This window comes from Cedecea sp. B1(4) (genome assembly GCF_059414925.1).
The window spans coordinates 1-57671 of record NZ_JCAHMZ010000008.1 but is presented as its reverse complement, the minus strand read 5'-3'; the positions used below and the strand labels follow the sequence as shown (position 1 = coordinate 57671).

The 57671-nt window shown below is 54.2% G+C and carries 51 protein-coding genes, 10 tRNA genes and 2 other RNA genes (1 of these 63 running past the window's edge); 37 read left to right on the top strand and 26 right to left on the bottom strand.

The annotated features are described in order from the left end of the window. Positions 1-17 carry the 5' portion of a PhoH family protein gene (locus ACR6JA_RS17375; RefSeq protein WP_213713354.1) on the bottom strand. It extends 1045 nt beyond the left edge of the window, so the window shows 17 of its 1062 coding nt (coding positions 1-17); its start codon is at positions 15-17; the stop codon falls past the left edge of the window. A gap of 210 nt (positions 18-227) precedes the next feature. Beyond that, complete coding sequence (miaB, locus tag ACR6JA_RS17370) at positions 228-1652, bottom strand: tRNA (N6-isopentenyl adenosine(37)-C2)-methylthiotransferase MiaB (protein ID WP_494494084.1); 1425 nt, start codon at positions 1650-1652, stop codon at positions 228-230. A gap of 123 nt (positions 1653-1775) precedes the next feature. On the opposite strand from miaB, the gene ubiF reads away from it, so the two are divergent. Further along, entirely contained in the window at positions 1776-2951 is a 1176-nt protein-coding gene (gene ubiF / locus ACR6JA_RS17365) for a 3-demethoxyubiquinol 3-hydroxylase (RefSeq protein ID WP_494494085.1), read from the top strand. An 88-nt stretch (positions 2952-3039) separates the two neighbouring features. On the opposite strand, the gene ACR6JA_RS17360 is transcribed toward ubiF, so the two are convergent. The 12 genes from ACR6JA_RS17360 to nagB all read right to left on the bottom strand — a co-directional run bounded on the left by ACR6JA_RS17360 (position 3040) and on the right by nagB (position 10139). Further along, positions 3040-3114: transfer RNA gene (locus ACR6JA_RS17360), tRNA-Gln, on the bottom strand. Positions 3115-3150: 36 nt separating this feature from the next. Next, positions 3151-3225 (bottom strand) — tRNA-Gln (locus ACR6JA_RS17355). 45 nt (positions 3226-3270) lie between these two features. Next, positions 3271-3347, bottom strand: a tRNA-Met gene (locus ACR6JA_RS17350). 21 nt (positions 3348-3368) lie between these two features. Further along, positions 3369-3443 (bottom strand) — tRNA-Gln (locus ACR6JA_RS17345). A gap of 37 nt (positions 3444-3480) precedes the next feature. Further along, positions 3481-3555: transfer RNA gene (locus ACR6JA_RS17340), tRNA-Gln, on the bottom strand. Positions 3556-3577: 22 nt separating this feature from the next. Further along, positions 3578-3662: transfer RNA gene (locus tag ACR6JA_RS17335), tRNA-Leu, on the bottom strand. Between the two features lie 10 nt (positions 3663-3672). Further along, positions 3673-3749: transfer RNA gene (locus ACR6JA_RS17330), tRNA-Met, on the bottom strand. A 252-nt stretch (positions 3750-4001) separates the two neighbouring features. Beyond that, positions 4002-5663, bottom strand: coding sequence for an asparagine synthase B (gene asnB / locus ACR6JA_RS17325; RefSeq protein WP_166875832.1), 1662 nt, complete (start codon positions 5661-5663; stop codon positions 4002-4004). A 307-nt stretch (positions 5664-5970) separates the two neighbouring features. Then, complete coding sequence (locus tag ACR6JA_RS17320) at positions 5971-6726, bottom strand: HAD-IIA family hydrolase (RefSeq protein WP_008456091.1); 756 nt, start codon at positions 6724-6726, stop codon at positions 5971-5973. A gap of 62 nt (positions 6727-6788) precedes the next feature. Then, a complete protein-coding gene (gene nagC / locus ACR6JA_RS17315; RefSeq protein ID WP_008456092.1) occupies positions 6789-8009 on the bottom strand; it encodes a DNA-binding transcriptional regulator NagC in 1221 nt (406 codons plus the stop codon). A 5-nt stretch (positions 8010-8014) separates the two neighbouring features. Further along, entirely contained in the window at positions 8015-9163 is a 1149-nt protein-coding gene (nagA, locus tag ACR6JA_RS17310; RefSeq protein ID WP_494494086.1) for an N-acetylglucosamine-6-phosphate deacetylase, read from the bottom strand. A 175-nt stretch (positions 9164-9338) separates the two neighbouring features. Beyond that, a complete protein-coding gene (nagB, locus tag ACR6JA_RS17305; protein WP_008456097.1) occupies positions 9339-10139 on the bottom strand; it encodes a glucosamine-6-phosphate deaminase in 801 nt (266 codons plus the stop codon). Positions 10140-10473: 334 nt separating this feature from the next. Between nagB and nagE the strand changes: the two genes are divergently transcribed. The 4 genes from nagE (at position 10474) to ACR6JA_RS17285 (ending at position 16588) form a co-directional block, all read left to right on the top strand. Then, entirely contained in the window at positions 10474-12498 is a 2025-nt protein-coding gene (gene nagE, locus ACR6JA_RS17300) for an N-acetylglucosamine-specific PTS transporter subunit IIBC (protein WP_494494087.1), read from the top strand. Positions 12499-12675: 177 nt separating this feature from the next. Next, positions 12676-14343: a glutamine--tRNA ligase gene (glnS, locus tag ACR6JA_RS17295; RefSeq protein WP_494494088.1), complete on the top strand. Its 1668-nt coding sequence runs from the start codon at positions 12676-12678 to the stop codon at positions 14341-14343. 464 nt (positions 14344-14807) lie between these two features. Continuing rightward, positions 14808-16214 (top strand): chitoporin ChiP, encoded by a 1407-nt coding sequence (gene chiP / locus ACR6JA_RS17290; RefSeq protein ID WP_213713365.1) that lies wholly within the window; start codon positions 14808-14810, stop codon positions 16212-16214. 47 nt (positions 16215-16261) lie between these two features. After that, entirely contained in the window at positions 16262-16588 is a 327-nt protein-coding gene (locus ACR6JA_RS17285; RefSeq protein WP_008456104.1) for a ChiQ/YbfN family lipoprotein, read from the top strand. 94 nt (positions 16589-16682) lie between these two features. On the opposite strand, the gene fur is transcribed toward ACR6JA_RS17285, so the two are convergent. The 4 genes from fur to ybfF all read right to left on the bottom strand — a co-directional run bounded on the left by fur (position 16683) and on the right by ybfF (position 19306). Then, positions 16683-17129: a ferric iron uptake transcriptional regulator gene (gene fur / locus ACR6JA_RS17280; protein WP_008456106.1), complete on the bottom strand. Its 447-nt coding sequence runs from the start codon at positions 17127-17129 to the stop codon at positions 16683-16685. 279 nt (positions 17130-17408) lie between these two features. Then, positions 17409-17939 (bottom strand): flavodoxin FldA, encoded by a 531-nt coding sequence (fldA, locus tag ACR6JA_RS17275; RefSeq protein WP_039291198.1) that lies wholly within the window; start codon positions 17937-17939, stop codon positions 17409-17411. Between the two features lie 179 nt (positions 17940-18118). Continuing rightward, positions 18119-18397 (bottom strand): LexA regulated protein, encoded by a 279-nt coding sequence (ybfE, locus tag ACR6JA_RS17270; protein WP_008456110.1) that lies wholly within the window; start codon positions 18395-18397, stop codon positions 18119-18121. 141 nt (positions 18398-18538) lie between these two features. Continuing rightward, on the bottom strand, positions 18539-19306 hold the full coding sequence (gene ybfF, locus ACR6JA_RS17265) for an esterase (RefSeq protein WP_213713368.1): 768 nt from the start codon (positions 19304-19306) through the stop codon (positions 18539-18541). Between the two features lie 174 nt (positions 19307-19480). Between ybfF and seqA the strand changes: the two genes are divergently transcribed. Both seqA and pgm read left to right on the top strand, forming a co-directional pair. Beyond that, positions 19481-20029, top strand: coding sequence for a replication initiation negative regulator SeqA (seqA, locus tag ACR6JA_RS17260; RefSeq protein ID WP_166875816.1), 549 nt, complete (start codon positions 19481-19483; stop codon positions 20027-20029). A 27-nt stretch (positions 20030-20056) separates the two neighbouring features. Further along, positions 20057-21700, top strand: a complete 1644-nt coding sequence (gene pgm, locus ACR6JA_RS17255) for a phosphoglucomutase (alpha-D-glucose-1,6-bisphosphate-dependent) (protein WP_213713371.1) — start codon at positions 20057-20059, stop codon at positions 21698-21700. Positions 21701-21734: 34 nt separating this feature from the next. Here the strand turns inward: pgm and ACR6JA_RS17250 are convergent, their stop codons facing one another. From ACR6JA_RS17250 to kdpF, 7 genes are read right to left on the bottom strand one after another with little or no spacing between them, the layout of a single operon-like run. Further along, complete coding sequence (locus ACR6JA_RS17250; RefSeq protein WP_008456117.1) at positions 21735-22163, bottom strand: EamA family transporter; 429 nt, start codon at positions 22161-22163, stop codon at positions 21735-21737. 36 nt (positions 22164-22199) lie between these two features. Continuing rightward, positions 22200-22877 (bottom strand): two-component system response regulator KdpE, encoded by a 678-nt coding sequence (gene kdpE, locus ACR6JA_RS17245; RefSeq protein WP_494494089.1) that lies wholly within the window; start codon positions 22875-22877, stop codon positions 22200-22202. Then, complete coding sequence (gene kdpD, locus ACR6JA_RS17240) at positions 22874-25561, bottom strand: two-component system sensor histidine kinase KdpD (RefSeq protein WP_494494090.1); 2688 nt, start codon at positions 25559-25561, stop codon at positions 22874-22876. The genes kdpE and kdpD overlap by 4 nt, the downstream gene beginning before the upstream one ends. Before the next feature lie 12 nt (positions 25562-25573). Beyond that, positions 25574-26149, bottom strand: a complete 576-nt coding sequence (gene kdpC, locus ACR6JA_RS17235) for a potassium-transporting ATPase subunit KdpC (protein ID WP_166994551.1) — start codon at positions 26147-26149, stop codon at positions 25574-25576. 12 nt (positions 26150-26161) lie between these two features. After that, complete coding sequence (gene kdpB, locus ACR6JA_RS17230; RefSeq protein WP_213713378.1) at positions 26162-28210, bottom strand: potassium-transporting ATPase subunit KdpB; 2049 nt, start codon at positions 28208-28210, stop codon at positions 26162-26164. Between the two features lie 13 nt (positions 28211-28223). After that, positions 28224-29909 carry a potassium-transporting ATPase subunit KdpA gene (gene kdpA / locus ACR6JA_RS17225; RefSeq protein WP_494494091.1) on the bottom strand — a complete coding sequence of 562 codons (1686 nt, stop codon included), beginning with the start codon at positions 29907-29909 and terminating at the stop codon, positions 28224-28226. Continuing rightward, complete coding sequence (kdpF, locus tag ACR6JA_RS17220; RefSeq protein ID WP_008456132.1) at positions 29909-29998, bottom strand: K(+)-transporting ATPase subunit F; 90 nt, start codon at positions 29996-29998, stop codon at positions 29909-29911. The genes kdpA and kdpF overlap by 1 nt, the downstream gene beginning before the upstream one ends. Positions 29999-30311: 313 nt before the next feature. On the opposite strand from kdpF, the gene ACR6JA_RS17215 reads away from it, so the two are divergent. The 6 genes from ACR6JA_RS17215 to nei all read left to right on the top strand — a co-directional run bounded on the left by ACR6JA_RS17215 (position 30312) and on the right by nei (position 35300). Further along, positions 30312-30518 carry a YbfA family protein gene (locus ACR6JA_RS17215; RefSeq protein WP_008456133.1) on the top strand — a complete coding sequence of 69 codons (207 nt, stop codon included), beginning with the start codon at positions 30312-30314 and terminating at the stop codon, positions 30516-30518. 207 nt (positions 30519-30725) lie between these two features. After that, positions 30726-32135, top strand: coding sequence for a deoxyribodipyrimidine photo-lyase (gene phrB, locus ACR6JA_RS17210; protein WP_494494092.1), 1410 nt, complete (start codon positions 30726-30728; stop codon positions 32133-32135). 15 nt (positions 32136-32150) lie between these two features. Then, the gene (locus tag ACR6JA_RS17205; protein ID WP_213713384.1) at positions 32151-32894 is read left to right on the top strand and encodes a type 2 GTP cyclohydrolase I; all 744 of its coding nucleotides are present in this window, start codon (positions 32151-32153) and stop codon (positions 32892-32894) included. Between the two features lie 13 nt (positions 32895-32907). Next, positions 32908-33564 (top strand): 5-oxoprolinase subunit PxpB, encoded by a 657-nt coding sequence (gene pxpB, locus ACR6JA_RS17200; RefSeq protein WP_494494093.1) that lies wholly within the window; start codon positions 32908-32910, stop codon positions 33562-33564. Then, positions 33558-34490 (top strand): 5-oxoprolinase subunit PxpC, encoded by a 933-nt coding sequence (pxpC, locus tag ACR6JA_RS17195; RefSeq protein ID WP_494494094.1) that lies wholly within the window; start codon positions 33558-33560, stop codon positions 34488-34490. Before pxpB ends, pxpC begins: the two co-directional genes overlap by 7 nt. An 18-nt stretch (positions 34491-34508) precedes the next feature. Beyond that, positions 34509-35300 (top strand): endonuclease VIII, encoded by a 792-nt coding sequence (nei, locus tag ACR6JA_RS17190; protein ID WP_494494095.1) that lies wholly within the window; start codon positions 34509-34511, stop codon positions 35298-35300. A 46-nt stretch (positions 35301-35346) separates the two neighbouring features. Here nei and ACR6JA_RS17185 read toward each other — a convergent pair whose 3' ends face one another. Beyond that, complete coding sequence (locus ACR6JA_RS17185; RefSeq protein ID WP_008456139.1) at positions 35347-36633, bottom strand: citrate synthase; 1287 nt, start codon at positions 36631-36633, stop codon at positions 35347-35349. Positions 36634-37278: 645 nt separating this feature from the next. On the opposite strand from ACR6JA_RS17185, the gene sdhC reads away from it, so the two are divergent. The 24 genes from sdhC to ACR6JA_RS17065 all read left to right on the top strand — a co-directional run bounded on the left by sdhC (position 37279) and on the right by ACR6JA_RS17065 (position 57463). Next, positions 37279-37683 (top strand): succinate dehydrogenase cytochrome b556 subunit, encoded by a 405-nt coding sequence (sdhC, locus tag ACR6JA_RS17180; protein WP_034808195.1) that lies wholly within the window; start codon positions 37279-37281, stop codon positions 37681-37683. Next, entirely contained in the window at positions 37677-38024 is a 348-nt protein-coding gene (gene sdhD, locus ACR6JA_RS17175) for a succinate dehydrogenase membrane anchor subunit (protein WP_008456141.1), read from the top strand. Before sdhC ends, sdhD begins: the two co-directional genes overlap by 7 nt. Beyond that, positions 38024-39790: a succinate dehydrogenase flavoprotein subunit gene (gene sdhA / locus ACR6JA_RS17170; protein ID WP_008456142.1), complete on the top strand. Its 1767-nt coding sequence runs from the start codon at positions 38024-38026 to the stop codon at positions 39788-39790. Before sdhD ends, sdhA begins: the two co-directional genes overlap by 1 nt. Positions 39791-39805: 15 nt before the next feature. Continuing rightward, entirely contained in the window at positions 39806-40522 is a 717-nt protein-coding gene (gene sdhB / locus ACR6JA_RS17165) for a succinate dehydrogenase iron-sulfur subunit SdhB (RefSeq protein WP_085541216.1), read from the top strand. A 261-nt stretch (positions 40523-40783) separates the two neighbouring features. After that, the gene (gene sucA, locus ACR6JA_RS17160; protein ID WP_213713392.1) at positions 40784-43591 is read left to right on the top strand and encodes a 2-oxoglutarate dehydrogenase E1 component; all 2808 of its coding nucleotides are present in this window, start codon (positions 40784-40786) and stop codon (positions 43589-43591) included. 15 nt (positions 43592-43606) lie between these two features. Then, positions 43607-44833 (top strand): 2-oxoglutarate dehydrogenase complex dihydrolipoyllysine-residue succinyltransferase, encoded by a 1227-nt coding sequence (gene odhB / locus ACR6JA_RS17155; RefSeq protein WP_494494096.1) that lies wholly within the window; start codon positions 43607-43609, stop codon positions 44831-44833. A 98-nt stretch (positions 44834-44931) separates the two neighbouring features. After that, positions 44932-46098 (top strand): ADP-forming succinate--CoA ligase subunit beta, encoded by a 1167-nt coding sequence (gene sucC / locus ACR6JA_RS17150; protein WP_039291227.1) that lies wholly within the window; start codon positions 44932-44934, stop codon positions 46096-46098. Then, positions 46098-46970, top strand: a complete 873-nt coding sequence (gene sucD / locus ACR6JA_RS17145) for a succinate--CoA ligase subunit alpha (protein WP_008456147.1) — start codon at positions 46098-46100, stop codon at positions 46968-46970. The genes sucC and sucD overlap by 1 nt, the downstream gene beginning before the upstream one ends. Positions 46971-47790: 820 nt before the next feature. Beyond that, positions 47791-49359 carry a cytochrome ubiquinol oxidase subunit I gene (gene cydA / locus ACR6JA_RS17140; RefSeq protein ID WP_039291231.1) on the top strand — a complete coding sequence of 523 codons (1569 nt, stop codon included), beginning with the start codon at positions 47791-47793 and terminating at the stop codon, positions 49357-49359. Positions 49360-49374: 15 nt separating this feature from the next. Further along, positions 49375-50514 carry a cytochrome d ubiquinol oxidase subunit II gene (gene cydB, locus ACR6JA_RS17135; RefSeq protein WP_008456151.1) on the top strand — a complete coding sequence of 380 codons (1140 nt, stop codon included), beginning with the start codon at positions 49375-49377 and terminating at the stop codon, positions 50512-50514. Between the two features lie 13 nt (positions 50515-50527). Continuing rightward, positions 50528-50641: a cytochrome bd-I oxidase subunit CydX gene (gene cydX, locus ACR6JA_RS17130; protein WP_008456153.1), complete on the top strand. Its 114-nt coding sequence runs from the start codon at positions 50528-50530 to the stop codon at positions 50639-50641. Next, a complete protein-coding gene (ybgE, locus tag ACR6JA_RS17125; protein ID WP_213713398.1) occupies positions 50641-50934 on the top strand; it encodes a cyd operon protein YbgE in 294 nt (97 codons plus the stop codon). Before cydX ends, ybgE begins: the two co-directional genes overlap by 1 nt. A 148-nt stretch (positions 50935-51082) precedes the next feature. After that, positions 51083-51487, top strand: a complete 405-nt coding sequence (gene ybgC / locus ACR6JA_RS17120) for a tol-pal system-associated acyl-CoA thioesterase (protein ID WP_008456156.1) — start codon at positions 51083-51085, stop codon at positions 51485-51487. Then, on the top strand, positions 51484-52170 hold the full coding sequence (gene tolQ / locus ACR6JA_RS17115) for a Tol-Pal system protein TolQ (protein ID WP_008456164.1): 687 nt from the start codon (positions 51484-51486) through the stop codon (positions 52168-52170). The genes ybgC and tolQ overlap by 4 nt, the downstream gene beginning before the upstream one ends. 13 nt (positions 52171-52183) lie before the next feature. After that, positions 52184-52609 (top strand): colicin uptake protein TolR, encoded by a 426-nt coding sequence (tolR, locus tag ACR6JA_RS17110; protein ID WP_008456166.1) that lies wholly within the window; start codon positions 52184-52186, stop codon positions 52607-52609. 32 nt (positions 52610-52641) lie between these two features. Further along, positions 52642-53961, top strand: a complete 1320-nt coding sequence (tolA, locus tag ACR6JA_RS17105) for a cell envelope integrity protein TolA (protein ID WP_039291240.1) — start codon at positions 52642-52644, stop codon at positions 53959-53961. Positions 53962-54092: 131 nt separating this feature from the next. Next, positions 54093-55385: a Tol-Pal system beta propeller repeat protein TolB gene (gene tolB / locus ACR6JA_RS17100; RefSeq protein ID WP_008456170.1), complete on the top strand. Its 1293-nt coding sequence runs from the start codon at positions 54093-54095 to the stop codon at positions 55383-55385. 31 nt (positions 55386-55416) lie between these two features. Beyond that, positions 55417-55938 (top strand): peptidoglycan-associated lipoprotein Pal, encoded by a 522-nt coding sequence (gene pal / locus ACR6JA_RS17095; RefSeq protein ID WP_008456172.1) that lies wholly within the window; start codon positions 55417-55419, stop codon positions 55936-55938. Positions 55939-55947: 9 nt separating this feature from the next. Beyond that, complete coding sequence (gene cpoB, locus ACR6JA_RS17090; protein WP_494494097.1) at positions 55948-56733, top strand: cell division protein CpoB; 786 nt, start codon at positions 55948-55950, stop codon at positions 56731-56733. A 164-nt stretch (positions 56734-56897) separates the two neighbouring features. Next, a tRNA-Lys gene (locus ACR6JA_RS17085) sits at positions 56898-56973 on the top strand. A 6-nt stretch (positions 56974-56979) separates the two neighbouring features. After that, a non-coding RNA gene (locus ACR6JA_RS17080) (RtT sRNA) lies at positions 56980-57095 on the top strand. Between the two features lie 46 nt (positions 57096-57141). After that, positions 57142-57217: transfer RNA gene (locus tag ACR6JA_RS17075), tRNA-Lys, on the top strand. 48 nt (positions 57218-57265) lie between these two features. After that, positions 57266-57341 (top strand) — tRNA-Lys (locus tag ACR6JA_RS17070). A 6-nt stretch (positions 57342-57347) separates the two neighbouring features. Continuing rightward, positions 57348-57463, top strand: a non-coding RNA gene (locus ACR6JA_RS17065) — RtT sRNA. Positions 57464-57671: the final 208 nt, after the last annotated feature.

Sequence of the window (57671 nt, the reverse complement as noted above, 5' to 3'; positions counted from 1 at the left end):
CGTGTTTCGATATTCAAACTTATCCTCTGGGTCACTCGGGGCCAGTTAGAGTAAACGGTCTCGCGTAGCCGAAAATACGGTTCGGCTACAGGGAAATTATTTATCCCGCAGCGTGATGGCGCAAGCGTCACAATTGATATTTGGGTGATGCCTTCAGAATGCAAGTGCAAACAATGAGACAGCCTGCCGGGACGCGGAATTACCGTTCCGACAGGCTGTGGAGAGGATTAGGGCTGGTAAGTGCCAACGCCAATGTCATTCTCTTTGCGGGTACGAGCAATAACGGAAGCCGGGGTTTCAGCAATACGCAGGCCCATTTCGCTTTCTGTGCGCACCAGCTTCGCACGTAGGGAGTTAGTCAGGACTTCGGTGATTTCAACATCCACGAATTTCCCTACCATATCCGGCGTCCCTTCGAAGTTCACCACACGGTTATTTTCGGTACGGCCGGACAGCTGCATAATGCTTTTACGCGAAGTCCCTTCCACCAGAATACGCTGCACCGTACCCAGCATTTTACGGCTCCATTCCATTACCTGCTGGTTAATACGATCCTGCAGGATATAAAGACGCTGTTTTTTCTCTTCTTCCGGCACGTCATCAACCATGTCGGCCGCCGGAGTGCCCGGACGAGCAGAGAAAATAAAGCTAAAGCTTGTGTCAAAGTTGACGTCAGCAATCAGCTTCATGGTTTGCTCGAAGTCCTGGCTGGTTTCGCCCGGGAAGCCCACGATAAAGTCTGAGCTGATCTGGATGTCCGGGCGCGCAGCGCGCAGCTTGCGAATTGTTGATTTATACTCCAGCGCGGTATGCGTACGGCCCATCATATTCAGTACGCGGTCAGCGCCGCTTTGAATCGGCAGGTGCAGGAAACTCACCAGCTCCGGCGTGTCGCGGTACACTTCGATAATGTCATCGGTAAATTCAATCGGGTGGCTGGTGGTGAAGCGAATGCGGTCGATACCGTCAATCGCTGCAACCAGACGCAGGAGTTCGGCAAACGAGCAGATGCCGCCGTCGTAAGCCGCGCCGCGGTATGCGTTAACGTTTTGACCCAGCAGGTTCACTTCACGCACACCCTGTTCCGCCAGTTGAGCGATTTCAAACAGAATATCGTCGCAAGGGCGGCTCACTTCTTCGCCACGGGTATAAGGCACCACGCAATAGGTGCAATATTTGTTGCAGCCTTCCATGATGGAGACGTAGGCGGTCGGGCCGTCGGCCTTTGGCTCCGGCAAGCGGTCAAATTTTTCGATTTCCGGGAAGCTGACGTCCACTACCGGGCTGCGGGTGCCGCGAACCTGGTTGATCATTTCCGGCAGGCGGTGCAGGGTTTGTGGCCCAAAGACGATATCTACATAGTGCGCCCGCTGGCGAATTTTTTTTCCTTCCTGAGAGGCAACGCAGCCGCCGACGCCAATGATCACGTCCGGGCGTTTGGCTTTGATATGCTTCCAGCGCCCCAGCAGGTGAAACACCTTTTCCTGGGCTTTTTCGCGAATAGAACAAGTGTTCAGCAGCAGAACGTCCGCTTCATTCGCGTTATCGGTCAGCGTAAAGCCGTGGGTGCTGTCCAGCAGGTCGGCCATCTTCGATGAATCGTATTCGTTCATCTGGCAGCCCCAGGTTTTTATATGGAGTTTTTTTGTCATCGACTTGCCATTGCTCAAGGTGAAGTCAGGAATTAAGCCGGATAGTGTAATGCTTTGCTATGGATGTGACCAGCCTGGGAAAAGCCAGTAGAATCAGCAAAGATGAATGAAGGAAAGAGACTTATGGTAAATCAACCAATTGAAGTAGCCGTTGTTGGCGGCGGTATGGTCGGCGCGGCGGCAGCGCTGGGGCTGGCACAGCACGGTTTCCGTGTGACGGTGATTGAACATCATGCCCCTGAGGCTTTTGTTCCAGGTAGCCAGCCTGATGTCCGAATTTCTGCCATCAGTAGCGCATCGGTTGGCCTGCTCAAGTCTCTTGGCGTCTGGGACAGCGTTTTAGCGATGCGGGCACATCCTTATCGCAGGCTGGAAACCTGGGAATGGGAGAGCGCACACGTTAGCTTTAATGCCGAAGAACTGGGCTTACCCGGGCTGGGCTTCATGGTCGAGAATAACGTGCTGCAGCGTGTGCTTTGGCAAGCGCTTGAGGCAAATTCGAATATCTCTTTACGTTGCCCGGCGAGACTGCGGCAAATCCATCGCCAGGCAGCAGGTTGGGCGCTCGACTTTGATGACGGCGCTTCACTCAATGCTGAAATGGTGATTGGCGCGGATGGCGCGAATTCCCAGATCAGAAAATGGGCGGGGATTGGCATACATGCCTGGCAGTATCGCCAAGCCTGTATGCTGATTACCGTTAAATGCGAGTTTGAGCCGGGGGATAGTACCTGGCAGCATTTCACGCCGACAGGGCCGCACGCTTTCCTACCGCTGTTCGATAACTGGGCCTCTCTGGTTTGGTATGACACACCGGCACGTATTCGGCAGTTGCAGGGAATGAACATGCCCCAGCTGCAAAAAGCGATTAAGGCCGCTTTCCCTCAGCGACTCGGGGCGATTACGCCGGTTGCCAGTGGGGCATTTCCGCTGACTCGTCGACACGCTTTGCAGTACGTCCAGCCGGGGCTGGCGCTGATAGGGGACGCAGCGCATACGATTCATCCTTTGGCCGGGCAGGGCGTTAATCTGGGATATCGTGACGTGGATGCTTTGCTTGATGTCCTGATCGGTGCCCGTAGCCATGCAGAAGCCTGGGCGAGCGAGGCTATCCTGAAACGTTATCAGAGACGCCGTCAGGCGGATAATTTCCTGATGCAGAGTGGAATGGATCTGTTCTATACGGGATTTAGCAATAACCTGGGGCCGCTGCGTGTGGTGCGAAATATTGGGCTGATGGCGGCGGAAAGAGCGGGTGGCCTGAAGCGTAAAGCGCTGAAATACGCCCTGGGATTATAATGAAGATGAGCAGGGCGGTTTACCGCTCTGCTTATGAGGACCAAATTCAAGATAGCAAAAAGCCCGCTTGCGCGGGCTTTTCAGTGTGTGGCTGGGGTACGAGGATTCGAACCTCGGAATGCTGGTATCAGAAACCAGAGCCTTACCGCTTGGCGATACCCCAACAGGGTGCGCTCACAGAGTGAGCGACTTTTGAAATTGGCTGGGGTACGAGGATTCGAACCTCGGAATGCTGGTATCAGAAACCAGAGCCTTACCGCTTGGCGATACCCCAACAATTTTTTTGGATTTACCGAAGTTAATCAATAATTCCTTTGTATGGTGGCTACGACGGGATTCGAACCTGTGACCCCATCATTATGAGTGATGTGCTCTAACCAGCTGAGCTACGTAGCCAAACTCTATCATATTTTTCGATGGCTGGGGTACCTGGATTCGAACCAGGGAATGCCGGTATCAAAAACCGGTGCCTTACCGCTTGGCGATACCCCAATAACCGTCGCGGTGAACCGCATGTATCGAAAAATAATGGCTGGGGTACCTGGATTCGAACCAGGGAATGCCGGTATCAAAAACCGGTGCCTTACCGCTTGGCGATACCCCATCCGTGCAACGCGAGAGATAAATGGTGCGGGAGGCGAGACTTGAACTCGCACACCTTGCGGCGCCAGAACCTAAATCTGGTGCGTCTACCAATTTCGCCACTCCCGCATAAAAAAGATGGTGGCTACGACGGGATTCGAACCTGTGACCCCATCATTATGAGTGATGTGCTCTAACCAGCTGAGCTACGTAGCCATCTTTTTACGCGCTACCTTATCGGCGTTGCGGGGCGCATTATGCTGAGTTGACTCTACAGCGTCAACTAGTTTTTTCCCGAAAACCCGCTCAGAATGCTCGTTTGAATGACTTGCGAACAGCTTGCTTGAAATATCGACAATAACGCACGTTTTTGTTTTTAATTCCGCTTAAAAACAGGGATAAAGCCGCGACAGTAATACAGAAACGACAACGGGCCATAAGGCCCGTTGTTTTAAGCTAAATCAGCGATTAATAGGCGGCCTGGTGCACACCTACCGCGCGTCCTGATGGATCGTTCATGGTTTTGAACGACTCATCCCATTCGATTGCTTTTGCGGAAGAACAGGCTACTGACGGGCCGCCAGGTACGCATTCTGCCGCGCTTTGCAGCGGGAATAGCTCTTCAAAGATTTCGCGGTACAAATAGGCTTCTTTCGAGCCCGGTGTGTTGTACGGGAAGCGGTAGGCGGCGGTGGCCAACTGCTGGTCGCTAATCTGTTCAGCGGCCACTTCTTTCAGCGTATCAATCCAGCTGTAGCCCACGCCGTCAGAGAACTGCTCTTTCTGGCGCCACGCCACGCTTGCCGGCAGGTAGGATTCGAAGCACTCGCGCAGGACATGCTTCTCCATTTTGCCGTTGCCGCACATTTTGTCCTGCGGGTTGATGCGCATTGCCACGTCGAGGAATTTTTTATCCAGGAACGGCACGCGGGCTTCAACGCCCCAGGCAGACATCGCCTTGTTCGCACGGGCACAGTCAAACATGTGCAGAGCCTGCAGTTTACGCACGGTTTCTTCATGCAGTTCTTTGGCATTTGGCGCTTTGTGGAAGTACAGATAACCGCCGAATACCTCATCAGAGCCTTCCCCGGACAACACCATTTTGATGCCCATCGCTTTAATCTTACGCGACATCAGGTACATCGGTGTTGAAGCGCGGATCGTTGTCACATCATAAGTTTCGATGTGATAGATAACATCGCGGATCGCATCCAGACCTTCCTGCACGGTGAAATGGATCTCGTGGTGAACCGTGCCCAGGTGGTTAGCGACTTCCTGCGCAGCTTTCAGGTCAGGAGAACCTTCGAGGCCGACGGCGAAGGAGTGCAGCTGCGGCCACCACGCTTCGCTGCGCTCTTCATCTTCTACGCGACGCGCGGCAAATTTCTTGGTGATCGCGGAAATTACGGAAGAGTCCAGCCCGCCGGACAGCAGAACACCATAAGGCACGTCCGACATCAGGTGGCTCTTCACGGAATCTTCCAGCGCCTGGCGCAGCGCGTTTTTGTCCGTGACGTTGTCTTTTACTTCTTCGTAGCTGAACCAGTCGCGCTGGTAGTAGCTGCGAATTTCGCCGTCTTTGCTCCACAGGTAGCTGCCCGCCGGGAACTCTTTGATGGTGCGGCAAACAGGCACAAGGGCTTTCATTTCTGAAGCGACGTACAGGTTGCCGTGTTCATCGTGGCCCATATACAGCGGGATAATACCAATGTGGTCACGGCCAATCAGGTAAGCGTCTTTCTCGCTGTCGTAAAGTGCGAAGGCGAACATCCCCTGCAGCTCATCAAGGAAGTCAGGGCCTTTTTCCTGATACAGCGCCAGGATGACTTCACAGTCTGAACCGGTCTGGAAGGTATAGCGGTCGCCGTATTCGGCGCGCAGAGCCTGGTGGTTGTAGATTTCGCCGTTAACCGCCAGGGCGTGAGTTTTTTCAGTGTTGTACAGCGGCTGAGCGCCCGCATTGACGTCAACGATGGACAGACGTTCGTGCACAAGAATCGCTTTATCGCTGGCGTAAACACCTGACCAGTCCGGGCCACGGTGGCGCATCAGGCGCGATAATTCCAGCGCTTTTTTGCGCAATTCAACTGCATCAGTTTTGATATCCAGAACGCCAAAGATAGAACACATATAACTTCTCCGTACACTTGCCTGAGCGATTTGAGTTGTGGTGCTGCGTTGCCGATTTTTGCTTTTACTGCGGCTTTGCTGCGTTGCTTAGTAATGAAAATGCTCAATCGCTGAAGGGAATGCAAGAGTTTTAGCTTTCAGCTAATAAATAGTGCAGTGAGGATTGCTGATTTATGAAAAATGATGATGTTTTGGGCGTGAAAATTAACGGATCGTCAATTTTTAACAATTTGCACTGAGGTTTGCTTCTGCTACGCGGCAATTTTTTATCGATATAAAAATGCCGGCTCTGGGCCGGCATTCTGAATTAGAAGATATCGATTTCAGCCACAGAGGGGTAAATCCAGCTCGGCCTGAATGGCATATCGTCAACGTTGTTCAGGCTGGAGACGCCAGACAGAACAAGGATGGTTTCAAGGCCGGCCTGGAAGCCCGCGAGAATATCCGTCCGCAGGTTATCGCCGACGATAACGGTTTGCTCGGAATGCGCCTGCATTTTGTTAAGCGCCGCGCGGATAATCCACGGACTTGGTTTGCCGACATAAAACGGCTCGCGCCCGGAGATTTTTTCAATGCCAGCGCAAAGCGCGCCACAGGCCGGGCTAAATCCGTGGCCGTGGCTGTCAGGGTTGGTGGCAATAAAACGCGCCCCGTTCGCCACAAAGTAAGCGGCTTTATGCATCATCTCCCAGTTAAAAGAGCGGGTTTCACCGACGATGACAAAGTCGGGATTGATGTCGGTAATGGTAAATCCAGCTTTATAGAGCTCGTGAATCAGCGCTCCTTCACCGACGACGTAGGCTTTCTTACCTTCCTGACGACGGAGGAAATCGGCCGTGGCCATGGCCGAGGTGTAAAACACGCTCTCCGGCACGTCGATGCCCGCGGAGGCAAAGCGGTTGGCAAGATCCTGGCTGGTCTGGGAAGGGTAGTTGGTTAGCAGCACCAGCGGCATTTCTTTTTCAAGAATACGTGCCAGAAATTCATTAGCGCCCGGCACAGCGACGTTGTCGTGCATCAGCACGCCGTCGATATCACAAATTACGTTCTGGATGGTGGTCATTAACAACTCTGGCTCACGGAATGAAGTCGGTAACTATAGCGTAAAATGCTGCCTGGGCAGCATTAACTTTCCAGCAAATGCTGAAGCAAGACGCCGTTTAGCATTGAGCGCTTAACCAGCGCAAAGGCGCCAATTGCCGAGCGGTCGTCCAGCTTTGAGCAGACGATAGGCAAGTTTTTACGGAAGGCATTCAATACCTGGGTGTTGATGCAGCCTTCAATGGCAGGCAGCAGCACTTTTTCGGCTTCGATTATCTCGCCGGCAAGGACGACTTTTTGCGGGTTAAACAGGTTAATGGCGATGGAGATGGCTTTCCCCAGATGGCGGCCAACATGTTCCAGCACTTCACAGGCCAGCGCATCGCCTTTATTGGCCGCTTTGCAGATGGCCTGAATACTACAATCATCCAGCGTCAGGCGGCTGTTGTAGCCTTGCTCCAGCAAATGGCGGACGCGTTTTTCAATGGCGGCGTTCGCGGCAATGGTTTCCAGGCAGCCAAAATTACCGCAGTGGCAGCGCTCGCCCAGCGGATCGACCTGAATGTGGCCAATCTCACCCACGTTCCCATTACGGCCGATAAAAATCCGCCCGTTTGACAGAATTCCCGCCCCGGTGCCGCGGTGGACTCGCACCAAAATAGAGTCTTCGCAGTCGTGGGTTGCACCGAAGTAGTGCTCGGCCAGCGCCAGGCTGCGAATATCATGGCCGACAAAACAGGTCACCTTGAAACGTTTTTCCAGGCTATCGACCAGCGCCCAGTTGTTGACGGCGATGTGCGGCATATAGCGGATCACGCCGCTTTCGGGGTCAACCAGCCCTGGCAGGATGACGGAAATAGCGATAAGTTCGCGGGTTTTACGCTGCCAGGTTTCGATGAAGTGGCTAATGGCGTTAAGCAGCGCATGCTCGAGCGTTTCCTGCGTGCGTTCCGGCAGCGGATAGTGCTCTTCGGCGATGGATTTCGCGCTCAGGTCGAACAGGGTGATAGTGGCGTCGTGGCGACCAAGACGCACGCCAATAGCGTGAAAATTACGTGTTTCGGTGGTAATAGAGATAGCGCGGCGGCCACCGGTGGAAGCCTGCTGATCGACTTCTTTTATTAGGCCTCGCTCAATAAGCTGGCGAGTAATTTTTGTGACGCTGGCGGGCGCAAGCTGGCTTTGTTCGGCAATCTGGATGCGCGAGATAGGACCGTGCTGATCAATCAGGCGGTAGACCGCCGCGCTATTCAGCTGTTTTACCAGGTCAACGTTACCAATTTGGGCTTGTCCGCCAGTCGTCATGCTATTTACTCAGTTACGACCTCGTTACCATTAACGATGGTCTTGATAATTTTATAGTCGCGGTTAAACACGGTGAGGTTGGCCACTTTACCGGCTTCGATTGTGCCCAGGTGTTTATCCACGCCCATGGCACGAGCAGGGTAGAGGGTTGCCATTCGCAGAACTTCATCCAGTGCGATGGCCGCGTGTTCCACCAAATTGCGAACGCCTTGAATCATGGTCAGTGCAGATCCGCTCAGCGTACCGTTCTCATCTACGCACAGACCGTCACGGTAGTATATTGTTTTGCCAGCAAAAATGAACTGATCGATGTTGGCACCTGCCGGTGCGGTTGCGTCGGTAACCAGGCACAGTTTATCGCCCTTCACACGTTTTGCGGTGCGGATGTTCGCATAATCCACATGTAAACCATCAGCAATGATGCCACAGTAAACGTCGGCTTCATCAAAAATTGCGCCCGCAAGGCCAGGTTCACGGCCGGTAATATACGGCATCGCGTTGAAAAGGTGGGTTGCGAAGGTGATCCCAGCGCGGAAGCCAATTTTGGCTTCTTTAATCGTTGCATTGGAATGACCGGCAGAAACGATGATGCCTGCTGCCACCAGTTTCTGAATGACTTCTGGCTCAACCATTTCAGGTGCGAGGGTGATTTTGGTGATCACATCGGCATTCTGGCAGAGGAAATCAACCAGCTTCGTATCCGGCTTGCGGACGAAGCCTGGGTTGTGCGTCCCTTTTTTCACGATGTTGAGCCACGGCCCTTCAAGGTGCAAGCCCAGCGCCTGATGGCTGTATTTCGCCAGATAGTCGCGCATGACTTTCACGCCATGCATCATCAGCTCGTCGCTGGTGGTGATAAGCGTTGGCAGGTAGCTGGTGCAGCCTGAGCGTTCGTTTGCTTTCTGCATGATTTCCAGCGTTTCAACGGAAACGGCTTCTGCTGTGTCGTTAAACTGCACGCCGCCGCAGCCGTTCAGCTGTACATCAATAAAACCGGGGGCAATGACGGCACCGCCCACATCGCGCGTTTCGATACCTGCTGGCAGTGCATCAACAGGGCAAACGCGCTCAATCAGGCCATCGGCAATAACTACCGCGTGGTCATCCAAAATTTCGTGGCCGGTATAAATCCGACCGTGGATTAATGCATACATATCCTACCCCCGGTAATAACGTCGTGCTTTAAGACTGTAAGATCGCTAATAAAGAGGAAAAGCCGAAACACCTTCCTCTTTATGACTGACTTTAGAAAACCAATGCATTGATTTTCCAGAACGACTGACGCCCTCAGCGGTTGCCGTTTGAGGCGCATCAGTGGCCGGCAAGGCCTTAAAGGCCTTTAATATTTTCTGCTTCCAGTTCGTTGAAATATTTCAACGTTTTCACCTTCAGCTCCATGGTGGACGGCTCGTCACACACGATCACAGCCTTCGGATGCAGCTGCAGACAGGTGATAGTCCACATATGGTTAACGTTCCCTTCCACGGCCGCCTGCAGCGCCAGCGCTTTGACGCCGCCCAGCACCAGGATCATCACTTCTTCTGCATCCAGCAGGGTGCCCACGCCAACGGTCAGCGCGTATTTAGGTACCTGAGTCACGTCACCGCCGAAGAAACGAGAGTTTGCCACGCGTGTGTCATGGGTCAGGGTTTTAATACGGGTGCGGGAAGCCAGAGAAGACGCTGGTTCGTTGAACGCGATATGACCGTCGTTACCCACGCCGCCCATGAACAGGTGAATTTTGCCGTAGGAGCGAATTTTCTCTTCGTAGCGGCGGCACTCTGCATCAACGTCTTCCGCATTGCCGTTCAGCAGGTTGATGTTTTCTGCAGGGATATCAACGTGATCAAAGAAGTTGCGGTGCATGAAAGTATAATAACTTTCCGGGTGTTCTTTCGGCAGACCGACGTATTCATCCATATTGAACGTAACGACGTTCTTAAAGCTAACCTGGCCTGCTTTATGCATCTCAACCAATGCTTTGTAAGCTTCTAGCGGCGTGCCGCCGGTTGGCAGACCCAGAACAAAAGGACGGTCCGCTGTCGGTTTGAATGCATTGATGCGATTTACAATATGGCGAGCTGCCCATTTGCCGACTTGTGCCGGGGTAGCCAGGGGAATCAGTCTCATCATTCACCTCGTAGTTTAAGAGTAAAAATAGGGTTAGCTGAATCGATCTCGATAAGCATAAGGGTAAACCACTTTTATGCTGAACCGACAGGGATCAATCCGCCTTGATTTTTTGAATCATAAAATAAGTTTTCGGAGATAGCCAGTGAAGGGGGAGGGTTGAAGCGATATTTGGTGATAAATATCACAAAAAAGGTGCGTTTAATTTGCGGTACGAATTAATTTTTTTCACACTTCACCGTGTGATGTGAATCGTCGCCGTGTATCCAATGTAAGTAAGACAATAAAAACACTGCTTGAGCGAGCCTTAACGGGGTCTCATAGGGGGAATAAAGTGAGTATTCTAGGTTATCTACAGCGCGTGGGCCGGGCACTTATGGTGCCAGTGGCTACACTGCCAGCAGCAGCAATATTAATGGGGGTTGGTTACTGGATTGACCCAGTCAGTTGGGGTGGAGACAACGCGTTAGCCGCGCTCTTCATTAAATCCGGTTCTGCCATTATCGATAACATGTCCGTGTTGTTCGCCATCGGCGTCGCTTATGGCATGTCCAAAGACAAAGACGGTGCAGCAGCACTGACCGGCTTTGTCGGCTTCCTGGTTCTGACCACCCTCTGCTCACCGGCAGCGGTTGCTATGATCCAGAAAATTCCGGCGGATCAGGTTCCGGCGGCGTTTGGTAAAATCAGTAACCAGTTCGTCGGTATTCTGGTGGGTATCATTTCTGCAGAACTCTATAACCGCTTCAGCGGCGTTGAGCTGCCGAAAGCGCTCTCCTTCTTCAGCGGTCGTCGTCTGGTGCCAATCCTGACCTCCTTCGTGATGATTGCCGTGGCCTTCATTATGATGTACGTCTGGCCGATGATCTTCGACGGTCTGGTGAACTTCGGTGAGCACATTCAGAAGCTGGGTTCTGCGGGCGCAGGTATCTACGCCTTCTTCAACCGCCTGCTGATCCCGGTTGGTCTGCACCACGCTCTGAACTCCGTGTTCTGGTTTGACGTGGCAGGGATTAACGACATCCCTAACTTCCTGGGGGGCGCTCAGTCCATCGAAGCAGGTAAAGCGGTTGTCGGTATCACCGGTCGCTACCAGGCGGGCTTCTTCCCAATCATGATGTTCGGTCTGCCGGGTGCAGCGCTGGCCATCTACCACTGTGCACGTCCTGAAAACAAAGCAAAAGTTGCCGGTATCATGATGGCCGCTGCTTTCGCTGCGTTCTTCACCGGTATCACCGAACCGCTGGAGTTCTCCTTCATGTTCGTTGCGCCGGTACTGTACGTGATTCACGCAGTGCTGACCGGTATCTCCGTATTTATCGCAGCAAGCATGCACTGGATTGCGGGCTTTGGCTTCTCCGCGGGCCTGGTGGATATGGTGCTTTCTTCCCGTAACCCGCTGGCAACCCACTGGTGGATGCTGATCCCTCAGGGTCTGGTGTTCTTCGTTCTCTACTACGTGGTGTTCCGTTTCACTATCACCAAATTCAACCTGCTGACGCCAGGCCGTGAACTGGCTGTAGCCGGTGACGAAGCTGATGGTCAGGACGTGAATGTGAGCGGTGACGCAAACCAGGACGTTTCTGGTCTGGCTCGTCAGTACATCTCTGCGGTAGGTGGCTCTGCAAACCTGACCGGTATTGATGCCTGTATCACTCGTCTGCGTTTGAGCGTAAAAGACTCTTCCGTTGTTAACGAAGCGCTGGCTAAGCGTCTGGGTGCGACTGGCGTTATTCGCCTGAACAAAACTAGCGTGCAAATCATCGTCGGCTTTGCTGCAGAAAAAATTGCTAACGCAATGAAAACCGCGGGCACTGTAGAAGCCGCGGCGCCTGTTGCTGGTGTGGTACCTGCTACTGCGGCTAAACCACAGGCTGTTCCAAACGCGACCAGCACAACTATTGCCGCTCTGGTTTCTCCAGTCACTGGCGATGTGGTTGCTCTGGATCAGGTGCCTGACGAAGCTTTCGCCAGCAAAGCAGTCGGTGATGGCGTAGCCGTTAAGCCAACGGACAAAACCGTGGTTTCTCCTGCCGCCGGGACCATCGTGAAAATCTTCAACACCAACCACGCATTCTGCCTTGAAACAGAAAAAGGTGCAGAGATTGTGGTTCACATGGGCATCGATACCGTTGCTCTGGGTGGCAAAGGCTTCACGCGTCTGGTGGAAGAAGGGGCCGAAGTGGTTGCCGGCCAGCCGATTCTGGAAATGGATCTCGATTTCCTGAACGCCAACGCTCGCTCCATGATTAGCCCGGTAGTTTGCAGCAACATCGACGACTTCAGCGGTCTGGTTATCCAGGCTAAAGGTCAGGTGGTTGCTGGCCAAACGCCACTGTATGAGATTAAAGGCAAATAATCGCTCCTGAGTAAGCATTTGTGCCTTAAGCGGCTGACGTAAATCGTCAGCCGCTTTTTTATTGCTTGCCGTTAGCCGACATGGATAACCCTAATTTATGCAACTAAAGGTTGTTTCCCGAGGCCGCTTATTAGATCATACGCCGTTAACTAAGGTACACGCTTTGAGGAACCCGCGATGAGTGAGGCTGAAGCCCGCCCAACTAACTTTATTCGTCAGATTATTGATGAAGACCTGGCGAACGGTAAGCACACCAGTATTTGCACCCGTTTTCCGCCTGAGCCAAATGGCTATCTGCATATTGGTCACGCCAAGTCTATTTGCCTGAACTTTGGCATCGCCCAGGATTACCAGGGGCAATGCAACCTGCGCTTCGATGACACAAACCCGGTAAAAGAAGACATCGAATACGTAGAGTCCATCAAGCACGACGTTGAATGGCTGGGCTTCCACTGGTCTGGCGACGTGCGTTATTCGTCTGACTATTTTGACCAGCTTTTTAATTATGCCGTTGAGCTGATAAATAAAGGACTGGCGTATGTTGATGAGCTGAGTCCGGAACAAATTCGTGAATACCGTGGCTCTCTGACTGCGCCCGGTAAAAACAGCCCGTTCCGCGATCGTAGCATTGAGGAAAACCTCGCGCTGTTCGAGAAAATGCGCAACGGTGAGTTTGCCGAAGGTACCGCCTGCCTGCGTGCCAAAATTGATATGGCCTCGCCGTTCATCGTTATGCGCGACCCAGTGCTGTACCGCATTAAATTTGCCGATCACCACCAGACCGGCAACAAGTGGTGCATCTACCCGATGTACGACTTCACCCACTGTATTTCCGACGCGCTGGAAGGCATTACGCACTCGCTGTGTACCCTGGAGTTCCAGGACAACCGCCGTCTGTATGATTGGGTGCTGGATAACATCACCATCCCTGCTCACCCGCGTCAGTACGAATTTTCTCGCCTGAATCTCGAATACGCCATCATGTCCAAGCGTAAGCTGAATCTGCTGGTGACCGAGAAGATTGTAGAAGGCTGGGACGACCCGCGTATGCCGACTATCTCCGGCCTGCGTCGCCGCGGCTATACCGCAGCATCCATTCGCGAGTTCTGTAAGCGCATTGGCGTAACCAAGCAGGACAACACCGTTGAAATGGCTTCCCTGGAATCCTGCATCCGTGACGATCTTAACGAGAATGCGCCGCGTGCAATGGCCGTGCTGGATCCGGTAAAAGTTATTATCACTAACTACCCTGAAGGTGAAGAAGAGACGGTTACCATGCCGAATCATCCTAACAAACCTGAAATGGGTAGCCGTGAAGTGCCGTTCAGCCGCGAGATCTATATCGATCGCGCTGACTTCCGCGAAGAAGCAAACAAGCAGTACAAGCGCCTGGTGCTGGGTAAAGAAGTTCGCCTGCGTAATGCCTATGTGATCAAAGCCGAACGCGTAGAAAAAGACGCAGAAGGTAATATCACCGAACTTTACTGCACCTACGATCCGGAAACCCTGAGCAAGGACCCGGCGGACGGTCGCAAGGTGAAGGGTGTTATTCATTGGGTGAGCGCAGCACACGCGCTGCCGGTTGAAATTCGTCTGTACGACCGCTTGTTTAGCGTCGCGAATCCAGGGGCTGCGGAAGACTTTCTGTCTACCATTAATGCGGATTCCCTGGTCATTCGCCAGGGCTTCGCTGAGCCTAGTCTGCAGAACGCGGAAAAAAGTAAGGCATATCAGTTCGAGCGTGAAGGTTACTTCTGCCTGGACAGCCGCTATGCGACGGCGGAAAAACTGGTGTTTAACCGCACCGTTGGCCTGCGTGATACCTGGGCTAAAATCGGCGAATAATTGCCGTTTATTGCCTGATGAAAACGCCGCTAAATGCGGCGTTTTTTCTTTTTGCTTACCTGTCATTAACCTTGTGTACACATTCGCGATGCGAATTAATTCTCATTCACGTTTTTGTGAAAATCTCTTCACAGGAAGTCATGTCTTCCCCGTAATCTCCTGATGCTTATAATGAAAGCGCTCTCAATGAAGTTTTATTCTTAAAATCAATCGTAATCAGGGTTAATAATCTGCCGCGCAATTTTGTTACAAATGCACATAGATTATGTGCTCTCTGTCATACTCCAGGAAATCTCTGATACAAAGTCATTGATAATTCGCGTCGCGAAAAATAGTCTATGAGCAGCAGTAATGCGGGTGTGTTAGGCAAAAACCGCTTTTAGCCGTAAGGCAATTTTACTTTTTTTCGTCATTGGCGCTTTTCACGTCAGACGATGATTTTTACGTCAAAGAGGAATTTAACTATGCGTACGTTTAGTGGCAAACGTAGTGCGCTTGCTCTTGCTATTGCAAGCGTTACCGCTCTTTCAGGTTTTGTAGTAGCTCCGCAGGCTAGCGCCGCGGGCTTTGTTGATGACTCCACGCTGACCGGCGGCATCTATTACTGGCAGCGTGAACGTGACCGTAAAGACGTGTCTGACGGTAAGTACAAAACTAACCTGTCGCACTCAACCTGGAACGCCAACCTCGACTTCCAGTCCGGCTATGCGGCTGACATGTTTGGTTTCGATATTGCCGCCTTTACCGCCATTGAAATGGCCGAAGACAGCGCCAGCGGTCACCCGAACGAAATCGCATTCTCCTCTAAAAATAAAGGCTACAGCGAAGACTACTCCGGCGATAAAGGCGGTATCAGCCTCTATAAAGCCGCCGCTAAATTTAAGTACGGCCCGGTTTGGGCTCGTGCAGGTTACATTCAGCCAACCGGCCAAACCCTATTAGCGCCACACTGGAGCTTTATGCCTGGTACCTACCAGGGGGCTGAAGCGGGTGCCGCATTCGATTACGGTGATGCCGGCGCACTGAGCTTCTCCTACATGTGGACTAACGAGTACAAGGCGCCATGGCACCTGGAAACCGACAAGTTCTACCAGAATGACAGAAAGACCAAAGTTGATTACCTGCACTCCATCGGCGCGAAATATGACTTCAAAAACGACCTGATTCTGGAAGCTGCATTCGGTCAGGCTCAAGGTTTTGTTGATCAGTACTTTGCTAAAGCCAGCTACAAATTCGACGTTGCAGGCAGCCCGCTGAGCACCAGCTACCAGTTCTATGGCACCCGTGACAAAGCCGCGAACAACACCATCAACGATATTTATGACGGCACCGCATGGCTTCAGGCGCTGACCTTAGGCTATAAAATTGGCCAGGTTGACCTGCGTCTGGAAGGGACCATGGTGAAGGCAGAAGGCCAGCAGGGTTACTTCCTGCAGCGTATGACGCCAACCTACGCGTCTTCCAACGGTCGTCTGGATGTGTGGTGGGATAACCGCTCTGACTTCAACGCCAACGGTGAAAAAGCCGTGTTCTTCGGCGCAATGTATGACCTGAGTAACTGGAACCTGCCGGGTTGGGCAGTGGGTGCTTCTTACGTTTATGCATGGGACGCAAAACCATCTACATGGGCGCTTGATGCTTCCGGTAACCGCCAGGATCTCGCTTCGAATAAGATCAAAGAGTCTTCTTACAGCCTCGACGCCATGTATACCGTGCAGGAAGGCCGTGCGAAAGGCACGCTGTTCAAACTGCACTTCACTCAGTACGACAACCACTCCGACATCCCAAGCTGGGGCGGTGGTTACGGCAACATCTTCCAGGATGAGCGTGACGTGAAATTCATCGTGATTGCTCCGTTCACCATCTTCTGATGTGAAACCGGGCGCGCAAGCGCCCGTTTTTTTATAAGGAACCGAACATGAAAAAGATTCTGCTGATTACCGCCGCTGTATTCACGCTGTCTGCCTGCGTTCAACCTCCTGCACCTCCGGAAGATTCACGCCTGAAGCAGGCCTATAGTGCCTGTATCAATACGGCGGAAGGCAATCCGGATAAAATTGAAGCCTGCCAGAGCGTGCTGAACGTACTGCGTCAGGAAAAACAGCATAAAGCGTTTGTTGAGAAAGAGACGGTGAACGTGCTGGATTACCAGAAATGTATCCAGGCAAGAAAGAGCGGCAATGATGAAGCCGCGAAGGTACGCTGCGATAAGATTTGGCAGGAGATTCGCGCCAATAACAGCTGATAGCCTTTTTCAGTTAATAAAAAAACCGGCAAGGGAAACCTGCCGGTTTTTGCTTTTAAACGCCACCGAAGCAGCGTTTGTTAATGCGGATTACTTATTTAGGATCGTGGGCCGTGTCGTCTTCGCGGCAGTCACCTTCAGCACAGTGCCCGTACAGATAGAGGCTGTGGTTAGTCAGGCGGATGCCGTGGCGCGTGGCAATTTCACGCTGGCGGGATTCAATAGAATCATCGCTGAACTCGATCACTTTACCGCAGTCGAGGCAGATCAGGTGGTCGTGATGATGCTGCTGGGTCAACTCAAAAACGGACTTGCCGCCTTCAAAATTATGGCGGGTCACGATCCCTGCATCATCAAACTGGTTCAGCACGCGATAGACGGTCGCCAGGCCGATTTCTTCGCCCATGTCGATCAGACGTTTATATAAGTCTTCCGCGCTGACGTGATGATTTACCGGCTCTTGCAGCACTTCGAGGATTTTTAATCGCGGAAGCGTGACTTTCAAGCCGGCCTTCTTTAATGCGGTATTGTTGTCAGTCATGCGGAAAGTGTCCTGTTGCTTAACGATTCGCTCAAACTGCAGTGAGCGTAAAGAGTAATGCGTCTCATTATAGAACTGCTACTTCTAAATGGGAACCGCAAGTATGGTGCAAAATAAGGCTGAAAAATCGTGGCGGCGTCGCCATTTACAGTAATTATCAGCCAAGCTATCAGGAAGACATTGTACAGGGATGTACGAGAAAGTTACAAACTTGTAGCAATTATTTTCATTGCTACAAGCTATCAAGATGGCGCAAATATCGCATTTGCGCCATGGAAATCAGGCGTTAATGATATCGGCCAGATTCAGTTCTTCAGAAACCTGTTTAACCCACTTCTCAACGCGCTCAGCGGTCAGTTCCGGCTGGCGATCTTCGTCGATAGCCAGACCGACAAAATTGTCGTCATCCGCCAGGCCTTTGGAGGCTTCAAAGTGGTAGCCCGCGGTTGGCCAGTGGCCCACAATTGCCGCGCCGCGCGGTTCGATAATGTCGCGAATGGTGCCCAGCGCATCACAGAAATATTCCGCGTAGTCTTCCTGGTCGCCGCAGCCGAACAGCGCCACCAGTTTGCCGTTGAAATCGACTTCTTCAAGCGTAGGGAAGAAGTCATCCCAGTCGCACTGGGCTTCACCGTAGTACCAGGTTGGGATGCCGAGCAACAGAATGTCGAAACCTTCGAGATCTTCTTTGCTGCTTTTAGCAATGTCATGCACCTCAGCAACGTCTTTACCGAGCTGTTTTTGAATCATTTTCGCGATATTTTCGGTGTTACCGGTGTCGCTGCCGAAAAAAATGCCTACGATTGCCATGAGTAAAATAACCTCTTGAAACTTAATAGTATGCTGGCCGTTCAATGCCCACGTATAGGGCAATCATAGCAGAACAGCTCCAGCAGCGGAAACAGCTATCACGCCCGGGTGCACAGTCTGCAACATGGTTTTGCTCACCCTTTTGAGATTTCAGATAACCTGCAGGGTGTCTGAAGGCGTTACCCGAGATTTTTAAGCTGCTCGAGCAGCATCTCTTCGATCAGTTCGCTGCGGCTGATGTTACGGGCGTCAGCCAGCTGGTTGAGGGCATCGACCGCCTCGTTGTTCAGTTTTAGCTCAACTCGCTTCAAACCACGCACTTTATCGCGCTTCAGCTGATTGCGTTTATTAATACGCAACTGCTCATCGCGCGAGAGCGGATTGGTTTTCGGCCGCCCGGGGCGACGCTCGTCCGCGAACAGATCTAATGTAGTACGGTCCGTTTGTTCTTTTGCCATGATTAGAATACTGACAGGAAATTCTGGCTGCAGGGGCAGGGTGCCGGTGCAATTAAGCGCGCCATCATACATCAGCGCGCCATTCCCGCCAACGCGTTAGCGACTTCAGCTGCCCGGTCGGTCTGTTTTTAATCAGTTTTTCTACTTAGCGTCGATAAATCGGTGGATTGCCCGCAAAACGGCATCCGGTTTTTCCGCATGAACCCAATGACCCGCTCCAGCGATGACGTGAGCGCGGGCCTGTGGGAACTGACTTAACAGCGCCTCGCGGTGGCTTTCATCAACATAGGGAGAATTCCCACCGCGGATAAATAGCGCCGGATGTGGCCACGCCGAGACAGGCTGCCAGCCAACGATATTTTCGTATTGCTGCCAAAGCACAGGCACGTTGAACTTCCACTCGCCGTCAGCAAAGGATTTCAGCAGAAACTGAATGACGCCTTCCTCAGCTATGTGGTCGCGCATGATTTGCGCCGCCTGTTGGCGAGTTTTTATGCCCGCTTCGGTGACCGCGCGAATAGCCGCGAAAATCTCGTCGTGACGTCGCACCTGATAGTTAACCGGCGCAATATCTATCATCACAAGCTTATCAATACGCTGAGGGGCGATTGCGGTAAGCGCCATCACCACTTTGCCGCCCATGGAATGGCCAATAAATGTGGCCTTCTCGATACCGTATTCGTCCAGCGTGTCCAGAACATCTCCAGCCATTGCGGCATAGCTCATATCATCGCTGCGCGGTGACAGCCCGTGATTGCGCAGATCGATCTGCAGCAACGCATGATCTTTACCCAGATCCCGTGCCAGGACACCCAGGTTATCCAGGCTGCCAAACAGGCCGTGGATGAGTACGATAGGGGAATTGCTATTCAATTGTTGCGCAGTTTGCAGGCGAGCATTTAATTTCATGGCAAAGTTCTTTATTTTGGTTCGTTTGGTTAGGGTATCATGTTGGCATTCTCGCGGGCGTGCGGCAAATATTCAGTTTACTCTGACTTTGAGTCGCCTCTCCTGTTCGCTGTTGGGATTTGACCCTATAATCCCAACGACTTGTATTCAGAAAAGATATCGCACTGGATTAAGATGAAAACAATCGAAGTTGATGACGAGCTTTACCGCTATATTGCCAGCCAGACTAAACACATCGGCGAGAGCGCGTCAGACATTTTACGGCGTATGCTTAAATTTACCGCCGGGCAAACACCAGCCGCCACTTCTACGCCCGCTGCGCCTGAGCGCGCTGCGGCTCCCGTTGTTGAAGAAAAACCTGCGAACACCGCTCGTAATCGCGTGCGTGCCGTTCGTGAGCTGCTGCTTTCCGACGAGTACGCTGCCCAGAATAAAGCCGTAAACCGCTTTATGATGGTGCTGTCCACGCTGTATCTGCTGGATGCAAAAACCTTCGGCGAAGCCACTGAATCGCTGCATGGTCGCACCCGCGTCTATTTTGCTGGCGATGAGCAAACGCTGCTGGCAAACGGCAATCAAACCAAGCCGAAACATGTTCCGGGCACCCCATACTGGGTGATCACCAATACGAATACTGGTCGTAAATGCAGCATGATCGAACACATCATGCAGTCAATGCAGTTCCCTGCGGAGCTGATTGAAAAGGTTTGCGGCACTATTTAAAAACCTGGCGTCAGTAAGGAAGAGCCAATGGCTAACCACGATCGTGCGGGCCAACCTGCACAACAGAGCGACTTGATTAACGTAGCCCAGCTTACGGCGCAGTATTACGTGCTTAAGCCAGTGGTGGGGAATAGCGAACACGCGGTGAAATTCGGGACCTCCGGTCACCGCGGTAGTGCAGCACGGCATAGCTTTAACGAACCTCATATTTTGGCGATTGCGCAAGCGATCGCTGAAGAACGCGCAAAGAATGGGATCACCGGTCCATGCTATGTGGGTAAAGATACCCACGCGCTGTCCGAACCTGCGTTTATCTCCGTGCTGGAAGTGCTGGCCGCTAACGGCGTGGACGTCATTGTGCAGCAAGATAACGGCTATACGCCGACGCCTGCGATTTCTAACGCCATCCTGGTGCATAATCAAAAGAGCGGCCCTCAGGCGGACGGGATTGTTATCACGCCATCCCACAACCCACCGGACGACGGCGGCATCAAGTACAACCCGCCAAACGGTGGCCCGGCTGATACTAACGTCACCAAAGTCGTTGAAGATCGCGCTAACGCGTTGCTGGCCGACGGCCTGAAAGGCGTGAAGCGCATTACGCTGGATAAAGCCTGGGAAAGCGGTCACGTTCAGGCGCAGGATCTGGTTCAGCCGTTCATCGAAGGGCTGGTGGATATCGTCGACATGGCCGCGATTCAAAAAGCGGGCCTGAAGCTGGGGGTTGATCCTCTCGGCGGTTCCGGGATCGAATACTGGCACCGTATCGCGAAGCACTACAACCTCGATCTGACCATCGTGAACGATCAGGTCGACCAGACCTTCCGCTTTATGCACCTGGATAAAGACGGCGCAATCCGTATGGACTGCTCCTCCGAATGTGCGATGGCGGGTCTGCTGGCGCTGCGCGACAAATTCGATCTGGCGTTTGCCAACGACCCGGACTACGACCGCCACGGTATCGTCACGCCGGCGGGCCTGATGAACCCGAACCATTACCTGGCTGTGGCTATTAACTATCTGTTCCAGCACCGTCCGCAGTGGGGCAAAGATGTGGCCGTTGGTAAAACCCTGGTTTCCTCCGCGATGATTGACCGCGTGGTAGAAGATCTGGGCCGCAAGCTGGTGGAAGTCCCGGTTGGCTTTAAGTGGTTCGTTGACGGCCTGTTCGACGGCAGCTTCGGCTTCGGTGGCGAAGAGAGCGCCGGGGCATCGTTCCTGCGCTTCAACGGCACCCCATGGTCGACCGACAAAGACGGTATCATCATGTGTCTGCTGGCGGCAGAAATCACCGCGGTGACGGGCAAAAACCCCCAGCAGCATTACGATGAGTTAGCCGCGCGCTTTGGCGCACCGAGCTACAACCGTATTCAGGCACCGGCCACTTCTGCACAGAAAGCCGCGCTGTCCAAGCTGTCACCTGAAATGGTGAGTGCAGACACGCTGGCAGGTGACCCGATCACCGCGCGTCTGACGGCGGCACCGGGCAACGGCGCTTCCATTGGCGGCCTGAAGGTGATGACCAAGAACGGCTGGTTTGCCGCTCGTCCGTCCGGCACCGAAGACGCCTACAAAATTTACTGTGAAAGCTTCCTGGGCGCAGAGCACCGCGAGCAGATTGAGAAAGAAGCGGTAGAGATTGTCAGCGAAGTGCTGAAAAGCGCGAAATAATATGCAAAAAGGCTCCCTCGGGAGCCTGTTGCTTTTAGCCCAAAGCCACCATCAGTGCGCCGCAGGTGATGAGCGCCACGCCTATCCCGGCAATCAGCGACACTTTCTCACCAAACAGAATAACCGCCAGAATCACCGCGAACACCACGCTCAGCTTATCGATAGGGGCGACCTTCGACACGTCACCGCTTTTGATCGCCATAAAGTAGAACAGCCAGGACAGGGCCCCGGCCACGCCGCTCAGCAGAATAAACAGCAGGGCTTTTTTGTCGGCAAAAACCGTACTAACAAGATTCAGTTTTCCCTGAACGACGACCACCCCAACTAAAAATAACGCCATGACCACGGCGCGAACGGCCGTGGCGGTATTGGCATCCAGATGCTGCAAACCAACCTTACCAAAAATAGCGACCAGCGCTGCCGTAGCGGCAGACAACAGGGCGTAGACTAACCATGCGCTCATAACGGACTCCTCTTGATCGAGCCAGAGGTTACTCCTTCAGAGCATAAAACGGTAGCCGATCCCGGTTTCGGTGAGCAGATGGCGAGGGCGGGCGGGGTCGTTCTCCAGCTTCTGGCGCAGGTGGCCCATATAAATGCGCAGATAGTGGCTATGCTCCACGGCATTCGGGCCCCAAACCTGATTAAGCAACTGGCGCTGGGTCAGGACTTTGCCGTGATTATTCAGCAGGGTTGCCAGCAGGCGGAACTCAATGGGGGTCAGGTGAATTTCCTCTTCGCCGCGGGTAATACGGCGCGAGGCGAGGTCGACCCGAATTTCGGAAAACTGATAAACCGGATCGGGCTGAACGGTGCTGGCGTGGCGGCGCAGGGCGACGCGAAGCCTGGCCTGCAGTTCACCGATGCCAAACGGCTTGCTGAGAAAATCGTCTGCGCCAGCATCCAGGGCGGCAATCTTCGCCTGCTCGTCACTCCGGGCCGACAGGACGATGACCGGCGTCTGGCTCCACTGGCGGAAGTCACGAATAAAATCGATGCCGTCACCGTCCGGCAGGCCGAGATCCAGAATCACCAGATCCGGCTTGCGGGTGGCGGCTTCAATCAGGCCGCGTTGCAGGGTTTCGGCATCAAACACGCGTAACGATTCATCTTCCAGCGCGGTGCGCAGAAAGCGGCGGATCTCTTTTTCATCCTCAATTATCAGAACCGTTGTCACAGCACCTCAATCATTTCAGGGAGTTCGGGGGGAGGCGATAAAGGTAGCACAACGTGGAAGCTGGCACCGCCTTCCGGACGGTTAAGCGCATAAATTGTGCCGCCGTGAACTTCAACAATCGCCCGGCAGATAGCCAGCCCAAGTCCAACGCCTGGAATCGCTGACTCTTTGTTACCGCGGGCAAATTTATCAAAAATCAGCAGCTCTTTACCAGCGGGAACCCCCGGGCCGCTGTCCCAAACTTCCAGGTCCAGCTTGTCTACTGTCGAGGTCGCTTTTATACCGATGTTGGCTTTGTAACCGGCATATTTCACCGCATTCTCCAGCAGGTTGATCAGCACGCGTTCGAACAGCGGTCCGTCGACTTCAATCAGCATCAGTGGGTCAGGCAAATTAAGGGCGATATGGCGGCCGCCGAGGCCCGGTTCGAGCATCTTCAGCGCGCTGCCGACGACTTCCTCTAGCGTCAGCCACTCTTTGCGAAGGTTAAAACCGCCCGACTGAATGCGGGCCATATCCAGCAGATTATTCACCAGCCGGGTGGTGTTCAGCACATGCTGACGGATTTCGTTGGCCTGCGGAGCATGTTTTGATCCTTCACTGGCGAGATCCAGCGTGAGGATTTCCGCCTGGCCGAATAGCACGGTCAGCGGCGTGCGCAGGTCGTGCGAAAGCGCGGCTAGCAGCGAGTTGCGGATTTGCTCCCGTTCGCTGGAAAGCCGGGCCTGTTCTTCGCTGGCGGTGAGTAGCAGCCTGTCGAGCGCGGTGGCGACCAGCAGGGTGAAGGTTTCCAGCAGGCGCTGCTGCTCGGGGATCATCAGCTGGCGCAGATTTTCCGGCTCAACGACCAGCAGGCCCAGGGTTCTTTCCGTGGTGCTGAGCGGCAGAATACGATACGGCACGCCCGGGAGCGTATCCGTTCCGGCCCCGGCGGGCTGGCCTTTATCAAAGCTCCAGCGCGCAATGGCTTCGTCCCACTGGGCAGGTTCTCCTTCGGCCGCGATGCTGCTGAGTTTGCCATGATCGTCCGGCAGCAGCAGCAGGCTGCGGGCCTGGAAGGTGTTATTAATAAACTGCACGCTGGTGGCGGCGACATCCTGCGGCGTGCGGTCATCGGCCAGCGCTTTAGACATCTCATACAGATGACGAGTGCGCTGTTCCCGGTAGCGGGCGATGCGCGCCTGATAACGTACCCCGGCGGTCAAATTACCGATTACCAGCCCTACGGTGAGCATCACACCGAAGGTCAGTAGATACTGAACGTCCGACACGGCGAGCGTGCCTCGCGGCGCAATAAAGAACAGGTCGAAGCTGATCACGTTGATGACCGTCGCGAGGACGGACGGCCAGCGGCCATAAAACAGCGCGACCATTACCACGCCAAGCAGGTAGATCATCACCAGGTTGGCAGCATCAAAGGCCACCAGCCACTGATTGGCGATAAAGGTAATAAACGCACAGAGCACCACCGCCACGGCGCAGCCGCGCAGTTGAATGCGCCATTTCTCGTTTAGCGTTCTGGTGTCCGGTGCTCTGGTCGGGGAGGGGAGCGGTTTTTCATCCAGCGCAACAATCACCAGATCGAGGTCCGGGGCGCGTTTGGCTAACCGGTCGGCAAAAGAAGTACGGTGCCACCAGCGGCGAGTGGTATGACGGCCAATAATGATTTTGCCGAGATTGTGTTCGCGGGCGTAGCGCAACACCGCTTTTTCTTCATTAGGGTCGGCAAGCGTGGCGGTTTCGGCTCCCAGCTCCTGGGCGAGCCGCAGAGCGCTTAAAATGGTCCGGCGCTGATGTTCCGGCAGGCGGTGAAGCTGCGGCGTTTCGACGTAGACGGCGTGCCAGACGCTGCCGAGCTTGGCGGCAAGGCGAGCGGCGGTGCGAACCAGTTTTTCATTGCCGTTGCTATGGCCGATGCACAGCAGAATGGCGTCCCGCGTGTGCCAGACTTTTTCCTGCCCCTGGTTGTCCCGCCAGGCGCGCATCTGATCGTCAACGCGGTCGGCTGTGCGTCGCAAGGCCAGCTCTCGCAGCGCTATCAGGTTCCCTTTACGGAAGAAGTGCTCGATGGCGCGTTCGGCCTGGCCGGAGATATAAACTTTGCCTTCGTGCAGGCGCTGGCGCAGATCGTCCGGCGGTAGGTCAACCAGCACGACTTCGTCGGCGGCGTCGAAAATAGGGTCGGGGACGGTTTCGCGTACCTGAATCCCGGTGACTCCGCCCACCACGTCATTCAGGCTTTCCAGATGCTGAACGTTAACGGAGGTCAGGACGTCGATCCCGGCTTCCAGCAGCTCTTCCACGTCCTGCCAACGTTTGGGGTGGCGCGAGCCTGGCGCGTTACTGTGCGCCAGTTCGTCCATTAGAATCAGGGCAGGGTTGCGGGCGAGGGCGGCGTCCAGGTCAAACTCCTGGACCAGACGCCCCCGGTGGTGAATACGACGAGGGGGCTGAATCGTCAGCCCCTTTAACAGTTCGGCAGTTTCCTGGCGGCCGTGGGTTTCCACCACGCCCACCAGCACATCGAGGCCCTGCGCCCGCAGGCGCTGCGCCTCCTGAAGCATCGCGTAGGTTTTCCCGACGCCTGCACAGGCGCCGAAGAAGATTTTCAGTTTCCCACGCGGCTGGCGGTTGACTTTCTCCAGCAGCTTATCGGGGTTGGGGCGCAGCGGCTCCTCGGTCATAACACGTCCTTTTTACTTCGCCTGGAGGTGGTCCAGCGCCAGGTTCAGCTTAACGATATTCACTACCGGCATGCCGATAAAATTCACCAGCGGCGTGGTGGTGTTTTCCGCCACCAGGCGAGCGATTTGCTCCACCGGCAGGTTTCTGGCTTTCGCTACCCGTGGGATTTGCCACGCGGTCGCTTCAGGAGAAAGCTGCCCGTCCAGGCCGCTGGCGGAGGTGGTGACTAAGTCAACGGGTACCGCTGGATTAGCCTCCGGGTTAGCCGCACGCAGCGCACTAACGCGAGCCTTAACCTCTTTGTCCAGTTCCGGGTTGCTGGCCGCAAGGTTGCTGCCGCCGGATGCCATTGGATTATAGGGGCTATCCGAGGTGGCAGAGGGGCGGCCCTGGAAATATTTTGCGTTAGTGAAGTCCTGACCAATCAGTTCTGAACCGCGAACCTTGCCGTCTTCAACGATTAACGAGCCGTTGGCCTGAGCCGGGAACCACCATTGCCCCAGCAGCGTGGCGAGGAGGGGATAAACCCCTCCGGTAATCAGCGTCAGGATAATCAGCAGTAATAAAGCGGGGCGTAACGTAGCCATGTTCTTTTCCTCTTAGACCAGACCGAGTACGGTCAGGATCACGTCAATCACTTTGATACCAATAAACGGCACGACGATACCGCCCAGGCCATAGATCCACAGGTTGCGGCGCAGCATCGCGGCCGCGCTCAGCGGCTTGTAGCTAATGCCTTTTAGCGCCAGCGGAATGAGGCAGATGATGATCAGCGCATTGAAGACAACCGCGCTCAAGATGGCCGAAGCAGGGGAGTGCAGGTGCATCACGTTCAGCGCGTTCAACTGCGGGTAAGTCACCGCAAACGCCGCCGGGATAATGGCGAAGTATTTCGCCACGTCGTTAGCAATACTGAAGGTGGTCAGTGACCCGCGAGTCATCAGCATTTGTTTCCCGATGTGGACCACTTCAATCAGCTTGGTTGGGTTAGAGTCCAGGTCAACCATGTTCCCGGCTTCCTTCGCTGCCTGAGTCCCGGAGTTCATGGCTACCGCTACGTCTGCCTGCGCCAGGGCAGGGGCGTCATTGGTGCCGTCGCCGGTCATCGCCACCAAACGTCCTTCGGCTTGATACTGGCGAATCAGCGCCAGCTTGGCTTCCGGTGTGGCTTCAGAAAGGAAGTCATCCACCCCGGCTTCGGCGGCAATCGCCGCGGCGGTCAGGCGGTTATCCCCGGTGATCATCACCGTTTTGATGCCCATCTGGCGCAGCTGTGCGAAACGCTCTTTAATGCCGCCTTTCACGATGTCTTTCAGCGCGATTACGCCCAGAACGTTAGCGCCTTCGGCAACCACCAGCGGCGTACCGCCCTGGCGAGCCACGCCTTCAACCAGCGTGTCGACCTGGGCCGGGAAGTGGCCGTTGTTCACTTCTACGTGGCGGCGGATGGCATCCACAGAACCTTTGCGGATCATGCGGTCCTGAATATTGATGCCGCTCATACGGGTTTGCGCGGTAAACGGCACAAACGTTGCCTGCAGGTTCTGCACGTCGCGTTCACGCAGGTTAAAGCGCTGCTTTGCCAGCACCACGATACTGCGGCCTTCTGGCGTTTCATCCGCCAGTGAGGCCAGCTGCGCGGCATCGGCCAGCTCTTTTTCATCCACGCCAGGGGCAGGGAGGAAGGCTGAGGCCTGGCGGTTACCGAGCGTGATGGTGCCGGTTTTATCCAGCAGTAGGACGTCGATATCCCCGGCGGCTTCTACCGCACGGCCGCTGGTGGCGATCACGTTCGCACCCAGCATGCGGCTCATCCCGGCTACCCCGATGGCGGAAAGCAGACCGCCGATGGTGGTTGGGATCAGGCAGACCAGCAGGGCGACCAGCACGGTTACGCTAGCCGCCTGGCCGCCATAGGCAGAGAACGGCCACAGGGTTGCGGTCGCCAGCAGCAGGACGATTGTCAGCGCGACCAGCAGGATAGTCAGGGCTATTTCGTTCGGCGTTTTACGACGCTGAGCGCTTTCTACCATGGCAATCATGCGGTCGAGGAAGGTTTCCCCTGGGTTAACGCTGCACTGGATGACCAGCCAGTCGGACAAAATGCGCGTCCCGCCGGTCACCGAGGCAAAGTCGCCGCCGGATTCACGGATAACCGGGGCGGATTCCCCGGTGATGGCGCTTTCATCCACCGACGCGCCGCCCTCAAGGACTTCGCCATCGCAAGGGATGATGTCCCCGGCTTCCACCAGCACGACGTCACCTTTACGCAGATCGGCCGCCGGAACGTGGTCCACCTGAGCATCATGCTGCGGGCTGCGCAGTTTGCGTGCCCAACTGGTTTTTTTCACCCCTTTCAGGCTGTTCGCCTGGGCTTTGCTGCGGCCTTCTGCCAGCGCTTCAGCAAAGTTGGCGAACAGCACGGTAAACCACAGCCACAGGCTGATGGCGAGCGTGAATAGGGCATCCCCCTGCTGCAGGCCGGTGAACATCGCTATCCCGAGCAGGGTAGTGATGATGCTCCCCACCCAGACGATAAACATCACCGGATTGCGCCACTGCACCTGCGGGGCGAGCTTTTTAAAAGAATCAATTAGCGCCTGACGGATCAGACCAGGTTCAAACAGCGCCTGTTGCTTGCGACTCATGGAAGCCTCGTAATCAGAAATTAACCAGAGAAAGGTGTTCCGCAACCGGGCCTAAAGCGAGGGCGGGGATAAAGGTCAGGGCGCCAACCAGCAGCACTGTCCCAATCAGTAAACCGATAAACAGCGGGCCGTGCGTTGGCAGCGTACCGATGCTGACGGCCTGGGATTTTTTCGCGGCCAGGGAACCGGCAATAGCCATTACCGGGATAATCACCCCGAAGCGTCCAATCCACATGCACACGGCCAGCAGCATGTTCCAGAACGGCGTGTTGGTGCTCAGGCCTGCGAAGGCACTGCCGTTATTGTTCGCGGCGGAAGAAACCGCATACAGCACTTCGCTGAACCCGTGAATCCCTGGGTTTGCCATGCCGCTGCGGCCTGCATCCGTCATCATCGCCAGCGCGGTGCCGAGCAGCACCAGGGCAGGGGTGATAAGAATGGCCAGCGAAGTCATCTTCATTTCCGGCACGTCAATTTTCTTACCCAGGTATTCCGGGGTACGCCCAATCATCAGCCCGGCGATAAACACGGCCAGCAGGACGAACAGCAGCATGCCGTACAGGCCAGCGCCTACGCCGCCGAAGACCACTTCACCAATCTGCATCAGCCACATTGGCACCATGCCGCCCAGCGCCGTAAAGGAGTCATGCATGGCGTTGACCGCCCCGCAGGATGCGGCGGTAGTAATCACCGCGAACAGGCTGCTATTCAGAATGCCGAAGCGGCTCTCTTTGCCTTCCATGTTAATGCTGCTGTTGGCACCCAATTGGATAAAGTGCGGGTTGCCCTGCAGCTCGGCCCACATCACTACCACCACGCAGACCACGAAGATAATGGTCATCGCCCAAAGCAGCGCGCGGCCCTGACGGCGATCACCCACGGCTTCACCAAAGGCGAAGCAGAGCGCAGCCGGGATCAGGAAGATGGAAACCATCTGCACGAAATTGGTCAGCGCCGTAGGGTTCTCAAACGGGTGAGAGGAGTTAGCGTTGAAGAAGCCCCCGCCGTTGGTTCCCAGCATTTTAATCGCTTCCTGAGAAGCCACCGGCCCCATCGGCAGCAGGTGCTGAACGCCTTCAAGGGTGGTGTAAGGCTGGTAAGCAGAGAAGTTCTGCAGCGAACCCTGGCTGATAAAGAACAGCGCCATCACCAGCGAGATTGGCAACAGGATGTACAGCGTAACGCGGGTTAAATCGACCCAGGCGTTGCCCAGCGTGCTGGTGGAATGGCGAGAGAAACCACGGATCAGCGCAAACACTACGGCAATGCCGGTGGCGGCAGAAACGAAGTTCTGTACCGTCAGGCCCACCATCTGGCTGAAGTAGCTCAGCGTGGTTTCGCCGCCGTAAGACTGCCAGTTAGTGTTGGAGACAAAACTGACGGCAGTGTTCAGCGCCAGATGCCAGGAGAGGCCCGGCAGATGCTGAGGGTTAAGCGGCAAACTGTCCTGGAACAGCAGCATCGCGAACAGCAGGATCAGCCCAAAAACGTTAAATGCCAGAATCGCCATCAGATAGCGTTTCCAGCCCATTTCTTCACCTTTGCTGCCCATCAGGGACCACAAAATGGGCTCAATGCGGCCCACGATCGGCAGCGGTTCGCCGTCGATCAGTCGTGCCAGCACGGCGCCCAGCGGTTTCGCAAGGGCAAAGAGCACCAGCAGGAAGCTGGCGATCAGTAAAAATCCGGACGCAGCCATTAAAACGCCTCCGCTTTAATCAGGGCATAAACCAGGTAACCCAACAGCAAGAAGACCAGCACGATGCCGGTTATGACGCCTGCACTCACAATCCACCTCCAACGGTGCGTTAAGCATTTCGCGGCAGAATAGGATTTCGGGTGAAAAGATGTCGTAAAAGTCCGGGGGCGGGGTGTAAAAAAAGTATAAAAATGGCAAAAGCCATTAGTTAACTAATGGTTAGTATTTATTTAACCATTTTGTAACTTAATTACAGGTAAGAAGATAAATAGCGCACAAAAAAGTGCATTTATCTGGTCGGAGGAGTAGTAAACTTTCAAACAATGAGGTAGTATTTTGACCAGATAACAAGTTTCGATTTTCCGACATGCGGTGTCGGTCACACATTATGAGGAGAAGCCTATGTCTTTATACAAAGAATATCCTGCGCATCAGGTCATCCTGCGCCGCACCTTCGCAGTCGCTGCCGGTGTGCTGGCGCTGCCTGTAATGCTGTTCTGGAAAGATCGCGCACGTTTTTACAGCTACCTGCACCGCGTCTGGTCCAAAACCAGCGACAAGCCGGTGTGGATGGCACAATCTGAAGCCGCCGCCTTCGATTATTACTAAAAGCTGAATCGATTTGACGAAAGCTACCTCCGGGTAGCTTTTTTGTTGCCTGCGTCTTGCTACACTTAGTTAACAACTGAGACGCGGGCAGCCAGCGATGTCGCTTAGTCTGGCATTGGTATGCTTCTGCTGCCCGGAATAACTTCCAATATTGAACCGTCGCCAACGCGCAATGGCGGCGGTCAGGTAATTAATCCAGGGAGAATTATGCCCACCCATCTGGTCTGGTTCCGCAACGATCTACGAATTCACGATAACTACGCCTTACACGCCGCCTGCCGTAATCCCGATGCAAAAGTCATTGGATTTTTTGTCGTGACGCCCGAACAGTGGCGGCAGCACGTCATGGCACCAAAACAGGTCGAATTTATCTTTGAGCATTTACGGGCATTGGGTCATGCCCTTGCCGGGCGTGGGATTGAACTTCATATCCAACAGGCTGCGGATTTTGCCGCGTCGATAGACTGTATAAAAGCGTTCTGCGCTGAACAAAAAGCCGATGCGCTTTTTTACAACTACCAGTATGAAGTTAACGAGCGTGCCCGTGACGCCGCGCTGGAAAAAACTCTGGATGTGGATGTTACCGTGCAGGGATTTGATGACAGCCTGCTGCTTGCACCGGGCAGCGTCACTACCGGCAACCACGAGATGTACAAAGTCTTTACCCCGTTCAGCAAGGCGTTTATTCGGCGCTTGCAGGAAGGGCTGCCGGAATGCGTGCCTGCGCCCAAAGCCCGTGGAGAGTGCGACTTCAATGAACGCTTTGCGTTTGATATGCCCCGTGAGGCGTTTGACCGCGAACTCTTCCCGGTGGGTGAGCCGGAGGCAATTGGCATGCTGCGTAAATTTTGCCTGCAGCCCGCTGCCGACTACCCGGAACAACGTGATTTCCCGGCGATAGAAGGCACCAGCCGGCTGTCGCCTTATCTGGCCACCGGCGTTTTGTCTCCGCGCCAGTGCCTGCATCGTCTGCTAAAAGAGCACCCTAAAGCGCTGGAGGGCGAAGCCGGAGCTACCTGGCTCAACGAACTCATCTGGCGCGAGTTTTACCGCCATCTGATGGTCGCGTACCCAAAACTTTGCCGTCACCAGCCGTTTATTGCCTGGACGGATAAAGTTCGCTGGAGCGGAAATAATGCATGGCTTGAAGCCTGGCAGCAGGGTAAAACGGGTTACCCCATTGTCGATGCGGCGATGCGGCAGCTGAACCAAACGGGCTGGATGCATAACCGTTTACGTATGGTTGTGGCGAGTTTTCTGGTGAAGGATTTGCTGATCGACTGGAGGCAGGGCGAGCGCTATTTTATGTCGCAGCTGATTGACGGCGATCTGGCGGCGAACAACGGCGGCTGGCAGTGGGCGGCTTCTACGGGCACCGACGCCGCGCCTTATTTTCGCATTTTTAATCCGACAACTCAGGGTGAACGCTTTGATGCTGAAGGGGATTTTATTCGCCACTGGCTACCTGAACTGAAAACTGTGCCAGGGAAACAGATTCATTCGCCGTGGGACTGGGCTGATAAACAAAAGCAAACGCTGGACTACCCGCGCCCGATTGTTGACCATAGGCAGGCCCGACTGAATACGCTTGCGGCTTATGAAGCGGCAAGAAAATAACCAAAGAGAATAATGATGAAAAACAGTGAACTGGAACGCCTGATTAATGACAAGCTGAACAGCGCGGCAATCAGTGATTACGCCCCGAATGGCCTGCAGGTTGAAGGCCGGGAAGAGATCCGCAAGATTGTCACTGGGGTTACTGCCAGCCAGGCGCTGCTGGACGAAGCTGTGCGCCAGCAGGCCGATGCGGTGATCGTACACCACGGTTATTTCTGGAAAAATGAATCGCCGGTGATCCGCGGCATGAAGCGCAACCGCCTGAAAACGCTGCTGGCGAACGACATCAACCTTTACGGCTGGCATTTGCCGCTTGATGCCCATCCGCAGTTGGGGAATAACGCCCAACTTGGCGCGCTGCTGGGGATTGAAACGAAAGGAGAAGTTGAGTCGCTGGTCCCGTGGGGCGAGTTCCCGACGCCACTTTCCGGCGTGGAGCTGGCTTCCTGGATTGAAATGCGCTTAGGCCGCACGCCGCTGTGGTGTGGAGACACCGGCCCGGATCAGATCCGCCGCGTGGCGTGGTGCACGGGCGGTGGGCAGGGTTTTATCGATAGCGCGGCGCGCTTTGGTGTGGATGCGTTTATTACCGGCGAAGTTTCCGAGCAGACGATTCATTCCGCCCGCGAACAGGGGCTGCATTTCTACGCCGCGGGTCACCATGCCACCGAGCGGGGTGGGATCCAGGCACTTAGCGACTGGCTAAACAGCGAAACCGATCTCGACGTTATCTTTATCGATATCCCTAATCCAGCCTGATACCGGAGGATCTGTGCAACGAGCTCGCTGTTATTTATTGGGTGAAAAAGCGGTGGTTCTGGAGCTGGATCCTCCTGTCAGGCTTGCCAGCCAGCAGCGCATTTGGGGACTGCTGCAGCGCCTGAATGCTTCTGACGAGGTGAGCGAGGCTATTCCGGGCATGAATAACATCACCGTGGTGCTGAAAGATCCTCAGCGGCTGGCGCTGGATGGCATTGAATGGCTCCAGCGCTGGTGGGAAGAAAGTGAGGCTGTGATCCCTCCGCCTCGTAAGATTGATATTCCGGTCGTATACGGCGGCGAGGTGGGGCCCGATCTTGATGTCGTGGCTCGCCACAATAACTTAACGCCCGAACAGGTTGTTGCCCTGCATTCTGACGCGGAGTACATCGTCTATTTCCTTGGCTTCCAGCCGGGCTTTGCTTATCTGGGGGGACTGCCTGAAAGCCTCGCTACGCCCCGCCGGGCAGAGCCCCGGCTTCAGGTTGCCGCTGGCTCTGTAGGCATTGGTGGCAGTCAAACCGGCATTTATCCGCTGGTGACGCCGGGAGGCTGGCAAATCATCGGCCGCACCTCACTCGATTTGTTTAACCCCAACGGCTCATCACCCACTTTATTGTTGCCGGGTGATACCGTGCGTTTCGTCCCACAGCTGGGGGGCATATGCTGAATATTATTCGCGCCGGGATACAAACCAGCGTGCAGGATACGGGCCGGGAAGGGCACCGTCATTTGGGCGTGAGCAGCTGCGGCGCGCTCGATACCCCAGCCATCTCCGTCGCCAATTTACTGGTTGGGAATGCGCCAGATGCCCCCGCGCTGGAAATCACCCTTGGGCAGTGCGTCATTGAATTCGGGCGTAGCGGCTGGTTTGCGCTTACCGGGGCGGGCTGCCATGCGGAGCTGGATGGCAACGCCGTGTGGACGGGCTGGCGACTGCCTGTCAAAAAAGGCCAAAGGCTGACGCTGAAAAAACCTACGCACGGTATGCGCAGCTACCTTGCCGTCGACGGTGGCCTGGATGTGCCGGAAGTGATGGGGTCTTACAGCACCGATCTTAAAGCCGGGATCGGCGGCCATTATGGCCGTTTGCTGCGGGATGGTGACCGTTTAGCTTTGCGTAAACCTCAACGTAAATTTCAGCATCCCCTCGGCGTAAAACAACTGCTTTGGGGAAATCGCATTCGCGCCGTGACCGGGCCGGAGTATCAGGAATTCAGCCAGGTATCTCAGGAGAGTTTCTGGCGATTGGCCTGGCAAATTAGCCCGCAGAGCAACCGGATGGGCTATAGGCTTCAGGGGCCAGAGCTGGAGCGGACGACTCAGCGAGAAATGCTGTCCCATGGCCTGCTGCCGGGCGTGATTCAGGTACCGCATAACGGCCAGCCGATTGTGTTAATGAACGATGCCCAGACAACCGGGGGCTATCCTCGTATTGCCTGCGTGATTGAGGCCGATCTTTATCATCTGGCTCAGGTCAGGCTGGGGGAACCCATTCATTTTGTGCCGTGTACGCTGGCGGAAGCGCTCAAAGCGCGCCGCGAACAGGCTATTTATCTCGAGCAGATTGCCTGGCAACTGGCACAGGAAGCATAACGTTTCAGGGAGTTTAGTATGCCGGAAGGACCGGAGATTCGCCGCGCGGCGGATAAGTTGGAAGCCGCCGTGGGCGGGGAACCGTTAACCGAAGCCTGGTTTGCTTTTGAAGAGCTAAAGCCGTTTGAGGCGATGCTGGTGGGGAAAACTATCGACAGTATCGAGACCCGGGGGAAAGCAATGCTGACGCATTTTTCCAACGGCTTAACCTTGTACAGCCATAATCAACTTTATGGCGTATGGCGAGTGGCTGACGTAGGTAAAGTAGCGGAAACGAACCGCATACTGCGTGTCAGGCTGCAAACGGCTAAAAAAGTCATTCTTCTTTACAGCGCCTCGGAAATCCAAATCCTCGATCAGGGGCAGCTTGAACAACAGCCTTTCTTGCAGCGCGTGGGGCCGGATGTATTGGATGAAACACTGACGGTGGATCTGGTCAAAGCACGTTTGCTGTCGCCAAAGTTTCGCCGTCGGCAGTTCAGTGGCTTACTGCTCGATCAGGCTTTTCTTGCCGGTTTGGGGAATTACCTGCGAGTAGAAATCCTTTGGGAAGCGGAACTTGCGCCGCAGCACCGCGCGGAGGATTTAAGCGAAGAACAGATTGAGCGGTTAGCGACTGCTTTGCTAGAGATTCCACGGCTTTCTTATCAGACGCGAGGCCAGGGAGATGAGAACAAACATCACGGAGCTGTTTTCAGCTTTAGGGTATTTCACCGGGCGGGTGAACCGTGCGAACGATGTGGAGGGATTATTGAAAGAACCAATCTCTCTTCAAGACCGTTTTACTGGTGCCCTGGCTGCCAGAAATAAAAAAACGCGCCACACGGCGCGTTTTTTACTCATCAAGTAAGAAATATTACTTTTTGAGATCGGATTTGAAATCACGTTTGTCGTAGCCGGTGTACAGCTGACGTGGACGGGCAATTTTAATGCCGTCGTCGTGCATTTCGTTCCAGTGTGCAATCCAGCCCACGGTACGCGCCATCGCGAAGATAACGGTAAACATGGAGGAAGGAATGCCCATCGCCTTCAGGATGATGCCGGAGTAGAAGTCTACGTTCGGGTAGAGTTTCTTCTCGATGAAGTACGGGTCGTTCAGCGCGATGTGTTCCAGCTCCATCGCCACTTCCAGCAGGTTGTTATCCTTCAGGTTCAGCTCTTTCAGCACTTCGTGACAGGTTTCACGCATCACGGTGGCGCGCGGGTCGTAGTTTTTGTACACGCGGTGGCCGAAGCCCATCAGGCGGAACGAGTCGTTTTTGTCTTTGGCGCGACGGATAAATTCTGGAATGTGCTCCACGGTGCTGATTTCTTCCAGCATCTTCAGGGCAGCTTCGTTCGCGCCGCCATGAGCCGGTCCCCACAGGGAAGCGATCCCCGCCGCGATACACGCAAATGGGTTAGCGCCGGAAGAACCTGCGGTACGTACGGTTGACGTCGATGCGTTCTGCTCGTGGTCAGCGTGCAGGATCAGAATACGATCCATTGCGCGCTCCAGAATTGGGTTAACTTTGTATTCTTCGCACGGCGTGGAGAACATCATGTTCAGGAAGTTAGCCGAGTAGGAGAGGTCGTTGCGTGGGTAAACAAACGGCTGGCCAATCGAATACTTGTAACACATTGCCGCTACGGTTGGCATTTTGGAGAGCAGACGGAACGCCGCGATTTCACGGTGACGTGGGTTATTCACGTCAAGGGAGTCGTGGTAGAAGGCCGCCAGCGCGCCGGTTACACCGCACAGCACGGCCATCGGATGCGAGTCGCGACGGAAGCCGTGGAACAGACGGGTGATCTGCTCGTGAATCATGGTGTGGCGGGTAACGGTGGTTTTGAATTCGTCGAACTGCTCCTGCGTCGGTTTTTCGCCGTTCAGCAGGATGTAGCACACTTCCAGGTAGCTGGATTCGGTGGCCAGTTGGTCAATCGGGAAACCGCGGTGCAACAGAATGCCTTCGTCACCGTCGATATAAGTGATTTTGGATTCGCAGGATGCGGTAGAGGTGAAACCTGGGTCAAAAGTAAATACACCTTTAGAACCAAGACTACGGATATCAATTACATCCTGACCTAGCGTGCCCTTTAGCACATCAAGTTCGAGAGCATCGTCACCATTAAGGGTGAGGTTTGCTTTAGTATCAGCCATTTACGGTCTCCTTAGCGCCTTATTTCATAAGACTGCCGGGCGTCCGATTTGCATTCGAACCCACAATGGTTGGTTACCAGTTTTTTAATTGGCTCGCGGCTCTGTTTAGAGGAGTACAACCAGGGTACAGAGCGATGGGCGCTTGCAGGTAACACTCGCTTTGAGGGCGAAACTACAGCAAATCAGCGTCTTAGCAATCAGTATCATTCAAACCTGTATATCACTAATAACTGTCCTGATCTCTCGGGTCAATACCCATCCACTGTTACATAACTATTACTCAGGTGAAAGGCTGACCCTATAACTTTTACGAATTATACGGCTTTTCTGGCCCTGTTTGTAACAAGAATGTTTAACTTTTGTCAAATCAGATGATTAAAATTTAAAATAATGTTGTTATCGTGATCCTGCTCACTGTTCCGAGCAAAACCCTTCAAACATTATGTGGGTTAATTGTAATGATTTTGTGAAGAGCCTATACTGCCGCCAGGTCTCCGGAACACCCTGCTACCGGGAGCCACCCAGCGTTGTAGCCAGATCTCTGGCCTCTGGATGTAGCTGTTTTTTGCATGACGCACAGTTATAGAAAGTTAGCGCTGTCTGACCCCGAATGCAGATCCGGAGGAAGGAAACAATAAGAAGAGCATGTGGGCGCTATTCATGATAAGAAACGTGAAAAAACAACGACCTGTCAATCTGGATCTGAAAACGATCCGGTTCCCCGTCACTGCAATCGCTTCCATCCTCCACCGCGTTTCCGGCGTGATCACATTTGTGGCGGTCGGCATTCTGCTTTGGTTGCTGGGACTGTCACTCTCCTCCCCGGAAGGTTTTCTGACCGCGTCCGCCGTGATGAGCAGCTTTATCGTTAAATTTATAATGTGGGGCATTCTGACGGCTCTGGCCTATCACGTGGTGGTTGGTATTCGCCATCTGCTGATGGACTTTGGCTATCTGGAAGAGACCTTTGTAGCGGGCAAACGATCCGCACATATCGCCTTTGTTATTACTGTCGTGCTTTCAATTCTTGCAGGAGTCCTCGTATGGTAAGCAATGCCTCCGCATTGGGTCGCAATGGCGTGCACGATTATGTGCTGGTTCGCGCTACCGCCATCGTACTCACCCTGTACATCATCTACATGATTGGCTTCTTCGCTGTCACCGGCGAGCTGACCTACGACGTCTGGCACGGCTTCTTTGCCTCTGCCTTCACCAAAGTTTTCACCCTGCTGGCACTGTTCTCTATTTTGATCCATGCCTGGATTGGCATGTGGCAGGTGTTGACCGACTACGTTAAACCACTGGCGATTCGCCTTCCTTTACAGCTGCTGATTGTTGTCGCGCTGTTGGTTTACGTCATTTATGGATTCGTTGTGGTGTGGGGTGTGTAATGAAACTGCCAGTCAGAGAATTTGATGCTGTAGTGATTGGTGCCGGCGGCGCAGGTATGCGCGCGGCGCTGCAGATTTCCCAAAGCGGCCAGACCTGTGCGCTGCTTTCTAAAGTGTTCCCAACTCGTTCCCATACCGTATCTGCGCAGGGTGGTATCACCGTGGCGCTGGGTAATACCCATGAAGATAACTGGGAATGGCACATGTATGACACGGTAAAAGGTTCCGATTATATCGGTGACCAGGACGCCATCGAATATATGTGTAAAACCGGCCCGGAAGCGATTCTGGAACTGGACCACATGGGCCTGCCTTTCTCCCGTCTGGAAAACGGCACCATTTATCAACGTCCGTTCGGCGGCCAGTCGAAAGACTTCGGCGGCGAGCAGGCGGCGCGTACTGCGGCGGCAGCTGACCGTACTGGCCACGCTTTACTGCACACGCTGTATCAGCAGAACCTGAAAAACCACACCACCATCTTCTCCGAGTGGTATGCGCTGGATCTGGTGAAAAACGCCGATGGCGCAGTGGTTGGCTGTACCGCGCTGTGCATCGAAACCGGGGAAGTGGTTTACTTCAAAGCCCGCGCGACCGTGCTGGCAACCGGCGGCGCAGGCCGTATTTATCAGTCCACCACTAACGCTCACATCAATACCGGTGACGGCGTTGGCATGGCTATCCGTGCTGGCGTGCCGGTGCAGGATATGGAAATGTGGCAGTTCCACCCAACCGGCATCGCCGGAGCAGGGGTTCTGGTCACAGAAGGCTGCCGTGGTGAAGGCGGTTACCTGCTGAACAAACACGGCGAACGCTTCATGGAGCGTTATGCCCCGAATGCGAAAGACCTGGCGGGTCGTGACGTGGTGGCGCGTTCCATCATGATCGAAATCCGTGAAGGCCGCGGCTGTGATGGTCCGTGGGGCCCACACGCCAAACTGAAACTCGACCACCTGGGTAAAGAAGTGCTGGAATCCCGCCTGCCGGGCATTCTGGAACTGTCCCGTACCTTCGCCCACGTCGATCCGGTGAAAGAGCCGATCCCGGTTATCCCAACCTGCCACTATATGATGGGCGGTATTCCGACCAAAGTGACCGGCCAGGCGCTGACCGTGAACGAGCAGGGCGAAGATGTGGTTATCCCTGGTTTGTTCGCCGTGGGCGAAATCGCCTGTGTTTCCGTACACGGTGCGAACCGTCTGGGCGGCAACTCCCTGCTTGACCTCGTGGTGTTCGGGCGTGCTGTTGGCCTGCACCTGCAGGAATCCATTGCCGAGCAGGGCGATCTGCTTGACGCAACCGACGCTGAAATTGACGCCTCCCTTGAGCGTCTTAACCGCTGGAACGGCAACCGTAACGGTGAAGATCCGGTGGAAATCCGCAAAGCGCTGCAGGAATGTATGCAGCACAACTTCTCGGTATTCCGCGAAGGTGACGCGATGGCCAAAGGGCTTGAGCAGCTGAAAGCAATCCGCGAGCGCCTGAAAAATGCCCGTCTGGACGACACTTCCAGCGAGTTCAACACCCAGCGCGTTGAGTGCCTGGAGCTGGATAACCTGATGGAAACCGCTTACGCCACTGCGGTGTCGGCAAACTTCCGTACCGAGAGCCGTGGCGCGCATAGCCGCTTCGACTTCCCGGAGCGTGATGACGAAAACTGGCTGTGCCATTCCCTGTATCTGCCAGAGACGGAATCCATGACGCGTCGTAGCGTTAACATGGAACCGAAACTGCGTCCGGCGTTCCCGCCGAAGATTCGTACTTATTAATGCGGAGACAGGACAATGAAACTCGAATTCTCAGTTTATCGTTATAACCCGGATGTAGACGACGCTCCGCGCATGCAGGATTACACCCTGGAAGCGGAAGAGGGTCGCGACATGATGCTGCTTGACGCTTTAATGCAGCTGAAAGAAAAAGATCCTAGTCTGTCATTCCGTCGCTCTTGTCGTGAAGGCGTTTGTGGCTCCGACGGCCTGAACATGAACGGCAAAAACGGGCTGGCCTGTATCACGCCAATCTCGGCGCTCGGCAACGGTAAGCAGAAGATAGTCATCCGTCCTCTGCCTGGCCTGCCGGTGATCCGCGATCTGGTGGTAGACATGGGGCAATTCTATGCTCAATATGAGAAGATTAAGCCTTACTTGTTGAATAATGGGCAAAATCCACCCGCTCGCGAGCATTTACAGTCGCCTGAACAGCGTGAAAAACTTGATGGTCTGTACGAGTGTATTCTTTGCGCTTGCTGCTCGACTTCTTGCCCGTCGTTCTGGTGGAACCCGGACAAGTTTATCGGCCCGGCCGGTTTGCTGGCTGCGTATCGCTTCCTGATCGACAGCCGCGATACCGAAACGGACGCGCGTCTGGACGGTCTGAGCGATGCTTTCAGCGTATTCCGCTGCCACAGCATTATGAACTGCGTCAGCGTTTGTCCTAAGGGACTGAACCCGACGAAAGCTATCGGCCATATTAAGTCGATGCTGTTGCAAAAAAGCGCTTAAGTCAGAAAAGTACCCTCTCCTCGCAGGGGAGAGGGTGCAAATTGCAGGAAATCTTTAAAAACTGCCGACGATCTTCCCTCTCTTATAAGGGGAAGGGGTGAGGGGAAACCCTTAAGACAGTTTCTAAAGGTTCCTTCGCGGGCCGCCCTCCACGGCAACAGGCTCGAAGAAAGTGAACCCTGGAACGTATACCTGTATACCCTACGGTGTGCGTTATAGTTATCCACGGCGAAATAAGCATAAAATGCTTAAGGGATCACGATGCAGAACGGCGCGATGAAGCCCTGGCTGGACTCTTCCTGGCTGGCGGGCGCAAACCAGTCCTACATAGAGCAGCTCTATGAAGACTTCTTAACCGATCCTGACTCTGTTGATGCGCACTGGCGCACGATGTTCCAGCAGTTACCTGGCACCGGAGCCAGACCGGATCAATTCCATTCAAAAACGCGTGATTATTTCCGTCGTCTGGCGAAGGATGCCTCACGTTACTCCACCGCAGTCACCGATCCTGACACCGATGCCAAACAGGTAAAAGTGTTGCAGCTGATCAACGCCTGGCGTTTCCGCGGCCATCAGGCTGCTAAGCTCGATCCGCTCGGGCTTTGGCAGCAGGAAACGGTTGCCGATCTGGATCCGGCGTTCCATAACCTGACCGAAGAAGATTTGCAGCAGAGTTTCAACGTGGGATCGTTTGCCATCGGCAAAGAGACTATGAAGCTTGCCGACTTGATCGCTGCGCTGAAGCAAACCTACGGTGGGTCGATCGGTGCGGAATACATGCACATCACCAATACCGAAGAAAAACGCTGGATCCAGCAGCGCATCGAATCGGTAGCCGGGCGTTCAAGCTTTACTCAGGAAGAGAAAAAACGTTTCCTGAGCGAGCTGACTGCGGCGGAAGGCCTGGAACGCTACCTGGGGGCTAAATTCCCTGGGGCGAAACGCTTCTCGCTGGAAGGCGGCGACGCGCTGGTGCCGATGCTCAAAGAGATGATTCGCCACGCCGGTAAGAGCGGCACGCGCGAAGTGGTGCTGGGTATGGCGCACCGCGGTCGTCTTAACGTGCTGATCAACGTGCTGGGTAAAAAACCGCAGGATCTGTTTGACGAATTTGCGGGCAAACATAAAGAACATCTCGGCACCGGCGACGTGAAGTACCACATGGGCTTCTCTTCCGATGTTGAAACCGAAGGCGGCCTGGTTCACCTGGCGCTGGCGTTTAACCCGTCTCACCTGGAAATCGTTAGCCCGGTGGTTATCGGTTCCGTGCGTGCGCGTCTGGATCGTCTGGATAAGCCAGGCAGCAACCAGGTATTGCCGATCACTATTCACGGTGATGCCGCAGTAGCCGGGCAGGGCGTGGTTCAGGAAACCCTGAACATGTCCAAAGCGCGTGGTTACGAAGTGGGCGGTACCGTGCGCATCGTGATCAACAACCAGATTGGTTTCACCACCTCTAACCCGCTGGATGCGCGCTCCACGCCATACTGTACCGATATCGGTAAGATGGTCATGGCGCCGATTTTCCACGTTAATGCGGATGACCCGGAAGCCGTAGCTTTCGTTACCCGTCTGGCGCTGGACTTCCGTAATACCTTCAAGCGTGATGTGTTTATCGACCTGGTTTGCTACCGTCGCCACGGCCATAACGAAGCTGACGAGCCAAGCGCAACGCAGCCGGTGATGTACCAGAAGATCAAAAAACATCCGACTCCACGTAAGATTTATGCAGACAAGCTGGAGCAGGACAAACTGGCCACGCTGGAAGATGCCACCGAAATGGTGAATCTGTACCGCGATGCGCTGGATGCCGGCGAATGTGTCGTGCAAGAGTGGCGTCCGATGAACATGCACTCCTTTACCTGGTCGCCGTACCTTAACCACGAGTGGGACGAAAGCTACCCGAACAAGGTTGAGATGAAGCGCGTTCAGGAGCTGGCTAAGCGCATCAGCACCGTGCCGGAAGCCGTAGAAATGCAGTCCCGCGTGGCGAAAATCTACAGTGACCGTCAGGACATGGCGAACGGCAACAAACTGTTCGACTGGGGTGCAGCGGAAAACCTGGCTTATGCAACGCTGGTAGATGAAGGCGTGTCCGTTCGTCTGTCCGGTGAAGATGCTGGCCGTGGGACCTTCTTCCACCGCCACGCCGTGATCCACAACCAAACCAACGGTTCTACCTATACGCCGCTGGCGCACGTCCACAACAGCCAGGGCATCTTCAAAGTCTGGGATTCCGTGTTGTCTGAAGAAGCGGTTCTGGCCTTTGAATACGGCTATGCCACGGCAGAACCTCGTACCCTGACCATTTGGGAAGCGCAGTTTGGCGACTTCGCCAACGGGGCTCAGGTTGTGATTGATCAGTTCATCAGCTCCGGCGAGCAGAAATGGGGCCGTATGTGTGGCCTGGTCATGCTGCTGCCACACGGCTATGAAGGCCAGGGCCCAGAGCACTCCTCCGCGCGTCTGGAGCGTTACCTCCAGCTGTGCGCCGAGCAGAACATGCAGGTTTGCGTGCCGTCGACTCCGGCTCAGGTTTATCACATGCTGCGTCGTCAGGCGCTGCGCGGGATGCGCCGTCCACTGGTCGTCATGTCACCGAAATCTCTGCTGCGCCATCCGCTGGCGGTATCCAGCCTCGACGAACTGGCCAACGGTACCTTCCTGCCGGCAATTGGTGAGATTGACGAACTGGATCCGAAAGGCGTGAAGCGCGTTGTTCTGTGTTCCGGTAAGGTGTACTACGACCTGCTTGAGCAGCGCCGTAAGAATGAGCAGAAGGATGTGGCGATTGTGCGTATCGAACAGCTCTATCCGTTCCCGCATCAGGCGGTACAGGAAGCGCTGAAGCCGTTTGCGCACGTACACGACTTCGTCTGGTGCCAGGAAGAGCCGCTGAACCAGGGCGCCTGGTACTGCAGCCAGCACCACTTCCGCGAAGTGATTCCGTTTGGGTCCGCTCTGCGTTATGCAGGTCGCCCGGCCTCCGCCTCTCCGGCGGTAGGGTATATGTCCGTTCACCAGAAGCAACAGCAAGATCTGGTTAATGACGCGCTGAACGTCGAATAAATTAAAGGATAAATAATGAGTAGCGTAGATATTCTAGTTCCTGACCTGCCTGAGTCCGTAGCCGACGCGACAGTGGCAACCTGGCATAAAAAACCGGGCGACAGCGTCAAACGTGACGAAGTACTGGTTGAAATCGAAACTGACAAAGTGGTACTGGAAGTCCCCGCGTCTGCGGACGGCGTTCTGGATGCGGTTCTGGAAGATGAAGGCACAACTGTGATCTCTCGTCAGATTCTGGGCCGTCTGCGTGAAGGCAACAGCGGCGGGAAAGAAACCTCCGCAAAAGCTGACAGCAAAGAGTCTACTCCGGCTCAGCGCCAGCAGGCTTCTCTGGAAGAGCAGAGCAATGATGCCCTCAGCCCGGCTATCCGCCGCCTGATCGCAGAGAACGACCTCGACGCCAGCGCTATCAAAGGCAGTGGCGTAGGTGGCCGTATCACTCGTGAAGATGTTGAAAAACACCTGAGCGAAGCGAAAGCGAAACAACCTGCGCAGGCGAAAGCCGCTGAAGCCACTCAGGCACCGGTTGCGCCACTGGCTGGCCGCAGCGAAAAACGCGTGCCGATGACCCGTCTGCGCAAGCGCGTAGCCGAGCGTCTGCTGGAAGCGAAAAATTCTACCGCCATGCTCACTACGTTCAACGAAGTGAACATGAAGCCAATCATGGAACTGCGTAAGCAGTACGGTGAAGCGTTTGAAAAACGCCACGGCGTGCGTCTGGGCTTCATGTCCTTCTACATTAAAGCGGTTGTTGAAGCGCTGAAACGCTATCCGGAAGTGAATGCTTCCATCGACGGCGAAGACGTGGTTTACCACAACTACTTCGATGTCAGCATCGCGGTTTCTACTCCGCGTGGCCTGGTGACCCCAGTGCTGAAAGATGTTGATACCCTGGGCATGGCCGACATCGAAAAACGCATCAAAGAGCTGGCGGTAAAAGGCCGTGACGGCAAACTGACCGTGGAAGAGCTGACCGGCGGTAACTTCACCATCACCAACGGTGGCGTCTTCGGCTCCCTGATGTCTACGCCAATCATCAACCCACCGCAAAGCGCGATCCTGGGTATGCACGCCATCAAAGACCGCCCAATGGCGGTTGACGGTAAAGTTGAGATCCTGCCGATGATGTATCTGGCGCTCTCTTACGATCACCGTCTGATCGATGGCCGCGAGTCCGTGGGTTACCTTGTAGCTATTAAAGAGCTGCTGGAAGATCCAACTCGTCTGCTGCTGGACGTGTAGTCGCACAAGACTCTGGCGGGTGCTATGACACCCGCCCCTACAACCAAATCTAACCTTACCCCGAGCATTAATGCTCTTTATCTGGATGGATAGAACTCATGAACTTACACGAATATCAGGCGAAACAGTTGTTTGCTCGGTATGGTTTGCCGGCACCCGTCGGTTACGCCTGCACCACACCGCGTGAAGCAGAAGAAGCCGCCTCTAAAATTGGCGCGGGTCCTTGGGTGGTGAAATGTCAGGTTCATGCCGGTGGCCGCGGTAAAGCGGGCGGTGTGAAAGTGGTTAACAGTAAAGAAGACATTCGTGCTTTTGCTGAGCACTGGCTGGGCAAGCGTCTGGTGACCTACCAGACGGACGCCAACGGCCAGCCTGTACACCAGATTCTGGTTGAAGCTGCAACCGACATTGACAAAGAGCTGTATCTGGGCGCGGTGGTTGACCGTAGCTCTCGCCGCGTGGTCTTCATGGCCTCCACCGAAGGTGGCGTGGAAATCGAAAAAGTGGCGGAAGAAACGCCGCACCTGATCCACAAAGTTGCGCTGGATCCGCTGGCGGGCCCGATGCCTTACCAGGGCCGTGAGTTGGCGTTCAAACTGGGTCTGGAAGGTAAGCAGGTTCAGCAGTTCACCAAGATCTTTATGGGTCTGGCGACTATCTTCCTCGAGCGTGACCTGGCGCTGATCGAAATCAACCCGCTGGTGATCACTAAGCAGGGCGACCTGATCTGCCTCGACGGCAAACTGGGCGCTGACGGTAACGCGCTTTTCCGCCAGCCGGATCTGCGTGAAATGCGCGACCAGTCTCAGGAAGACCCGCGTGAAGCCCAGGCTGCACAGTGGGAACTGAACTACGTGGCGCTGGACGGCAACATCGGCTGTATGGTTAACGGTGCGGGCCTGGCAATGGGCACCATGGACATCGTTAAGCTGCACGGCGGCGAGCCGGCTAACTTCCTCGACGTGGGCGGCGGTGCGACCAAAGAGCGCGTTACCGAAGCGTTCAAAATCATCCTGTCCGACGACAAAGTCAAAGCCGTTCTGGTGAACATCTTCGGCGGTATTGTCCGCTGCGACCTGATTGCCGACGGTATCATTGGTGCGGTAGCTGAAGTGGGCGTTAACGTGCCGGTGGTGGTGCGTCTGGAAGGTAACAACGCCGAACTGGGCGCGAAAAAACTGGCAGATAGCGGCCTGAACATCATTGCAGCGAAAAGTCTGACGGACGCAGCACAGCAGGTTGTTGCTGCCGTGGAGGGGAAATAATGTCCATTTTGATCGATAAAAACACCAAGGTAATTTGCCAGGGCTTTACCGGCAGCCAGGGGACTTTCCACTCCGAACAGGCGATTGCCTACGGTACGCAAATGGTTGGCGGCGTGACGCCAGGCAAAGGCGGTACTGAACATCTGGGTCTGCCGGTATTCAATACCGTGCGCGAAGCCGTTGAAGCTACCGGCGCGACTGCTTCCGTGATTTACGTTCCAGCCCCGTTCTGCAAAGACTCCATCCTGGAAGCGATTGATGCGGGTATTAAGCTGATTATCACCATCACTGAAGGCATCCCTACGCTGGATATGCTGACCGTGAAAGTGGCGCTGGATGAAGCTGGCGTGCGCATGATCGGGCCAAACTGCCCGGGCGTTATCACCCCAGGCGAATGCAAAATCGGCATCATGCCGGGCCACATTCACCTGCCGGGCAAAGTAGGCATCGTTTCCCGTTCGGGGACGCTGACCTATGAAGCCGTTAAGCAGACAACTGACATCGGCCTCGGCCAGTCAACCTGCGTTGGTATCGGCGGTGACCCGATTCCTGGCTCCAACTTCATTGATATCCTGAAGATGTTCCAGGCAGACCCGAAAACCGAAGCCATTGTGATGATCGGTGAAATCGGCGGGAGCGCAGAAGAAGAAGCTGCGGCCTATATCAAAGAGCACGTGACTAAACCTGTTGTGGGCTACATTGCCGGCGTTACCGCGCCAAAAGGCAAGCGTATGGGCCACGCGGGCGCCATCATCGCGGGCGGGAAAGGGACGGCGGATGAGAAATTCGCTGCTCTGGAAGCCGCTGGCGTGAAAACCGTTCGCAGCCTCGCCGACATTGGCGATGCGCTGAAAGCTATTCTGCCGCAGTAAGCAGATGCCCCCGCGCAAGCGGGGGAAACAGTAATAATAAGTGTTCGACATGGTTGGCCACCCTGGGTGGCCTTTTTTTATGTTTCGGCTTTGATAACCCTGCCTCTTCTTACGTTGTATCGCGCATGCCCACGCACTTATTCTTTTCCTGAATAATTTCTCTCTGCAATATTTTCTTGATGTAACCTTATAAAAAATAATGATTTGTTAATTTAATTTATATCAAAAGTGAATTATTTGTGAATATTAAAAGGAGGGAGCCAAAACTACGGAAAAAGATGCCCGATAAATAGTGTAAAGATGACCTGGCGTGCATGGGAGAAATTTAAGCTTCAGCTTTAAATATCGGCTTTATGTTGAGAATAAGCGTCATGAAATTAACCTCAAACGAAGCGTTGGAACATATCATTAACAACAAATTCACGATTAATTCTCTATTGAAAAATAATTAACATTGCCAATGTAAATTGTTTTGGATCAATGTTTAAAGCTGGCGTTGCGGGGTATAAAGGGGCAAAATTGCTGCAGATCAAACTGGCCGAATAACGGTGTTTTAGCTATAAATTGATCGCCGTCGTAAAACGTAAAAAACATTAAGCAAAGACCTGTTTATTGTAAGGGAATTGCAGGGTAATATAATTACGGGTTATTTTTGATTTAATTAACGTGTTTGTAACCTTTCACCTTTTGATTTCACATTTGAATAAAGTGGGCGAGAAAAAGGGGACTGGAAGCGAATGTATTTGTATTAGGGCATGCTTGTGGTGAACCTCCCGGTGAACCACAGTCGAAGTCTTCATGCGAAGAGCAAGGAGTCAAGATGTTTGATATTGTCGAACTGTCGCGCTTACAGTTTGCCTTGACCGCGATGTACCACTTCCTGTTTGTGCCGCTGACGCTAGGTATGGCGTTCTTGCTGGCCATCATGGAAACGGTCTATGTGCTGTCAGGTAAGCAGATTTATAAAGATATGACCAAATTCTGGGGCAAGTTGTTTGCAATCAACTTTGCGCTAGGGGTGGCAACCGGTTTGACCATGGAGTTCCAGTTCGGGACTAACTGGTCTTACTATTCTCACTATGTAGGGGATATCTTCGGTGCGCCGCTGGCGATCGAAGGCCTGATGGCATTCTTCCTCGAATCTACCTTTGTTGGTCTGTTCTTCTTTGGCTGGGATCGCCTCGGCAAAGTTCAACATATGGCCGTCACCTGGCTGGTGGCATTGGGCTCCAACCTCTCCGCGCTGTGGATTCTGGTCGCTAACGGCTGGATGCAAAACCCTATCGCTTCCGATTTCAACTTCGAAACCATGCGTATGGAAATGGTCAGCTTTGCTGAGCTGGTCCTGAACCCGGTTGCGCAGGTTAAATTCGTACACACCGTAGCGTCCGGCTATGTTTGTGGCGCGATGTTCGTGCTCGGTATCAGCTCCTACTACCTGCTGAAAGGCCGCGACGTCGCTTTTGCGAAGCGTTCCTTCGCGATTGCCGCGAGCTTCGGTATGGCCGCTATTCTCTCCGTTATCGTACTGGGCGATGAGTCTGGCTACGAAATGGGTGACGTGCAGAAAACCAAACTGGCCGCGATTGAAGCCGAATGGGAAACTCAGCCAGCGCCGGCGGCGTTTACCCTGTTTGGTATTCCTGACCAGGATAAACAAGAAAACCGCTTCGCCATTCAAATTCCTTACGCGCTGGGCATCATCGCTACCCGCTCGGTAGATAAGCCGGTTACGGGCCTGAAAGAGCTGATGGTGCAGCACGAAGAGCGTATCCGTAACGGGATGAAGGCTTACAGCCTGCTGGAGCAACTGCGCAGTGGTTCAACCGATCAAAGCGTGCGTGATAGCTTCAACCACGTGAAAAAAGACCTTGGCTATGGTCTGTTGCTGAAGCGCTATACGGAAAACGTCACTGACGCGACCGAAGAGCAGATTCAGAAAGCAACCAAAGACTCCATTCCTCGCGTAGCGCCGCTGTACTTCGCGTTCCGTATCATGGTGGCCTGTGGCTTCCTGATGCTGTTCATTATTGCTGTGTCCTTCTGGACCGTGACCCGTAACGCCATTGGTTCTAAAAAATGGCTGCTGCGTGCCGCGCTGTACGGTATTCCACTGCCTTGGATCGCTATCGAATCCGGCTGGTTTGTCGCGGAATACGGGCGTCAGCCTTGGGCGGTGGGTGAGGTTCTGCCGACGGCAGTTGCAAACTCGTCATTGAGCGTGGGCGACCTGCTGTTCTCCATGATACTGATTTGCGGCCTTTACACGCTGTTTATGGTGGCGGAACTGTTCCTGATGTTCAAATTTGCTCGCCTTGGGCCGAGCAGTCTGAAAACAGGGCGCTATCACTTTGAGCAGTCCAACGTGGCTTCTCAGCCGGCACGCTAAGACAGGAGTCGTCAAATGATCGATTATGAAGTATTGCGTTTTATCTGGTGGCTGCTGGTCGGCGTTCTGCTGATTGGCTTTGCCGTCACCGACGGCTTCGATATGGGCGTGGGCATGCTGTCGCGCGTGATCGGCCGTACTGACGTTGAACGCCGCATCATGGTTAACTCCATCGCGCCGCACTGGGACGGGAACCAGGTTTGGCTGATCACCGCGGGCGGGGCTTTGTTTGCTGCCTGGCCAATGGTTTATGCCGCTGCCTTCTCCGGCTTCTATGTCGCGATGATTCTGGTGCTGGCTTCTTTGTTCTTCCGTCCGGTAGGGTTCGACTACCGCTCGAAGATCGAAGATACCCGCTGGCGCAACATGTGGGACTGGGGCATTTTCATTGGTAGCTTCGTACCACCTCTGGTGATAGGTGTCGCTTTCGGCAACCTGCTGCAGGGCGTTCCGTTCCACGTTGATGACTACCTGCGCCTTTACTACACCGGTAACTTCTTCCAACTGCTAAATCCGTTTGGCCTGTTGGCAGGTGTTGTTAGCGTGTCGATGATTGTGGCACAGGGCGCAACCTACCTGCAGATGCGTACTGTGGGTGAGTTACATCTGCGTGCTAAAGCGGCTGCTCAGATTGCTGCGCTGGTGATGATGGTTTGCTTCGCGCTGGCCGGTGTCTGGGTGATCTACGGCATTGATGGCTATGTGGTGACTTCTGCTCTGGATCATCATGCTGCCTCTAACCCGCTGACCAAAGAAGTCGCGCGTCAGGCGGGTGCCTGGCTGGTGAACTTCAACAATACGCCAGCGCTGTGGTTGATTCCTGCTCTGGGTGTTGTGCTGCCGCTGCTGACCATCCTCATGTCTCGTCTTGAGAAAGGCGCTCTGGCGTTTATCTTCTCTTCTCTGACGCTGGCCTGTGTGATCCTGACGGCCGGTATCGCGATGTTCCCGTTCGTGATGCCTTCCAGCACCATGATGAACGCTAGCCTGACCATGTGGGATGCGACATCCAGCCAGCTGACGCTGAATGTGATGACCTATGTTGCCATCGTGTTCGTGCCAATCATTCTTCTCTACACCACCTGGTGTTACTGGAAAATGTTCGGTCGTATCACGAAAGAGCACATCGAAAGCAACTCCACCTCTCTGTACTAATAAGGAGCTGATTATGTGGTACTTTGCATGGATTCTGGGCACGCTTCTGGCGTGTGCATTCGGGATTATTACCGCGCTGGCTCTCGAGCACGTTGAGGCGAGCAAAGCCGGAAAAGAAGAGCACTGATGGAATACGTTATCGCGAAACTGTACGCGGTAATGGACAAGAGCCCCTTGCGGGCTCTTTCCTTAGTGATGGCGCTGGTGCTGGCTGGGTGTATTTTTTGGGACCCGTCTCGTTTTGCCGCCAAAACGAGTGAGCTGGAGATTTGGCATGGCTTCCTGCTGATGTGGGGCGTTTGTGCCGGGATCATTCACGGCGTGGGTTTCCGCCCAACCAAAGTGCTCTGGCAGGGCATTTTCTGCCCGCTGGTTGCCGATTTCGTGCTCATCGCTGGACTGCTGTTTTTCTTCTTCTGAATGTCTGCGTACATTCCCCCGCCTGAAGCAGAAATTATGGGCTTTAACAAGCCCATAAAAATTTACTTAACGTTTAAAACAATCCATTCCAAACCCTCATTCTCTTGCGTATAGTAAGCAGCGTTTAATTGCATTACCGGGATGTAAAGTGAGTACAACGCTGTTTCGATGGCCGGTTCGTGTTTACTACGAAGACACAGACGCCGGTGGTATGGTTTACCATGCCAGTTATGTTGCTTTTTATGAAAGAGCACGCACAGAGATGCTGCGCCAGCACAACTTTAATCAGCATTCCTTGTTGGCGGAGCGTGTCGCCTTTGTCGTACGCAGGATGACGGTTGATTATCTTGCGCCTGCCCGACTCGACGATTTACTCGAAATCCAAAGTGAAATTACATCGATGCGCGGCACTTCTATGGTGTTTACGCAGCGAATAGTCAACGCTGAAAATCAGTTGCTTAACCAAGCTGAAGTGCTGATTGTTTGTGTTGATCCACACCTAATGAAGCCTCGTGCGCTTCCCAAGTCTATTGTCGCGGAGTTCAAGCAGTGACTGACATGAATATTCTTGATTTGTTCCTGAAGGCAAGCCTTCTGGTCAAATTTATCATGTTGATTTTGATTGGTTTTTCCATCGCATCATGGGCAATCATCATTCAGCGAACGCGTATCCTTAATGCCGCCAGCCGTGAAGCTGAGGCGTTTGAAGACAAGTTCTGGTCCGGTATCGAACTGTCTCGCCTGTATCAGGAGAGCCAGGGCCGCCGCGACAGCTTGAGCGGTTCTGAGCAGATCTTCTATTCCGGTTTTAAAGAGTTCGCGCGACTGCATCGCGCCAATACCCATGCGCCAGAAGCTGTGGTTGAGGGGGCATCTCGTGCGATGCGTATCTCGATGAGCCGCGAGCTGGAAACGCTGGAAACCCATATTCCTTTCCTCGGCACCGTTGGTTCCATCAGCCCGTATATCGGCCTGTTTGGTACGGTGTGGGGGATCATGCATGCGTTTATCGCCCTGGGCGCGGTGAAGCAGGCGACGCTGCAGATGGTTGCGCCAGGGATTGCCGAAGCGCTGATCGCGACTGCGATTGGTCTGTTTGCTGCTATTCCGGCCGTTATGGCGTACAACCGCCTTAACCAACGCGTGAACAAACTGGAATTGAATTACGACAACTTCATGGAAGAGTTCACGGCTATCCTGCACCGTCAGGCTTTTACCAGCAGCGAAAAGCAGTAACAAGGGGAAAGTCATGGCCAGACGCGGACGTGGTCGTCGTGAGCTGAAGTCAGAAATTAACATCGTTCCATTGCTGGACGTGCTGCTGGTGCTGCTGCTGATCTTTATGGCAACAGCGCCGATCATCACCCAGAGCGTCGAGGTGGATCTGCCGGATGCGACAGATTCTCAGACCGTCAGCAGTAACGATGAACCGCCGGTCATTATTGAAGTGTCCGGGGTAGGGCAGTACAGCGTAGTGGTTGAAAAAGATCGCATGGATCAGCTGCCGTCAGAGCAGGTTGTTGCCGAAGCGCAGCGCCGTCTGCAGGCGAATCCAAAAACGGTCTTTTTGATCGGCGGCGCAAAAGATGTCCCGTATGACGAGATCATCAAGGCGCTGAATCTGTTGCATCAGGCGGGCGTGAAGTCCGTTGGTTTGATGACACAGCCAATCTGATCCATTTCGCTTAAACCGTTTGGGAACCGAGAGTGTCAAAGGCAACCGAAGAGAACGCTAAATTAAAACGGGCGATCATCGTTTCAGTGGTGCTGCATATCATTTTGATTGCCATCCTGATCTGGAGCTCGTTTGATGAGCACATTGATGCATCCGCTGGCGGTGGCGGTGGTTCTTCTATTGACGCGGTGATGGTTGACCCGGGTGCGGTAGTGGAAAACTACAATCGCCAACAGCAGCAGCAGGCAAGCAGTAAGCGCGCCGCTGAACAGCGTGAAAAACAGGCGCAGCAGCAGGCAGAAGAGCTTCAGCAAAAACAGGCGGCGGAACAACAGCGCCTGAAAGAGCTGGAGAAGGAGCGTTTAGCCGCCCAGGAGCAGGCAAAAGCGCAGGCCGAACAGCAGAAACAGGCTGAAGCGGCCGCGAAGCAGGCTCAAGAGCAGCAAAAACAGGCCGAAGCTGCGGCCGCAGCGGCGAAGGCAAAAGCGGACGCTCAGGCGAAAGCCCAGGCTGACGCGCAGGCAAAAGCTCAGGCTGATGCCCAGGCCAAAGCTGCGGAAGAAGCCGCGAAGAAAGCGGCTGCGGATGCTCAGAAGAAAGCCACTGAAGAAGCTGCTAAGAAAGCAGCTGACGCTGAGAAAAAAGCCGCCGCTGACGCTGCTGCTGCAGCGAAAAAAGCTCAGCAGGATGCTGAGAAGAAAGCTGCAGATGCTGCCGCTAAGAAGGCTGCGCAGGATGCGGAGAAGAAAGCCGCCGCTGAAGCAGCTAAGCAGGCTGCTGCTGAAAAAGCTGAAGCTGCGAAACAGGCTGCTGCAGAAAAGGCAGCGGCAGAAAAAGCTGCCGAGAAGGCCGCTGCTGACAAGGCTGCTGCAGCGAAAGCCGCCGCAGATAAGAAAGCGGCCGCCGATGCGAAGAAAAAGGCTGCTGCTGAGAAAGCTGCTTCTGACAAGGCCGCAGCGCAGGGCGTCGACGATTTATTCGGTGATTTAAGCTCAGGTAAGAATGCACCGAAAACGGGCGGTGGTGCGAAAGGTAATGCCGCAGCTGCCGCTGGAAAAGGGAATAATAAGAACAACGGCGCTAGTGGCGCGGAGATCAACGGCTATGCTGGTCAGATAAAGGCAGCGATCGAGAGTAAGTTCTATAACGATCCTTCGTTTGCCGGTAAGACCTGTTCGCTGCGGATCAAGTTGGCACCAGACGGCCTTCTGCTTGATATCAAGCCAGAAGGCGGTGATCCAGCACTTTGTCAGGCTGCCGTTGCGGCAGCGCGTCTGGCGAAGATTCCGAAGCCGCCAAGTGAAGCTGTTTATGAAGTCTTCAAGAACGCACCGATCGACTTTAAGCCTTAACGCGGTTTTCCCCGTCACGACGGGGAAAGCACACTAAGCTGAGTTACAGGGTTTTGGTAGTTTTGTGTATTTGGGTTTGTTAACATTCTGCTAAATTATCGTGGGCTTTTCGCCCGGATAAGGGAGATATGATGAAGCAGGCATTTCGTGTAGCGTTAAGTTTCTTAATGCTGTGGGCAGCTGTGCTGCACGCAGAAGTTCGTATCGAGATCACCCAGGGCGTGGATTCTGCTCGTCCAATCGGTGTGGTTCCGTTCACCTGGGCAGGCCCTGGCGCCGCGCCTGAAGATATCGGCGGTATTGTTGCCGCTGACCTGCGTAACAGCGGTAAATTCAACCCGCTCGACAGATCTCGCCTGCCACAGCAGCCGGGTTCTGCTCAGGAAGTTCAGCCTGCTGCCTGGACCGCGCTCGGTATTGACGCCGTCGTGGTAGGTCAGGTTACGCCAAACGGCGACGGCAGTTACACCGTGGCTTACCAGCTGGTTGACACCTCTGGTGCACCGGGCACGGTGCTGGCGCAGAACTCCTATAAAGTGAACAAACAGTGGCTGCGCTATGCCGGCCATACCGCCAGCGATGAAGTGTTTGAGAAGCTGACCGGAATTAAAGGCGCATTCCGTACCCGTATTGCTTACGTTGTACAGACCAATGGCGGCCAGTTCCCGTATGAGCTTCGCGTGTCTGATTACGATGGCTACAACCAGTTTGTGGTACACCGTTCTCCGCAGCCGCTGATGTCTCCAGCCTGGTCTCCGGACGGCAGTAAACTGGCTTATGTGACCTTCGAAAGCGGCCGTTCTGCGCTGGTTGTGCAGACGCTGGCTAACGGTGCAGTACGTCAGATTGCTTCGTTCCCGCAGCACAACGGTGCACCGGCGTTCTCTCCGGACGGTTCTAAGCTGGCGTTCGCGCTGTCTAAAACCGGCAGCCTGCAGCTGTACGTGATGGACCTGGGCTCTGGCCAGATTCGTCAGGTAACTGAAGGTCGCAGCAACAACACCGAACCGACCTGGTTCCCGGACAACCAAACCCTGGCCTATACCTCTGACCAGGCGGGTCGTCCACAGATTTATAAAGTCAGTATCAGTGGCGGTGCTCCGCAGCGTCTGTCCTGGGAAGGTTCTCAGAACCAGGATGCCGATGTCAGTGCCGACGGTAAAATTATGGTAATGGTCAGCTCCGCAAGCGGTCAGCAGCACATTGCCAAACAGGATCTGGTAGCGGGTGGCGTAACAACTTTATCGTCAACGTTCCTGGATGAAACGCCAAGTCTGGCACCTAACGGCACTATGGTAATCTACAGCTCTTCTCAGGGGATGGGATCCGTGCTGAATTTGGTTTCAACAGATGGGCGTTTCAAAGCGCGTCTTCCGGCAACTGATGGACAGGTCAAATTCCCTGCCTGGTCGCCGTATCTGTGATAACAATATTGATTATTAAAGGATCAAAGAAATGCAACTGAACAAAGTGCTGAAAGGGCTGATGATTGCTCTGCCGGTTATGGCTATCGCGGCGTGTTCTTCTAACAAGAGCGCCAACAATGGTCAGAGCGGTGAAGGTATGCTGGGTGCCGGCACTGGTATGGACGCTAACGGCCACGGCAACATGTCTTCTGAAGAGCAGGCTCGTCTGCAGATGCAACAGCTGCAGCAGAACAACATCGTTTACTTCGGTCTGGACAAATACGATGTTAGCTCTGAATTCGCTGCAATGCTGGATGCACACGCTAACTTCCTGCGTAGCAACCCGTCTTACAAAGTGACCGTAGAAGGTCATGCGGATGAGCGCGGTACCCCAGAGTACAACATCGCACTGGGCGAACGTCGTGCTAACGCTGTTAAAATGTACCTGCAAGGTAAAGGCGTTTCTGCAGACCAGATCTCCATCGTTTCTTACGGTAAAGAAAAACCTGCAGTACTGGGTCATGACGAAGCGGCTTACGCTAAAAACCGTCGTGCCGTACTGGTTTACTAAGAGAATCGCATGAGCAGTAACTTGAGACATCACTTGTTGAGTCTGTCGTTACTGGTTGGCATAGCGGCCCCCTGGGCCGCTACTGCTCAGGCGCCAATCAGTAGTGTCGGCTCAGGCTCGGTCGAAGACCGTGTCACTCAACTCGAGCGTATTTCTAACGCTCACAGTCAGCTTTTGACCCAACTCCAGCAGCAACTCTCCGATAACCAGAATGACATTGATTCCCTGCGTGGTCAGATCCAGGAAAGTCAGTATCAGCTGAATCAGGTTGTGGAACGTCAAAAGCAAATTTTGCTGCAGATGGATAGCCTTAGCGGCGCTGCGGCGGGAGCAGGGCAACAGCCTGCTGCCGGTGCATCCCAGACTGCCACGCCGGACGCAGGGGCCTCTAACGCGGCGCCTGCTGCCCCAGTGCAAGGCGGTGATGCTAATAGCGATTACAACGCTGCTATCGCGCTGGTGCAGGATAAATCGCGCCAGGACGATGCTATCAATGCGTTTCAGTCCTTTGTGAAGAAGTATCCGGATTCAACTTATCTGCCTAACGCCAATTACTGGCTGGGTCAGTTGAATTACAACAAAGGCAAAAAGGACGATGCGGCGTTTTATTTTGCCTCCGTGGTGAAAAACTACCCGAAATCCCCTAAAGCGCCGGACGCCATGTTTAAGGTTGGCGTGATCATGCAGGACAAAGGCGACGCGGCAAAAGCGAAAGCCGTCTACCAGCAGGTCGTTAAACAGTATCCCAATACTGACGGTGCAAAGCAGGCTCAAAAACGTCTGAATGCGCAATAATGCGTGCGGCCTGACCAGATATCGTCGTTTTTCTGGTCTTGCCGTGCGAAACATAAGCAGTTGAGCGATCTGCGTCAAAATTATTGTTGCGTCAAAATCTTAAATCAGTAATATATGCCGCCGTTGCCAAGGGATACTAAACAAACCCAAAGTGACGCAAAAGTGGGTCGTTAGCTCAGTTGGTAGAGCAGTTGACTTTTAATCAATTGGTCGCAGGTTCGAATCCTGCACGACCCACCACTTTAAAGTAGTAGCAAGGCGTGAAGGGTTCGAACCTGCAGCAGGTTTGAGTTGAGCGAAAGCGAAACAACGTTGTGATAACAACGGCCCGAAGGGTGATAGTCATCCTGCACGACCCACCACTTTAAAGTAGTAAGCAGTAAAGAAGTTTGCAGTAAGCCGCACAGCGGGTCGTTAGCTCAGTTGGTAGAGCAGTTGACTTTTAATCAATTGGTCGCAGGTTCGAATCCTGCACGACCCACCATCTTTTAAGATGTGTGCAGAAAACTTCAAAGCAGTAACCGTATAAAACGGGTCGTTAGCTCAGTTGGTAGAGCAGTTGACTTTTAATCAATTGGTCGCAGGTTCGAATCCTGCACGACCCACCACTTTAAAGTAGTAGCAAGGCGTGAAGGGTTCGAACCTGCAGTAGGTTTGAGTTGAGCGAAAGCGAAACAACGTTGTGATAACAACGGCCCGAAGGGTGATAATCATCCTGCACGACCCACAAAATTCAAACTAAAGCGCCTTTTGGGCGCTTTAGTTGTTTCTGGAGCAAGGACTATTACATTGCAGGATAACGTCGTCGCTTGTGACGACGGCCCGGAGGGCGAGCAAAGCGAGTCATCCTGCACGACCCACCAATGAAGAAAGACGCCTTTTTGCTATCTGCGATTTGAAAACCCTGCCATTCCTGGTGTAAGTATCCCTGCAAAACG

What these genes read in the sequence shown, in the direction of transcription:
- glnS (WP_494494088.1), top strand. Translation starts at nt 12,676, where the DNA reads ATGAGTGAGGCTGAAGCCCGCCCAACTAACTTTATTCGTCAGATTATT.
- ACR6JA_RS17185 (WP_008456139.1), bottom strand. Translation starts at nt 36,633, where the DNA reads ATGGCTGATACTAAAGCAAACCTCACCCTTAATGGTGACGATGCTCTC.
- sucC (WP_039291227.1), top strand. Translation starts at nt 44,932, where the DNA reads ATGAACTTACACGAATATCAGGCGAAACAGTTGTTTGCTCGGTATGGT.
- sucD (WP_008456147.1), top strand. Translation starts at nt 46,098, where the DNA reads ATGTCCATTTTGATCGATAAAAACACCAAGGTAATTTGCCAGGGCTTT.
- phrB (WP_494494092.1), top strand. Translation starts at nt 30,726, where the DNA reads ATGCCCACCCATCTGGTCTGGTTCCGCAACGATCTACGAATTCACGAT.
- kdpD (WP_494494090.1), bottom strand. Translation starts at nt 25,561, where the DNA reads ATGACCGAGGAGCCGCTGCGCCCCAACCCCGATAAGCTGCTGGAGAAA.
- ybfF (WP_213713368.1), bottom strand. Translation starts at nt 19,306, where the DNA reads ATGAAATTAAATGCTCGCCTGCAAACTGCGCAACAATTGAATAGCAAT.
- kdpC (WP_166994551.1), bottom strand. Translation starts at nt 26,149, where the DNA reads ATGGCTACGTTACGCCCCGCTTTATTACTGCTGATTATCCTGACGCTG.
- cydB (WP_008456151.1), top strand. Translation starts at nt 49,375, where the DNA reads ATGATCGATTATGAAGTATTGCGTTTTATCTGGTGGCTGCTGGTCGGC.
- ACR6JA_RS17205 (WP_213713384.1), top strand. Translation starts at nt 32,151, where the DNA reads ATGAAAAACAGTGAACTGGAACGCCTGATTAATGACAAGCTGAACAGC.
- ACR6JA_RS17215 (WP_008456133.1), top strand. Translation starts at nt 30,312, where the DNA reads ATGTCTTTATACAAAGAATATCCTGCGCATCAGGTCATCCTGCGCCGC.
- ACR6JA_RS17285 (WP_008456104.1), top strand. Translation starts at nt 16,262, where the DNA reads ATGAAAAAGATTCTGCTGATTACCGCCGCTGTATTCACGCTGTCTGCC.
- fldA (WP_039291198.1), bottom strand. Translation starts at nt 17,939, where the DNA reads ATGGCAATCGTAGGCATTTTTTTCGGCAGCGACACCGGTAACACCGAA.
- sdhA (WP_008456142.1), top strand. Translation starts at nt 38,024, where the DNA reads ATGAAACTGCCAGTCAGAGAATTTGATGCTGTAGTGATTGGTGCCGGC.
- ACR6JA_RS17250 (WP_008456117.1), bottom strand. Translation starts at nt 22,163, where the DNA reads ATGAGCGCATGGTTAGTCTACGCCCTGTTGTCTGCCGCTACGGCAGCG.
- cydX (WP_008456153.1), top strand. Translation starts at nt 50,528, where the DNA reads ATGTGGTACTTTGCATGGATTCTGGGCACGCTTCTGGCGTGTGCATTC.
- pal (WP_008456172.1), top strand. Translation starts at nt 55,417, where the DNA reads ATGCAACTGAACAAAGTGCTGAAAGGGCTGATGATTGCTCTGCCGGTT.
- tolB (WP_008456170.1), top strand. Translation starts at nt 54,093, where the DNA reads ATGAAGCAGGCATTTCGTGTAGCGTTAAGTTTCTTAATGCTGTGGGCA.
- kdpB (WP_213713378.1), bottom strand. Translation starts at nt 28,210, where the DNA reads ATGAGTCGCAAGCAACAGGCGCTGTTTGAACCTGGTCTGATCCGTCAG.
- nagA (WP_494494086.1), bottom strand. Translation starts at nt 9,163, where the DNA reads ATGTATGCATTAATCCACGGTCGGATTTATACCGGCCACGAAATTTTG.
- ACR6JA_RS17320 (WP_008456091.1), bottom strand. Translation starts at nt 6,726, where the DNA reads ATGACCACCATCCAGAACGTAATTTGTGATATCGACGGCGTGCTGATG.
- nagC (WP_008456092.1), bottom strand. Translation starts at nt 8,009, where the DNA reads ATGACGACTGGCGGACAAGCCCAAATTGGTAACGTTGACCTGGTAAAA.
- nagB (WP_008456097.1), bottom strand. Translation starts at nt 10,139, where the DNA reads ATGAGACTGATTCCCCTGGCTACCCCGGCACAAGTCGGCAAATGGGCA.
- chiP (WP_213713365.1), top strand. Translation starts at nt 14,808, where the DNA reads ATGCGTACGTTTAGTGGCAAACGTAGTGCGCTTGCTCTTGCTATTGCA.
- pxpC (WP_494494094.1), top strand. Translation starts at nt 33,558, where the DNA reads ATGCTGAATATTATTCGCGCCGGGATACAAACCAGCGTGCAGGATACG.
- kdpA (WP_494494091.1), bottom strand. Translation starts at nt 29,909, where the DNA reads ATGGCTGCGTCCGGATTTTTACTGATCGCCAGCTTCCTGCTGGTGCTC.
- seqA (WP_166875816.1), top strand. Translation starts at nt 19,481, where the DNA reads ATGAAAACAATCGAAGTTGATGACGAGCTTTACCGCTATATTGCCAGC.
- ubiF (WP_494494085.1), top strand. Translation starts at nt 1,776, where the DNA reads ATGGTAAATCAACCAATTGAAGTAGCCGTTGTTGGCGGCGGTATGGTC.
- tolR (WP_008456166.1), top strand. Translation starts at nt 52,184, where the DNA reads ATGGCCAGACGCGGACGTGGTCGTCGTGAGCTGAAGTCAGAAATTAAC.
- nei (WP_494494095.1), top strand. Translation starts at nt 34,509, where the DNA reads ATGCCGGAAGGACCGGAGATTCGCCGCGCGGCGGATAAGTTGGAAGCC.
- fur (WP_008456106.1), bottom strand. Translation starts at nt 17,129, where the DNA reads ATGACTGACAACAATACCGCATTAAAGAAGGCCGGCTTGAAAGTCACG.
- cydA (WP_039291231.1), top strand. Translation starts at nt 47,791, where the DNA reads ATGTTTGATATTGTCGAACTGTCGCGCTTACAGTTTGCCTTGACCGCG.
- odhB (WP_494494096.1), top strand. Translation starts at nt 43,607, where the DNA reads ATGAGTAGCGTAGATATTCTAGTTCCTGACCTGCCTGAGTCCGTAGCC.
- sdhC (WP_034808195.1), top strand. Translation starts at nt 37,279, where the DNA reads ATGTGGGCGCTATTCATGATAAGAAACGTGAAAAAACAACGACCTGTC.
- cpoB (WP_494494097.1), top strand. Translation starts at nt 55,948, where the DNA reads ATGAGCAGTAACTTGAGACATCACTTGTTGAGTCTGTCGTTACTGGTT.
- sucA (WP_213713392.1), top strand. Translation starts at nt 40,784, where the DNA reads ATGCAGAACGGCGCGATGAAGCCCTGGCTGGACTCTTCCTGGCTGGCG.
- pgm (WP_213713371.1), top strand. Translation starts at nt 20,057, where the DNA reads ATGGCTAACCACGATCGTGCGGGCCAACCTGCACAACAGAGCGACTTG.
- asnB (WP_166875832.1), bottom strand. Translation starts at nt 5,663, where the DNA reads ATGTGTTCTATCTTTGGCGTTCTGGATATCAAAACTGATGCAGTTGAA.
- sdhB (WP_085541216.1), top strand. Translation starts at nt 39,806, where the DNA reads ATGAAACTCGAATTCTCAGTTTATCGTTATAACCCGGATGTAGACGAC.
- sdhD (WP_008456141.1), top strand. Translation starts at nt 37,677, where the DNA reads ATGGTAAGCAATGCCTCCGCATTGGGTCGCAATGGCGTGCACGATTAT.
- ybgE (WP_213713398.1), top strand. Translation starts at nt 50,641, where the DNA reads ATGGAATACGTTATCGCGAAACTGTACGCGGTAATGGACAAGAGCCCC.
- ybfE (WP_008456110.1), bottom strand. Translation starts at nt 18,397, where the DNA reads ATGGCAAAAGAACAAACGGACCGTACTACATTAGATCTGTTCGCGGAC.
- miaB (WP_494494084.1), bottom strand. Translation starts at nt 1,652, where the DNA reads ATGACAAAAAAACTCCATATAAAAACCTGGGGCTGCCAGATGAACGAA.